Annotated in this window: 43 protein-coding genes, 2 tRNA genes and 1 pseudogene (2 of these 46 cut by a window edge); 27 read left to right on the top strand and 19 right to left on the bottom strand. The window is 34.7% G+C overall.

Going from position 1 to position 57,671, the window contains the following annotated elements:
- Positions 1-487, bottom strand: the beginning of a protein-coding gene (locus tag ACP7AT_RS03990) for a hypothetical protein (protein WP_426063054.1). 1,157 nt of this gene lie to the left of the window's left edge; only the first 487 of its 1,644 coding nucleotides appear in the window; the start codon lies at positions 485-487; its stop codon lies beyond the left edge, outside the window.
- Between the two features lie 184 nt (positions 488-671).
- On the opposite strand from ACP7AT_RS03990, the gene fabD reads away from it, so the two are divergent.
- On the top strand, positions 672-1,547 hold the full coding sequence (gene fabD, locus ACP7AT_RS03985) for an ACP S-malonyltransferase (protein WP_426063053.1): 876 nt from the start codon (positions 672-674) through the stop codon (positions 1,545-1,547).
- A gap of 177 nt (positions 1,548-1,724) precedes the next feature.
- Here fabD and ACP7AT_RS03980 read toward each other — a convergent pair whose 3' ends face one another.
- The 4 genes from ACP7AT_RS03980 to ACP7AT_RS03965 all read right to left on the bottom strand — a co-directional run bounded on the left by ACP7AT_RS03980 (position 1,725) and on the right by ACP7AT_RS03965 (position 4,487).
- Entirely contained in the window at positions 1,725-1,967 is a 243-nt protein-coding gene (locus ACP7AT_RS03980) for a hypothetical protein (RefSeq protein WP_426063052.1), read from the bottom strand.
- A complete protein-coding gene (locus tag ACP7AT_RS03975) occupies positions 1,952-2,146 on the bottom strand; it encodes a hypothetical protein (protein ID WP_426063051.1) in 195 nt (64 codons plus the stop codon). The genes ACP7AT_RS03980 and ACP7AT_RS03975 overlap by 16 nt, the downstream gene beginning before the upstream one ends.
- Before the next feature lie 115 nt (positions 2,147-2,261).
- The gene (gene galE, locus ACP7AT_RS03970) at positions 2,262-3,275 is read right to left on the bottom strand and encodes a UDP-glucose 4-epimerase GalE (protein WP_426063050.1); all 1,014 of its coding nucleotides are present in this window, start codon (positions 3,273-3,275) and stop codon (positions 2,262-2,264) included.
- A gap of 81 nt (positions 3,276-3,356) precedes the next feature.
- On the bottom strand, positions 3,357-4,487 hold the full coding sequence (locus tag ACP7AT_RS03965) for a DegT/DnrJ/EryC1/StrS family aminotransferase (RefSeq protein ID WP_426063049.1): 1,131 nt from the start codon (positions 4,485-4,487) through the stop codon (positions 3,357-3,359).
- A gap of 230 nt (positions 4,488-4,717) precedes the next feature.
- On the opposite strand from ACP7AT_RS03965, the gene ACP7AT_RS03960 reads away from it, so the two are divergent.
- The 4 genes from ACP7AT_RS03960 to ACP7AT_RS03945 all read left to right on the top strand — a co-directional run bounded on the left by ACP7AT_RS03960 (position 4,718) and on the right by ACP7AT_RS03945 (position 9,017).
- Entirely contained in the window at positions 4,718-5,953 is a 1,236-nt protein-coding gene (locus ACP7AT_RS03960; RefSeq protein WP_426063066.1) for a 3-deoxy-D-manno-octulosonic acid transferase, read from the top strand.
- A complete protein-coding gene (locus ACP7AT_RS03955; protein WP_426063048.1) occupies positions 5,946-6,392 on the top strand; it encodes a GNAT family N-acetyltransferase in 447 nt (148 codons plus the stop codon). Before ACP7AT_RS03960 ends, ACP7AT_RS03955 begins: the two co-directional genes overlap by 8 nt.
- A 23-nt stretch (positions 6,393-6,415) precedes the next feature.
- Positions 6,416-8,590, top strand: coding sequence for a S46 family peptidase (locus ACP7AT_RS03950; RefSeq protein WP_426063047.1), 2,175 nt, complete (start codon positions 6,416-6,418; stop codon positions 8,588-8,590).
- Between the two features lie 193 nt (positions 8,591-8,783).
- Positions 8,784-9,017 (top strand): PG1828 family lipoprotein, encoded by a 234-nt coding sequence (locus ACP7AT_RS03945; RefSeq protein ID WP_091202735.1) that lies wholly within the window; start codon positions 8,784-8,786, stop codon positions 9,015-9,017.
- 159 nt (positions 9,018-9,176) lie between these two features.
- Here ACP7AT_RS03945 and ACP7AT_RS03940 read toward each other — a convergent pair whose 3' ends face one another.
- The 4 genes from ACP7AT_RS03940 to mutS all read right to left on the bottom strand — a co-directional run bounded on the left by ACP7AT_RS03940 (position 9,177) and on the right by mutS (position 12,651).
- Entirely contained in the window at positions 9,177-9,524 is a 348-nt protein-coding gene (locus ACP7AT_RS03940) for a DUF1508 domain-containing protein (protein WP_426063046.1), read from the bottom strand.
- A 168-nt stretch (positions 9,525-9,692) separates the two neighbouring features.
- Positions 9,693-9,778: transfer RNA gene (locus tag ACP7AT_RS03935), tRNA-Leu, on the bottom strand.
- 15 nt (positions 9,779-9,793) lie between these two features.
- Positions 9,794-9,866, bottom strand: a tRNA-Gly gene (locus ACP7AT_RS03930).
- Positions 9,867-10,014: 148 nt separating this feature from the next.
- Entirely contained in the window at positions 10,015-12,651 is a 2,637-nt protein-coding gene (gene mutS / locus ACP7AT_RS03925) for a DNA mismatch repair protein MutS (RefSeq protein ID WP_426063045.1), read from the bottom strand.
- A gap of 160 nt (positions 12,652-12,811) precedes the next feature.
- Between mutS and ACP7AT_RS03920 the strand changes: the two genes are divergently transcribed.
- The 3 genes from ACP7AT_RS03920 (at position 12,812) to ACP7AT_RS03910 (ending at position 16,066) form a co-directional block, all read left to right on the top strand.
- Complete coding sequence (locus ACP7AT_RS03920) at positions 12,812-13,261, top strand: DUF1573 domain-containing protein (protein WP_426063044.1); 450 nt, start codon at positions 12,812-12,814, stop codon at positions 13,259-13,261.
- Between the two features lie 69 nt (positions 13,262-13,330).
- Positions 13,331-13,867, top strand: coding sequence for an RNA methyltransferase (locus tag ACP7AT_RS03915; protein ID WP_426063043.1), 537 nt, complete (start codon positions 13,331-13,333; stop codon positions 13,865-13,867).
- Positions 13,868-13,906: 39 nt separating this feature from the next.
- Positions 13,907-16,066 (top strand): T9SS type B sorting domain-containing protein, encoded by a 2,160-nt coding sequence (locus tag ACP7AT_RS03910; RefSeq protein ID WP_426063042.1) that lies wholly within the window; start codon positions 13,907-13,909, stop codon positions 16,064-16,066.
- Between the two features lie 18 nt (positions 16,067-16,084).
- On the opposite strand, the gene folK is transcribed toward ACP7AT_RS03910, so the two are convergent.
- Complete coding sequence (gene folK, locus ACP7AT_RS03905) at positions 16,085-17,221, bottom strand: 2-amino-4-hydroxy-6-hydroxymethyldihydropteridine diphosphokinase (protein ID WP_426063041.1); 1,137 nt, start codon at positions 17,219-17,221, stop codon at positions 16,085-16,087.
- Positions 17,222-17,359: 138 nt separating this feature from the next.
- On the opposite strand from folK, the gene sppA reads away from it, so the two are divergent.
- The gene (gene sppA, locus ACP7AT_RS03900; RefSeq protein WP_426063040.1) at positions 17,360-19,120 is read left to right on the top strand and encodes a signal peptide peptidase SppA; all 1,761 of its coding nucleotides are present in this window, start codon (positions 17,360-17,362) and stop codon (positions 19,118-19,120) included.
- Positions 19,121-19,314: 194 nt separating this feature from the next.
- Entirely contained in the window at positions 19,315-21,930 is a 2,616-nt protein-coding gene (locus ACP7AT_RS03895) for an AsmA-like C-terminal region-containing protein (RefSeq protein WP_426063039.1), read from the top strand.
- A 245-nt stretch (positions 21,931-22,175) separates the two neighbouring features.
- On the opposite strand, the gene ACP7AT_RS03890 is transcribed toward ACP7AT_RS03895, so the two are convergent.
- On the bottom strand, positions 22,176-22,970 hold the full coding sequence (locus ACP7AT_RS03890; protein ID WP_426063038.1) for a DUF2797 domain-containing protein: 795 nt from the start codon (positions 22,968-22,970) through the stop codon (positions 22,176-22,178).
- Positions 22,971-23,065: 95 nt separating this feature from the next.
- On the opposite strand from ACP7AT_RS03890, the gene ACP7AT_RS03885 reads away from it, so the two are divergent.
- The 4 genes from ACP7AT_RS03885 (at position 23,066) to ACP7AT_RS03870 (ending at position 31,073) form a co-directional block, all read left to right on the top strand.
- On the top strand, positions 23,066-24,589 hold the full coding sequence (locus ACP7AT_RS03885) for a GH3 auxin-responsive promoter family protein (protein WP_426063037.1): 1,524 nt from the start codon (positions 23,066-23,068) through the stop codon (positions 24,587-24,589).
- A gap of 554 nt (positions 24,590-25,143) precedes the next feature.
- Entirely contained in the window at positions 25,144-25,458 is a 315-nt protein-coding gene (locus ACP7AT_RS03880) for a hypothetical protein (RefSeq protein ID WP_426063036.1), read from the top strand.
- Positions 25,459-26,038: 580 nt separating this feature from the next.
- Positions 26,039-30,769: a LamG-like jellyroll fold domain-containing protein gene (locus ACP7AT_RS03875; RefSeq protein ID WP_426063035.1), complete on the top strand. Its 4,731-nt coding sequence runs from the start codon at positions 26,039-26,041 to the stop codon at positions 30,767-30,769.
- A 103-nt stretch (positions 30,770-30,872) separates the two neighbouring features.
- Positions 30,873-31,073: a hypothetical protein gene (locus ACP7AT_RS03870; protein WP_426063034.1), complete on the top strand. Its 201-nt coding sequence runs from the start codon at positions 30,873-30,875 to the stop codon at positions 31,071-31,073.
- 342 nt (positions 31,074-31,415) lie between these two features.
- Here the strand turns inward: ACP7AT_RS03870 and ACP7AT_RS03865 are convergent, their stop codons facing one another.
- A complete protein-coding gene (locus tag ACP7AT_RS03865) occupies positions 31,416-31,586 on the bottom strand; it encodes a hypothetical protein (RefSeq protein WP_426063033.1) in 171 nt (56 codons plus the stop codon).
- 1,268 nt (positions 31,587-32,854) lie between these two features.
- On the opposite strand from ACP7AT_RS03865, the gene ACP7AT_RS03860 reads away from it, so the two are divergent.
- Together ACP7AT_RS03860 and ACP7AT_RS03855 are read left to right on the top strand one after the other, a co-directional pair.
- On the top strand, positions 32,855-37,555 hold the full coding sequence (locus tag ACP7AT_RS03860) for a LamG-like jellyroll fold domain-containing protein (RefSeq protein ID WP_426063032.1): 4,701 nt from the start codon (positions 32,855-32,857) through the stop codon (positions 37,553-37,555).
- 102 nt (positions 37,556-37,657) lie between these two features.
- Positions 37,658-37,858: a hypothetical protein gene (locus ACP7AT_RS03855; RefSeq protein ID WP_426063031.1), complete on the top strand. Its 201-nt coding sequence runs from the start codon at positions 37,658-37,660 to the stop codon at positions 37,856-37,858.
- Positions 37,859-38,143: 285 nt separating this feature from the next.
- Here the strand turns inward: ACP7AT_RS03855 and serB are convergent, their stop codons facing one another.
- From serB to ACP7AT_RS03835, 4 genes are all read right to left on the bottom strand, one after another.
- Complete coding sequence (gene serB, locus ACP7AT_RS03850; RefSeq protein WP_426063030.1) at positions 38,144-39,382, bottom strand: phosphoserine phosphatase SerB; 1,239 nt, start codon at positions 39,380-39,382, stop codon at positions 38,144-38,146.
- Between the two features lie 162 nt (positions 39,383-39,544).
- Positions 39,545-40,777 carry an ATP-dependent Clp protease ATP-binding subunit ClpX gene (gene clpX, locus ACP7AT_RS03845; protein WP_426063029.1) on the bottom strand — a complete coding sequence of 411 codons (1,233 nt, stop codon included), beginning with the start codon at positions 40,775-40,777 and terminating at the stop codon, positions 39,545-39,547.
- 86 nt (positions 40,778-40,863) lie between these two features.
- A complete protein-coding gene (clpP, locus tag ACP7AT_RS03840; RefSeq protein WP_091202765.1) occupies positions 40,864-41,538 on the bottom strand; it encodes an ATP-dependent Clp endopeptidase proteolytic subunit ClpP in 675 nt (224 codons plus the stop codon).
- 399 nt (positions 41,539-41,937) lie between these two features.
- Positions 41,938-43,263: a trigger factor gene (locus ACP7AT_RS03835; RefSeq protein ID WP_426063028.1), complete on the bottom strand. Its 1,326-nt coding sequence runs from the start codon at positions 43,261-43,263 to the stop codon at positions 41,938-41,940.
- Positions 43,264-43,696: 433 nt separating this feature from the next.
- Here ACP7AT_RS03835 and ACP7AT_RS03830 point away from each other — a divergent pair, with 433 nt between their 5' ends.
- The 4 genes from ACP7AT_RS03830 to ACP7AT_RS03815 all read left to right on the top strand — a co-directional run bounded on the left by ACP7AT_RS03830 (position 43,697) and on the right by ACP7AT_RS03815 (position 47,906).
- Positions 43,697-44,449 carry a hypothetical protein gene (locus tag ACP7AT_RS03830; RefSeq protein WP_426063027.1) on the top strand — a complete coding sequence of 251 codons (753 nt, stop codon included), beginning with the start codon at positions 43,697-43,699 and terminating at the stop codon, positions 44,447-44,449.
- Between the two features lie 243 nt (positions 44,450-44,692).
- The gene (locus ACP7AT_RS03825) at positions 44,693-45,130 is read left to right on the top strand and encodes a hypothetical protein (RefSeq protein WP_426063026.1); all 438 of its coding nucleotides are present in this window, start codon (positions 44,693-44,695) and stop codon (positions 45,128-45,130) included.
- A gap of 228 nt (positions 45,131-45,358) precedes the next feature.
- On the top strand, positions 45,359-47,512 hold the full coding sequence (locus ACP7AT_RS03820) for a T9SS type B sorting domain-containing protein (protein WP_426063025.1): 2,154 nt from the start codon (positions 45,359-45,361) through the stop codon (positions 47,510-47,512).
- A gap of 262 nt (positions 47,513-47,774) precedes the next feature.
- A complete protein-coding gene (locus ACP7AT_RS03815) occupies positions 47,775-47,906 on the top strand; it encodes an NAD(P)-binding protein (RefSeq protein ID WP_426063024.1) in 132 nt (43 codons plus the stop codon).
- 174 nt (positions 47,907-48,080) lie between these two features.
- On the opposite strand, the gene ACP7AT_RS03810 is transcribed toward ACP7AT_RS03815, so the two are convergent.
- Positions 48,081-48,626: a transposase gene (locus tag ACP7AT_RS03810; protein ID WP_426063023.1), complete on the bottom strand. Its 546-nt coding sequence runs from the start codon at positions 48,624-48,626 to the stop codon at positions 48,081-48,083.
- A 144-nt stretch (positions 48,627-48,770) separates the two neighbouring features.
- Positions 48,771-48,962, bottom strand: coding sequence for a hypothetical protein (locus ACP7AT_RS03805; RefSeq protein ID WP_426063022.1), 192 nt, complete (start codon positions 48,960-48,962; stop codon positions 48,771-48,773).
- 786 nt (positions 48,963-49,748) lie between these two features.
- On the opposite strand from ACP7AT_RS03805, the gene ACP7AT_RS03800 reads away from it, so the two are divergent.
- On the top strand, positions 49,749-50,636 hold the full coding sequence (locus ACP7AT_RS03800; RefSeq protein WP_426063021.1) for an alpha/beta hydrolase family protein: 888 nt from the start codon (positions 49,749-49,751) through the stop codon (positions 50,634-50,636).
- Between the two features lie 115 nt (positions 50,637-50,751).
- On the opposite strand, the pseudogene ACP7AT_RS03795 reads toward ACP7AT_RS03800, so the two are convergent.
- Positions 50,752-51,141 (bottom strand): annotated as a pseudogene (locus tag ACP7AT_RS03795) (IS91 family transposase); the annotation flags it as partial.
- Between the two features lie 333 nt (positions 51,142-51,474).
- Between ACP7AT_RS03795 and ACP7AT_RS03790 the strand changes: the two are divergent.
- From ACP7AT_RS03790 to ACP7AT_RS03765, 6 genes are all read left to right on the top strand, one after another.
- The gene (locus ACP7AT_RS03790) at positions 51,475-52,992 is read left to right on the top strand and encodes a glycosyltransferase family 39 protein (protein WP_426063020.1); all 1,518 of its coding nucleotides are present in this window, start codon (positions 51,475-51,477) and stop codon (positions 52,990-52,992) included.
- Between the two features lie 2,149 nt (positions 52,993-55,141).
- Entirely contained in the window at positions 55,142-55,381 is a 240-nt protein-coding gene (locus tag ACP7AT_RS03785; protein WP_131477599.1) for a 4a-hydroxytetrahydrobiopterin dehydratase, read from the top strand.
- A 251-nt stretch (positions 55,382-55,632) separates the two neighbouring features.
- On the top strand, positions 55,633-56,814 hold the full coding sequence (locus ACP7AT_RS03780; protein WP_426063019.1) for an NAD(P)-dependent alcohol dehydrogenase: 1,182 nt from the start codon (positions 55,633-55,635) through the stop codon (positions 56,812-56,814).
- 27 nt (positions 56,815-56,841) lie between these two features.
- Positions 56,842-56,976: a hypothetical protein gene (locus tag ACP7AT_RS03775; protein ID WP_426063018.1), complete on the top strand. Its 135-nt coding sequence runs from the start codon at positions 56,842-56,844 to the stop codon at positions 56,974-56,976.
- Between the two features lie 152 nt (positions 56,977-57,128).
- Positions 57,129-57,365, top strand: a complete 237-nt coding sequence (locus ACP7AT_RS03770) for a 4a-hydroxytetrahydrobiopterin dehydratase (RefSeq protein WP_426063017.1) — start codon at positions 57,129-57,131, stop codon at positions 57,363-57,365.
- A gap of 5 nt (positions 57,366-57,370) precedes the next feature.
- Positions 57,371-57,671: the 5' portion of an NADPH-dependent FMN reductase gene (locus ACP7AT_RS03765; protein WP_426063016.1), read on the top strand. It continues 263 nt past the right edge of the window; only the first 301 of its 564 coding nucleotides appear in the window; the start codon lies at positions 57,371-57,373; the stop codon falls past the right edge of the window.

Here is a 57,671-nt window from a genome sequence, read left to right as displayed (position 1 = left end):
ACAGGTTATTATTTACTTTTTGTATACAAAAATCACCTAATTCTACTTGGCTTCCCAAAGCTGGTTGGGAACCTAAAATTTTCTCTCCCAAAAGATGGGCTAGTTCCTCATCGACCACACGGATTTTATCAATAGAAATTGGAGCAATGTGGTTGGTTATTTTTTGGCCGTTTTTAACCTCGCCTATTAATTTTTGATACGAATCGCTTCTAAACATTTTTAAGCTGGTCACAAAAGGTAGCGCAATACAATAAACTAAAAGCACTCCTACCAAAACAAACAAAATTTTGCTGGGCTTGGAAACAATCTTGACTTGCTTTGTTTGCTGAGAAATAGTAAAACCTGCAGAAAATAAGATCCCTATTACCAACAACAGCAATAAAATAAAAGCAAAACCAGTAAATCCATAATTGATCACGGGAAGATTGTTATACAACAAGAAAAAACCAAAAAAGAGCAGGAAAATAATTGAGAATATTTTTTTCATAATATTTAAATCTTTGATATGTTTGATATTAGTCTTTAATATTTCTAAATGTTACACTAATAAAAGTGTCAATTTTAAAGAAAACAACAACCCTATTTACAATACCGCAAAAAATAGTATTTTTGCATTCCGATTGAAATTTATTTTTCAGTCTTTAATTTTTTTCAATCTTTAAAATAAACACATGAAAGCATACGTATTTCCAGGTCAAGGCGCGCAATTCACAGGAATGGGTAAAGACTTATATGAAAATTCCGCTCTCGCAAAAGAATTATTCGAAAAAGCCAATGCAATTTTAGGTTTTCGCATCACAGACATCATGTTTGAAGGAACAGCCGAGGAATTAAAAGAAACTAAAGTGACACAACCGGCCGTTTTCCTGCATTCGGTGATTTTAGCAAAAACGTTAGGGGAGGATTTCAAACCAGAAATGGTAGCGGGACATTCATTAGGTGAATTCTCAGCTTTAGTAGCAAATGGTGCTTTATCTTTTGAAGACGGCTTGAAACTGGTTTCACAACGCGCTTTGGCAATGCAAAAAGCCTGCGAAATAAAACCCTCAACAATGGCAGCCGTTTTAGGATTGGCTGACAATATCGTTGAAGAAGTTTGTGCTTCCATTGACGGAATTGTAGTAGCTGCAAATTATAACTGCCCGGGACAATTAGTAATTTCAGGAGAAACATCAGCAGTAGAAAAAGCGTGTGAAGCGATGAAAGCCGCTGGTGCAAAACGTGCATTATTGTTGCCTGTTGGCGGTGCTTTTCACTCTCCAATGATGGAACCGGCTCGCGAAGAACTGGCCGCTGCTATAGAAGCAACGACGTTCTCAACTCCTATTTGTCCAGTGTACCAAAATGTAACAGCAAGTGCAGTTTCTGACCCAAGCGAAATCAAGAAAAATTTAATTATTCAATTGACTGCTCCCGTAAAATGGACACAATCTGTGCAACAAATGATATTAGACGGAGCAACTTTATTTACCGAAGTAGGTCCTGGAAAAGTATTAGCCGGATTGATTGGAAAAATAGATAAAGAAGCGGTTACCGCGAATGCTTAATTAAACTAGTCAGCGGTCAATTTTTAATGATCAGTAGTGATTGTAAATAAAATCCTCATAAACTTATGTTTGTGAGGATTTTTACTTTAAAAATCATAGTTCGCTTGCCTCTTCACAATAATTATTGACAATTCCAGTAATTAAGAATATTGTATCTTGTCTTTCAAAGAAAATGTATCAAGTTGTTCGGTTATTGGCTTTATAAAAAATGTAATGTGAACCTAAATAACGGAGCTTTTGTAGAGTTGGTTTATGCGTACTTAATCGTGATTTTTCTGGAACTGAATTATAAATTTTCGGAACATATTCTTCTGCCGTTTCTATAAACCCAAAGTATACTTTTTTGTACAAAAGACGAATTAAATCATCCAAAAAATCAATTACGTTTGGCGTGAAAATAACTTTTATTTTCCCCACCATCCTCTAATTCTTCTAATAGATTCTGCTTTAGCTTCTTCCGGAGTATACCCTTTTTTTACTTCTTCATCAAAATCAAAAGTAGCTCTATCAATCCCTTTAAACTTGATATTCGAAGTTTCATAATCCACAGAAGGCTCTTCGATTTTAGTTGCTCTAGACTTCTTTTTTTCAGTATTCATGATTGATTCATTTATCAAACGAATTTACCAACAAATTACTTAAACGAAAAAATTCCAAATTATCAACACGATAATTTGGAATTCTATTTTTAAACTGAACACTAAAACCTGAATACTAACTTCTGATTTTCTGTTCCCATTTCCACGCACTTGCCATCGCTTCTTCTAGCGTAGATTGTGCTTTCCATCCCAAAATATCGTTCGCTTTATCGGTATTGGCGTAAGCCGAAGTTATATCACCTTCTCTGCGACCTACAATTTTGTAGGGCAATTTTTTACCGCTCACTTTTTCGAAAGTATGAATGACTTCTAAAACCGAGCTACCCGTCCCGGTTCCCAGATTAAACGTTTCTACTTTGGCTGTATTTTTTTTATTCAATAAACGTTGCAAAGCGATTACATGGGCTTTCGCCAAATCGACTACGTGAATATAATCGCGTACCGCTGTACCATCAGGAGTTGGATAATCATCTCCATAAACCGAAAGTTCTTTTCGCAATCCAAAACCGGTTTGCGTAATAAACGGCACTAAATTTTGAGGAACTCCAATAGGTAATTCTCCAATTTCAGTTGAAGGATGCGCCCCAATTGGATTAAAATAACGCAACAAAATGGCATTAATATTAGTCACCTTGGTCGTATCAGTAATGATTTCCTCTCCTATTTGCTTTGTGTTTCCATAAGGTGACATCGCGGTTTGAATTGAAGCATTTTCAGTAATTGGCATACTTTCGGCCTGACCATAAACCGTGCAAGACGAACTGAAAATGAAATTTGCTTCCGGTTTTTGCTGTAATTCCTGCAAAACATAAACTAATGCATTTATATTATTTTCATAATACAATAACGGATTTTCAACACTTTCGCCCACTGCTTTTGAAGCTGCAAAATGAATGACACCTGAAATATCATGATGCCTTTTAAAAAAATCCTGCACTTTTTCTTTCTCGCGCAAATCTAATTTTTCAAAAGCCGGGACTTTTCCCGTAATATTCTGAATTCCGTCCAAAACACTTAAGGAAGTATTTGATAAATTATCGACAACAATAACTTCATATCCTTCGTTTTGCAATTCTACCACGGTATGCGATCCTATGAAACCCAAACCACCTGTGACTAATATTTTCATGATTTCTTATTTTGTACAGACGCGATTTAGTGCGTCTTACCGATTATAAAAAAGACCCGCTAAATCGCGTTTCTATTAAAATTATCCTAAATATTCTAGAACCGAATCTGTAATAAACTTAATTTGCTCGTCATCTAATTCGGTGTGCATCGGCAACGAAAGCACTTCCGTTACTAATTGATTGGTTACCGGAAAATTTTCTTCTTTGTAACGGGAATCCGCGTATGCTTTTTGCGAATGCAAAGGAATTGGGTAATAAATAGCACAAGGAATTCCTTTGTCCAATAAATGTTGCATCAACCCATTTCTATCTGCATCAATGATTCGCAATGTATATTGATGAAAAACGTGACAGTCACAAATGGAACAAATACTTGGTGCAACTATATTTTTATGACCTTCAAAAGCAATTGAATATTTTCTGGCTGCATCTTGTCTGGCTTTACTATACTCGTCTAATAAAGGCAATTTTGCATTCAAAACTGCTGCCTGAATACTGTCTAAACGCGAATTTACGCCTACTACATCATGGTGGTATCGCTCATACATTCCGTGATTTACAATTCCACGAAGTTTGTGTGCCAAAGCATCATCATTGGTAAAAATCGCTCCACCGTCTCCATAACATCCAAGATTTTTAGAAGGAAAAAATGAAGTCGCTCCAACGTGTCCGATTGTTCCCGCTTTCTTTTTAGTGCCATCCGAAAATTTACAGTTGGCACCAATCGCTTGCGCATTATCTTCTATAACATATAAGTTGTATTCTTTGGCAATTGCCATTATAGCTTCCATATTGGCGGCACGACCAAACAAATGTACCGGCACAATCGCTTTTGTTTTTGGCGTAATCGCTTTTTTAATTCCTTCAATGGAAATATTCATATTGAACATATCCACATCAACTAAAACGGGTGTCAATTGTAGTAAAGCAATAACTTCCACTGTTGCAGCAAAAGTAAAATCAGCAGTTATTACCTCATCCCCGGGTTTTAAATCCAGTCCCATCATGGCAATTTGCAACGCATCGGTTCCGTTGGCGCACGGAATTACATGTTTTACGTCCAAATATTCTTCTAATGATTTTTGAAATTGATGAACTTGAGGTCCGTTAATATAAGTGTTAGTGTCTAAAACTTCCTGAATAGAAACGTTAACGCTGTCTTTTATTTTTTCATATTGACTTTTCAAGTCAACCATTTGGATTTTTTTCATTGCAATTTTTGTTTAATGTTCGAAAGATTACCGTTTCTAAAAACCGTAAATACTTTCTCAAAACGAAGAACAAAAATAGTTATTTATGAGTTGAAACCAATGCAACACACAGTAAAAAAAGATAATATTCCAATGATATAAAATAGGGAGATCCTGACAACTAAAATTTAAATATTGCTGCGGAAGAAATTCATATAAAGAAAACGTATTTTAGCCCCAAAATTTTTATGATGCTTTTTCTCTATAATTTAATGGTTCTATTTGCTGGATTTTTATTAGAAATCATAGCGTTTTTCAGTCCAAAAATGAAACTTTTTGTGGAAGGCAGGAAAGTAGTTTTTCTTGTTTTGGAACAAAAAATAAAACCTATTGACAAAACAATCTGGTTTCATGCCGCTTCCTTGGGCGAATACGAGCAAGGCTTACCCGTCATTGAAAAGGTAAAAGAGCAGTTCCCTGCGCACAAAATCGTGATGACTTTTTTCTCTCCTTCGGGTTATGAAGTCCGTAAAAACAATACCGTTGCTGATGTTACGGTGTATTTGCCACTAGATAGTAAGAAAAATGCAAAACAATTTTTGAAACTTGTAAATCCTGATTTAGTGTTTTTCATCAAATATGAATACTGGCCTAACTATTTAGCAGAACTCAAAAAATTAAACATCAAAACCTATTTGGTTTCTGGAATTCTTAGAAAGAACCAACTGTTTTTCAAATGGTATGGCGGTTTTTACCGAGAGGCGCTGGATGCGTTCACATACTTTTTTGTTCAAAATGAAACTTCAAAAAAATTACTGCAGCAGTTAGGCAAAACAAACGTTGCTGTTTCTGGTGACACACGATTTGATCGCGTGTCCACAATTTTAGAAAAAGACAATTCGTTGGATTTTATCTCTGATTTTAAAGACAACACACTCACTATTGTCGTGGGAAGTTCGTGGCCAAAAGATGAAAATTTAATAGTGAATTTTATCAATTCGAATACTTTCAATGTCAAATTTATTATTGCGCCACATAATATAAAGGACGAACAAATTCAACAATTAAAAAACAGCATCACCAAAAAAACTGTTTTATTCTCTGGAAAAGAAGGACAGAATCTCGCTGATTTCGATGTTTTTATCATTGACACGATTGGTATTTTGACAAAAATCTACAGTTGTGCGGATATTGCTTATGTGGGTGGTGGTTTTGGAAATCCCGGAGTTCACAATGTATTGGAGCCGGCAACTTTTGGAGTTCCAATCATTATTGGACCCCACTATTCCCATTTTGCAGAAGCAATCGCGCTGGTCAATATGGATGCCTGTGTTGCGGTTGCCAATCAAAAAGAATTGGATGAAGCCCTTGAAAACCTGATACGCAATGCTGACATCCGAAATGAAAAAGGACACATGTGCAGTACTTTTGTACAAATGAATAAAGGCGCCACTGCCATCATTTTAAAAAACATTCTGCATGATTGAATTTAAACCTCTGGCTGCTCCTGATATCGAAACCATCGTCTTAATGATGCAGGAATTCTATACCATTGATGATTATCCCATTTCCGTCGAAGTTTCCAAAGCTTTGTTTCAAGAATTTATTTCCAATGAAAATCTGGGAAAAGCTTGGCTGATTATATCCGACAACGAAATTGTGGGATATCTAATTCTAACCTTTATTTTTAGTTTTGAATACCAAGGAAGAATAGGTTTTTTAGATGAATTGTATATAATCGAAAAAGCGAGAGGAAAAGGAATTGGCAGCGAAGCTATTGCGTTTATTAAAACCGAAAGTCACAAACTATCATTAAAACTGATTTATCTGGAAGTGGAACCGCACAATGAAAATGCACAAAAATTGTATCTTGTCAATGGTTTTGACTCACACAAAAGGCAATTGATGCAGTACAAAATCAACTAAAATTACACTCTAAATTTGCTACCATGAAATTTTTAAAATTATTCCTATTACTATTTGTCATTCAGCTACAAGCCCAGCAAGGCGGCATGTGGATTCCTTCGCTGCTGAAAGGAATGAATGAAACCGAAATGAAAAATCTGGGCATGAAAATGTCCGTAAAAGACATTTATGACGTAAATCAGTCGAGTATGAAAGATGCGGTTCCACATTTTAACGGGGGCTGTACGTCAGAAGTTATTTCCCCAAAAGGACTTATCCTGACCAATCATCATTGCGGGTTTTCACAAATTCAATCGCATTCCACTGTAGACCATGATTATCTGACCGATGGTTTTTGGGCTTACAAAATGGAAAATGAACTGCCAAACGAAGGTTTGACTGTTACTTTTATGGTAAAAATTGAAGATGTAACCACTTTGGTTTTGGCAGGAACTGCTTCCATGAGCAACGAAGCCGAAAAACAAAAGAAAATTCAAGAAAATATTACAGCATTATCCAGCTCTTTGCCAAAGGAAAGTTGGCAGGAAAACAAAATTCGCACCTTTTACGAAGGCAATCAATACATGCTATTTGTGACGGAAACTTTTACTGATGTGCGTTTAGTTGGTGCTCCGCCTTCCTCTATCGGGAAATTTGGTTCTGATACTGATAATTGGGTTTGGCCGCGTCATACCGGAGATTTTTCTTTGTTTAGAATTTATGCTGACAAAAACAATCGCCCAGCTGCCTATTCAAAAGACAATGTGCCTTATACTCCCAAACATTTCTTGCCTATTTCACTGGATGGCGTAGCGGAAGATGATTTTACATTGGTTTTTGGATATCCGGGAAAAACAAGCGAATATTTACCTTCGGTTGCGATTGAACAAATTGTAAACGAACTGAATCCTGCAAAAATCGAAATCAGGGACAAAGCCTTGAAAGTTGCCGATGGTTTTATGCGAAAAGACAATGCCATTAAAATTCAGTACGCTTCAAAATACGCGAGTATTGCCAATTATTGGAAAAAATGGATTGGCGAAACTCAAGGATTAAAAAAATCAAATGCTGTTGCCGTAAAAAGAGAAACTGAAAAGGCTTTTCAGCAAAAAATAGTAAAAGCGGGCAAAGAAAAAGAATATGGAACGCTGTTGGCGGATTTTGACAAATACTACGCAGAAATCGCTCCTTACGCAGTATCAAAAGAATATTTCACGGAAGTGGTATTGCGTAATACCGAATTGCTCAGTACAGGTTACAAGTTGTATCAATTGGAACAAGTTTTTAAAGCAAAAGGAGAACGATCCTTTACAGACCGAAAAAACAATTTAATAACCGCATTGGCTGATTTTTATAAAAATTTCAATGGAACTGTAGATGAAAAAGTTTTTGAGCAATTGATTGAATTGTATGCGACAAAATCCCCAAAACAATTTTTACCACAAAGTTTAACAAAAGTGAATGCTAAAAATTTGGCTTCGGAAATTTATACAAAATCCAAACTTCAAAATTATGCTGGTCTAAAACAATTGCTGTCTGGTGATACCCAAACTGTTTTAACGAATTTAAATAATGATCCCGGTTTCCTGCTTGTAAAAGAATTAGCCGATAAATATTCGAAAGAAGTTGCACCAAAATACGACGAAATCAACTTAACTATAACTGCGTTGCAACGCACGTATATGAAAGCCCAATTAGAATTGAATACTGAAAGCCGCATTTTTCCTGATGCCAACAGTACTTTACGAGTAACTTACGGAAAAGTAAAAGGATATGAACCAAAAGATGCTACCGTTTATACTCCAATAACGTATTTAGACGGCGTTATGGAAAAATATATCCCTGGGGATTATGAATTTGATGTTCCTAAAAAATTAGTGGACTTATACAAGACTAAAGATTATGGACCGTATGGAGTAAATGGCAAAATGCCTGTTTGCTTTATTGGAACAAATCACACCACTGGCGGTAATTCAGGAAGCCCAGCAATTGACGCTCAAGGAAACTTAGTCGGACTTAATTTTGACAGGGTTTGGGAAGGAACAATGAGTGACCTTTACTATGATCCAAGTATTTGTAGGAATATAATGGTCGATGTACGCTATATCTTGTTTATTATGGATAAATATGCCGGGGCAACAAACTTAATCAGCGAATTAAAATTAGTACACCCAAAGAAAAGTAAATCCCTGAAAAAGAAAAACTTAAAACAAAAATAGTCAAAAAAGAGGCGTACGAGAACGATATTATTCATTTATTGATTATTTGTTCTAACTGGCACAATAATTGAGCTTTGTATCAGCGTTGACAAAAAATATTATTTTTTAAAAAAAAAATAAAAAAATATTTTACATATTAAAAAATTTATATCTTTGCCACGAATTAATAATTAACCTTTTATATTAAATTAAGATGAAAAAAGTATTTTTAAGTTTAGCTGCTGTTGCTGTATTGACTGTTGTATCATGTAAAAAAGCTGACGCTCCTGCTGAGGATTCTGCAACTGCTGTTGATTCTGCTGCTATGGTAGTTGATTCTGCTGCTATGGTAGTTGATTCTGCTGCTCAAGTTGTTGATTCTGCTGCTGCTGCTGCTACTGACGCTGCTGCTGTTGCAACTGATGCTGCTGCTGAAGTAAAAAAATAATTAGAACTCAAATTCTAAAAATTTTAAAGCCATCCGCTATGCGAGATGGCTTTTTTAATTTGTAAATCCTCCTCTTTCGAGAAACAGATTTTCAAAAACAAAAAGAGAGTCTCAGCAACTAGCCGAGACTCTCTTTTTTTATGTCTTTATTTAAAAGATTCAATCGATAAAGACAAAATCATTAGCTGAAAAGTCTAATGTTTCGGATAGTGATCCAAAGCGTACAATTTCATCAATTCCCTTTTGCAAACGCAATGAAGTAGTATATTTTCTGCTCGTTGCAAAATGATTGCCTCCTAACATCAATTTAAAGTAAAACTTCCCACTGGAAGACTTGAACTTTAAAAAGTTAGCCGATTCAATATCTGCTTTAAACCTTTCAATGTCTTCTTCACATTCAAATTTCAGTTCATAACTTAAGCTTGTAAAAACAACCTTTCCCTTTCTGGAAGTAAAAACAAACTTATATTCGTCATTATATCTTTTACTAATTACAAACGCACCCATAACTTATTTTGAAATAAATTGTAACATTAAAACTAATCACACAATAACGATTTTAACCCTGCATCAAAAAACAATACAACTTTAAGTGATTATATGAGTGTCGTAAAATTTTAAGTGGATTTATTATAAAATAAAAAAAGCTTCAAACAAAGTTTGAAGCTTTTTTAGTACTCAGAGCGGGACTTGAACCCGCACGAACATTGCTGTTCACTGGATTTTAAGTCCAGCGTGTCTACCAATTTCACCATCCGAGCAATATGAGGTGTTAGAGCGAAAAACGGGGCTCGAACCCGCGACCTCGACCTTGGCAAGGTCGCGCTCTACCAACTGAGCTATTTTCGCATTTTCAATTTTTAGAACGGACCGCGATACTTGTTCTGTATTGCGGATGCAAATCTAGGACATTTATTGAATTATACAAGCCTTTTTTACAAAAAAATCGCAGATTAAAGTTAATGTTCTGATAACCTCAACTTTAAAACAAAATAAACTATTTTCTGGTCAACATTCTTTTAATCTCATTCAATTTCATCAAAGCTTCCATAGGTGTAATGGTATTGATATCCAGATTTAAGATCTCTTCTTTGATTTCCTCCAATAAAGGATCATCAAGATTAAAGAAACTCATTTGCATTTGCTCCGCCTGTTCGCCTTTCAGGCTCGAGCCATCCTTTGCAGCTTTAATTCCGTTCAGCGCATCACTGGAATGGCTCTTTTCTAATTTTTTCAAAAGCTTTTGCGCTTTCAAAATGACGATTTGAGGCATTCCAGCCATTTTTGCCACATGTATTCCAAAACTATGGGCACTTCCTCCTTTTACCAATTTTCGAATAAAAAGCACCGTATCTTTCAATTCTTTGACAGCCACATTATAATTCTGAATTCTTGGTAGCGATTCACTCATTTCATTCAGCTCATGATAATGCGTTGCGAATAATGTTTTGGGTTTTGAAGGATGTTCATGTAAGAATTCCGCAATGGCCCAAGCGATTGAAATTCCGTCGTACGTACTCGTTCCTCTACCAATTTCGTCTAACAGCACCAAACTCCTATCGGAAATATTGTTCAAGATCGAGGCCGTTTCATTCATTTCAACCATAAAAGTAGATTCTCCCATCGAAATATTATCACTGGCTCCCACTCTGGTAAATATTTTATCGACAATTCCCATTCTCACGCTATCAGCAGGAACAAAACTTCCCATTTGACACAAGAGCACAATTAATGCGGTTTGACGCAAAATAGCTGACTTTCCAGACATATTCGGACCCGTAATCATAATCAATTGCTGCGTTTCACGATCCAAGAACACATCATTGGCAATATAAGGCATGCCAACCGGCAATTGTTTTTCGATAACAGGATGCCTTCCGTTTTTGATTTCCAATTCGAATGTTTCGTCGAGTTCTGGACAAACATATTTATTTTCGATCGCCAATTGGGTAAAAGAACACAAACAATCCAACTGGGCTATCAGATTAGCGTTCATTTGAACGGGTTTAATATACGTTGCAATCCAATTGACTAATTGTTCGAATAACTCTACTTCTATTTTATGAATTTTCTCTTCGGCACCCAGGATTTTAGTTTCGTATTCTTTTAATTCCTCAGTGATATAGCGTTCTGCATTGACTAAGGTTTGTTTTCGAATCCATTCAGTCGGCACTTTATCCTTGTGCATATTCCTAACTTCAATGTAATATCCAAAAACATTATTAAAGGAAATTTTCAAAGAGGATATTCCCGTTAGTTGTGATTCTCGTTTCTCAATTCCTTCCAAGAATTCCTTCCCGGAAGTAGATATCGCTCGTAAATCATCTAATTCGGCATTGATTCCCTTGGCAATCGCATTTCCTTTGGCTATAGCCACAGGCGCATCTTGATTTAAAACCGTTTTTATTTTCTCCCGAAGCAATTCACAACTGTGCAAACTGTCTCCAATAACTTTTACTGCTTCTTGCGGACTTTCTAATGCCAGAGTTTTTATCGGAATAATCGCATCTAACGATTCTTTTAGATAAACCACTTCGCGAGGCGATACTTTTCCAGCTGCAATTTTCGAAATTAAACGTTCTAAGTCAGAAATTTGCTTGATTTGATTTTGAATGTTTTTCAGAACGCTTTGGTTCTCTTTTAAATATGAAACCACTTGGTGCCGACTCTGAATTTTTTGACTGTCTTTTAATGGTAACGCGAGCCAACGTTTCAGCAAACGACCACCCATTGGCGAAAGCGTTTTATCAATAACATCCAGCAGCGTAACCGCGTTTGGATTGTAACTGTGATATAACTCCAGGTTGCGAATGGTAAAACGGTCCATCCAAACGTAAGCATCTTCTGCAATACGCTGAATCGCTGTGATATGTTGAACTTTATTGTGTTGTGTTTCCGACAAATAATACAAAATGGCTCCCGAGGCAATAATTCCTTCTTTCAATTCTTCGATTCCAAAGCCTTTCAACGAAATCGTCTGAAAATGCTTAGTTAAGGTTTCGAATGCGTAATCTTCTTTATAAATCCAATCCTCCAGATAAAAACTGTGATAATCGTCTCCGAAAATTTCCCGGAAATCACTCTTATTATTTTTTGGAATCAGAACTTCACTGGGATTAAAATTCTGCAACAACTTATCAATATATTCGGCGTTCCCTTGCGCCGTTAAAAATTCTCCGGTGGAAACATCCAGAAAGGAAATTCCTATAGATTTATTGGCAAAATAAATGGAAGCCAAGAAATTATTAGTTTTCGACTGCAAAACCTCATCGTTCATGGAAACCCCTGGAGTTACCAGTTCTGTAACACCACGTTTTACGATGGTTTTAGTCATTTTTGGATCTTCAAGCTGATCACAAATTGCCACACGAAGACCTGCTTTGACTAATTTGGGCAAATACGTATTCAACGAGTGATGCGGAAAACCGGCAAGGGCAGTTTCTGTCTCAGAACCCGCTCCACGCTTGGTTAATACAATTCCTAATATTTTAGAAGCACGTACAGCATCTTCTCCAAATGTCTCATAAAAATCGCCCACACGAAACAAAAGACAAGCATCAGGATACTTCCTTTTAATCTCATTGTATTGTTTCATTAACGGTGTCTCCTTAACTATTTTATCTTTAGATGCCAATGGTTTACTGTTTGAAAAATTAAAAATATTGGGCGAATTTATCGATTTTTAAATAAATATGTTACCACTTCAAAAAATTAAACTATTTTTTTAAGAAAAAATTAAGGCGTAGATTCTAATTTTTATATAGATTTGTAAATCTTTTTAAAATTAAACACACATGAAAAAAATAATTGCTCTAGCCATGCTAGTTGTTTTAGGAGTTACTACTTCTAATGCGCAGGAAACATCAAAAAAATTAAAAGCAACAAATACTAAAGCCGCCACTGCTAAAGTAAATGGTGCTGGAATGGTTTTCGTTACAGAAACTATTGACTACGGTAATGTTGCATACAACTCTGACGGTCGTCGTGAATTTGTGTTTACTAACAACGGTAACAAGCCATTGATCATAACTAATGCTCAAGGTTCTTGTGGTTGTACTGTACCAACGTATCCAAAAGAGCCAATTGCTCCAGGTGCAAAAGGTGTTATTGGAGTAAAATATGACACGTCAAGAGCGGGTCAGGCATTTACAAAAACAGTTACCTTGACAACTAATGCAGTTGTACCAAGTAAAACACTTACAATAAAAGGAAATGTTTTAGCTGCTGACGCATCGAAAAGCTAAATTATAATTAAATACACAAAAAAGCTTCCATTAACTTCGGAAGCTTTTTTTTTGAATAATTTACAAAGTATGAGAAAGCTTGAAAACAGCGAACTGGAACGAAAATCCATTGAAGCTTTTAAAAAATCTGAAAAAACACCACTTATTTTGGTATTAGATGATATTAGAAGTTTACATAATATTGGCTCTGTTTTTAGAACTGCCGATGCGTTTCTAATTGAAAAAATATATTTGTGTGGAATTACAGCCACACCTCCCAACAAGGAAATTCATAAAACAGCACTTGGCGCAACAGAAACAGTGACTTGGGAACATCAGGAAAATGTTCTTGAAGTTATCGAAAAATTAAAAGCGGAAGATATAATGACTCTGGCCATAGAACAAGTAGAAAGTGCCGTTTTTCTTCAAAATTTTGAAGTTGTAAAAGGAGAGAAATATGCTTTAGTTTTTGGAAACGAAGTTTATGGTGTTTCTCAGGAAGCAGTTGCATTGTGTGATGGATGTATCGAAATTCCACAATTAGGCACCAAACATTCTTTAAATATTTCCGTAAGTGCAGGAATTGTGGTTTGGGATTTATTTCAAAAAATGAATTGGCCGAAATAAAAGATTTTAAAAAAAATAGGGACCGCAATACTGTATCGTATGAGAAATAGTACTTTCTTGATAATAACAATAGCTTTTTTATTATTTGCACCAATGGCTACTTATTCTGCCATTCCCTTTTGTGACTGTGATAAAAACTGCTTTATCACTCCACAAGAAATATTAAAATCATCTATTACAGCTAATGCTCCAAGAATCACCGCCACCGGCAATCAAAATTACTGCCCACAAACTGCACTAAAAATAGTGACAGACGTAAATATAACTGGTGCAAATGCCACTGACACCGGAACTGAAGAAATCTACATTCAAATTTCATCAGGTTATATTAATGGGCAAGACGAACTTAGATTAAACAATCTTGCACTCCACCCCAATATTGCCTCAGAATGGGCTCCTCTTGAAGGAAAACTAAAATTATCCAATATAATTCCGGGAACTAAAGTACTATATACTGACTTTGTAAAAGCCATCAAAGATGTTGCTTTCAGTAATTCTTCGGCTACTCCATCTGGCACCAGAAACTTTTCAATCACTCTTGGACAAGCTAACTACTTACCCAGAAATGGTCATTATTATCAATATATTTCAAATCTAGGAATTAATTGGAATTCGGCAAAAGCAGCAGCTGAAACGAGTGTGTATTTTGGACTTCAAGGATATTTAGCAACAATCACGGCCGCTGATGAAGCACAATTAGCAGGAAAACAAGCTCCTGGTGCGGGATGGATTGGTGGTAGCGATACAGAAACAGAAGGTGTTTGGAAATGGGTAACGGGACCAGCAGTTGACAGAGTGACGTTTTGGAATGGAGCCATCAATGGATCAAGTCCTACTTTTTCTTTTTGGAATATTGGAGAACCAAACAATAGCAACGGTGTAGAACACTATGCTCACATAACTGCACCAGGTGCTGGAACACCGGGATCTTGGAATGATTTACAATTAAATGGCGATGCAAACGGAAATTATCAACCCAAAGGATATATTGTGGAATACGGCGGTATGCCGAATGACCCAACTCTTGAAATCTCAGCGAGCACCATTATAACAATTCCTCAAATAATATCAACAACTCCTGCGTCAAGATGTAACTCAGGGATTGTTACACTTCAAGCATCTGCCTTTGGCGGAACCGTAAATTGGTATGACGCGGCAAGCGGTGGGAACTTTTTATACACTGGCAACACGTACAATACCCCTTTTTTAAACACAACAAAAACCTATTATGTTGATGCCGGCTGCCCCACAAACAGAACTGCAGTTACAGCCACCATAAACAAAATTCCTACCATAACATCAACCAATGCGACAGTTTCAAGATGTGGAGCAGGAGCTGTAACACTTCAATCAACCACTGATACCGGAAATATAAACTGGTATTCAAGTTTAACCGGCGGTGCAATTCTAGGAACTGGAACAAGTTTAGATGTTCCAAATAGTACTCAAAACACAACCTATTACGCAGAAGCCGTAAATGACGGATGTACTAATGGGAATCGAGTTGCTGTTGACATTATAATTTACGATTCTCCGGCAGTTACTGACCAAGAATTAATACTTTGTAAATCTGGCAGCTTAACTCTTGATGCAGTAATCCCTAACATGACTTATTCATGGTCCACCGGTGAAACCACAAAGACAATTCAGGTTACAACTCCCAATACTTATAATGTAAAAATAACAAATAGTGCCAACTGTAGCAGTACCAAAAAAATCACTGTAGTTGAACATGATACTCCGGAGATCGACAGAATCGACGTCAACGAAACTACGGTTGTAATTTATTTAAAAAATACAAAAGACTATTTTGAATTTTCTGTCGACGGAATCAATTATCAAAGTTCGAATGTGTTTTTTAATGTAACGAGCGGTTTGCAAACCGCGTATGCAAGAGAAATAAATTTATGCGGAATTGATAGTGCAGTATTTACTATACTGATAGCTCCAAAGTTTTTTACGCCAAACAACGATTCATACAATGATGTATGGGAAATAAAAGGGTTGATAAATTATCCTGAGGCAGAAGTAACCATTTTTAATCGGTATGGTAACTTAATCACGAAATTAAACGCAGCTAAACCCTCTTGGGACGGAACTTTTAATAAGAAACTATTACCCGCTTCGGATTATTGGTATGTATTAAAAATTGATGCGGGAAGTCCTGAAAAAAGAGGTCATTTTTCCCTCAAAAGATAATTTATAAAACTTCAAATTCTAAAACTTAATCTTCTTTTGAATTTCATCTAAAATATAAAGATAATCTTCTTGATTTTTTACAAAATCCCTATCAGAAACATCAATAATCAGAACATTCAAATCGGTTTGTGATTTAATATAATCCAAATAACCGCTATTGATTTTGTCCAAATATTCGGCTGGAATTTTTTGTTCGTAGCTTCTGCCGCGTTTCTTAATATTTTGTAGCAACCTTTCTGAATTTTGATACAAATAAATATACAAATCTGGTTTTGGCATTTCTCTATAAATAATATCAAACAAGTTGCGGTACAAACGATATTCGTCTTCGGCCAAAGTTATTTTGGCAAAAATCAACGACTTAAAAATATGGTAATCGGCAACCAGAAAGTCTTTGAACAAATCAAATTGCGCCAAATCATCTGATAATTGCTGGTATCGGTCAGCCAAAAATGACATTTCAAGTGGAAACGCATATCGATTTTGATCTTTGTAAAATTTGGGTAAAAATGGATTGTCGGCAAAACGTTCCAATACTGTTTTTGCATTAAAATCCTCGGAAATTTTTGTAGCCAACGTTGTTTTTCCCGCACCAATATTCCCTTCAAAAGCAACATAATTAAATTGCTCCAACGGAATACTCTGCAATGGATTTACCAAATTCTGAACAATTGTACAAATACTTTCATCCGGCGACAACACCAATAATTCCGGAATATTTTTTTGAAGAATGGGATGTTTCCAATCTAAATTTAAATCCTGAATTGGTAGCAAAACAAAATTCCTATTTTGCATTAACGGATGCGGAATTTGGAGTTTTTCGGAAGCAATAATTTCTGAATCGAAAGCAATTAAATCAATGTCAATCGTACGCGATTGGTATTCATGATTTTTATTTCGCAAGCGACCCAAACGCTTTTCGATTTTTAAAACTTGAGCCAGAATTTTATGTTCTGACGTAAATGTGTGTAAAACCAGCGCACAATTATAAAAAGCATCACTTTCAAAACCCCAAGCCGGAGACTCATATAATCTGGAAACTTTGATTACAGTGCCAATTTCTTGATGTATCAATTTTAAACAACGCTCGATGTTTTCCAAACGATTGCCTTGATTGCTTCCTATCGATAAAATGACCTGATGTTGTGATTTCATAATTGGGTGCAAATTAACTAAAAGAATTTTAGAATTAGCAATATATTTGCATCCTGTGTTGATAATTAAACTTAGAAATTCTAACTAATTGTTTGTAACATTTCTGCGTTTTTTGCGACATATTAAAAAAATATAATTATGAAATTTTTAGGGAATGTATTAGCGACACTTGTAGGTATTTTTGTTTTTTTCATGTTATTCTTTTTTGGAGTCATCCTCATAGGAGCTATATTTGGAGGTGAATCTGAAGGTGTAACGGTAAAAAGCAATTCGGTTATCGAATTGGATTTGGAAGACATAAGAAATGATTACGCCGGAAAATATAAAGATCCGTGGATGACTATCTTTTCAGAAAACAAAAAAGTAGGTCTGTCAGACATTATTAATGCCATTGAAGAAGCCAAAACGGACAATGACATAAGAGGTATTTCTATATTAAACAATGCTTCGTCATTAGGAATGGCGCAAAGCAAAGCTTTAAGAGATGCGTTGGAGAGCTTTAAAAAATCTGGGAAATTCGTTATGGCTTATGCCAATTCGTATTCTCAGAAAGAATATTACCTAAATTCCGTTGCCAATCCAATATATATAAATCCCGTTGGAGAAATGGATTTCAAGGGATTGTCCTCTGAAATTATGTTTTTTAAAGACTTTCAGGAAAAATCAGGATTGAAAATGGAAGTAATACGTCATGGAAAATACAAAAGTGCCGTTGAGCCATTTTTAGAAAACAAAATGAGCGATGCCAACAGAGAACAAACTACCGCCTTGTTAAATTCAGTTTGGAGTTCCATCACCGCTGACATTTCCAAAAGCAGAAATATATCTGTGGCCAAATTGAATCAAATTGCAAACGGACTTCTTGCCCGAACTCCAGAAATGGCAAAATCCCAAAAATTAGTTGACATCATTGCTTATGAAGACGTGTATCATAAAGCGATAAAAAAAGCGCTTAAAGTAGGCAATGACGAAGATTACAATAAAGTATCTGTTGTAGATTATGCTCAAAAAGTAGCTACTACATCGCAAAATTTCGATAGTAAAGACGAAATTGCCATTATTTATGCTCAAGGAGAAATTCTGGGAGGCGAAGGTGATGTAAACGTTATTGGAGAAGGTTCTATGCGACGCTCGTTGCAAGAAGCCAGAAAAAACAAAGATATAAAAGCGATTGTACTTCGCATTGACAGTCCGGGTGGAAGCGCTTTGACCTCTGATTTGATTTGGAGAGAAATTGAACTGACTAAAAAAGTAAAACCCGTAGTAGTTTCTATGGGGAATTATGCGGCTTCGGGCGGATACTACATCGCTTGTAATGCCAACACTATTTTTGCCGAAGAAAATACAATAACAGGTTCTATTGGTGTTTTTGGAATATTACCAAACTTTACACCATTGGCTACTAAAATAGGAATCTACACGGAACAAGTTAAAACACATGAAAATTCCGCTAATTACAGTCCATTTGTGCCAATCGATGAGAAATTTAAAGCCGTTACATTAGAAGGTGTGGAGCACATTTACAAAACTTTTGTGACACATGTAGCTCAAGGTCGAAAAATGACATTTGCTCAAGTTGATGCTATTGCTCAAGGCAGAGTTTGGACTGGTGCAGAAGCATTAAAAATTGGACTTGTAGATAAAATTGGAGGTTTAGATGATGCGATTGCAAAAGCAGCTTCTTTGGCAAAAGTAAAAAGTTACAACACTCAAAATTATCCAGAATATGAAAAGAATTTTGATGATCTGTTAGCTAATCTTCCTTTTGCAAAATCGAAAGCTGATTTCATAAAAGAAGAAATTGGGGAAGAAAATTATCGTCTTATGCAGGAAATAAAAAAACTGCAAGCACGAAAAGGAATCCAAGCCATCATGCCGTTTGAAATTAATATCAATTAATTTTTAAAAATACCTGATGAAAATCCGTTTAAATGATCATTTGAACGGATTTTTTTTTAAATCAAGAATGCACATTAAAAGCATACATAACGCTACTAGTGCAATGAATACTTTTTTCTTAATCATAAACCATTATTTCTATCGAGAGCGGGCATCATTTTTGCTGAGTTTATAAATCTAAAGAGAATCAAATTATGCTAAAAACAATTTTAAAAATTATTGGAGTCCTGATTATCCTATTCTTTGTAGCATTATTTGCTATTCCTTATTTTTTTGAAGATCAAATAAAAGCTAAAATTGCCGAAGCTATCAATGAAAAAGTGGATGCAAAAGTTACTTTTTCGGATGTGGATTTAAGTTTAATTAAAAGTTTTCCCAGTGCGAATGTTTCGCTGGATCAATTAATAATTATAAACAAAGCACCTTTTGAAGGAGATACTTTAGTTTCATTGGGCGAAGTGGATCTGAAAATGTCCATCAAAGAATTATTCAAAGGCAAAGAGGAAGCCATCAATATTGATGGAATTACTTCAAAAAATGGATTAATCAATATCATTTTCAATAAAGATGGAATCGGAAATTACGACATCGCAAAAAAAAATAAAGAAAATGAAAAGGGCGGCAAAAGCGAATCTTTATCATTGAAGATTGAGAATTACAACATTGAGAATTATAAGTTTCGCTACTTTGACGAAAAATCTAAAATCAAAATGGTTATTGACAGCATTAATCATGGAGGTATAGGAGATTTTGCAGCACAAAAACTGGATTTAGTTACCAAGTCAACTGCTAAAATTACGTTGGACATCGACAAAATCAATTACATGAAAGATATTGCCTTGACGCTGGACGCAGTTTTAGGAATTGATTTAGAAAAAAGTAAATACACCTTCAAAGAAAATAAAGCGTTAATCAATCATTTGCCGCTGGAATTTAATGGTTTTATTCAAATGGTCGAAGCTGGACAGGAATACGATTTGAAATTTAAAACGCCTACTTCTTCTTTCAAGAATTTCTTGGGAATTATCCCCGCAGCGTATGCCGCGAGTTTGAACAACGTAAAAACAACCGGAGATTTTACTGTAATGGGTTTTGCAAAAGGCTTCTATACTACTACAACGGTACCGAAATTTAATGTTGAAATCACATCGAATAACGCTTCCTTTAAGTATCCTAACTTACCGAAAACAGTTCAAAATATCATTATTGACACTAAAATTATCAACGAAACAGGAATTCTAAATGACACGTATATCAATTTGGATAAGCTCTCTTTCAAAATTGACCAAGATGTATTCAATGCTAAAGCCAACATCCGCAACATAACACAAAATGCAATTGTTGATGCCACTTTAAAAGGAACTATCAATTTAGCCAGTCTTTCCAAGGCCTATCCTATAAAGTTATACAAACCATTGTCGGGGATTTTAAATGCTAATGTCACTACTAAATTTGATATGGAATCGGTGGAAAAAAGCCAGTATCAAAATATTAACAATGCAGGAACGATGAGTTTGTCTGGTTTCAACTACGTGGATAAAAACGGAAAAACAATGAATATCAGCAATGCGCTGGTTCAATTTAATCCCAATCAGGTCAATTTGAAAGAGTTGAACGCAACCACAGGAAAAAGTGACATTAGTGTAACGGGAGTTTTAGAGAATTTTTACGGTTTTATATTTAGAAACCAAGAATTGAAGGGAAACTTCAACATGAATTCTAAACAATTAGCCGTTGATGATTTTATGACAACTGGTGAAACTACTAAAGCTGGGACTAAAACAGCAACTAAAAAAGCAGACGCAATGAAGATTCCTGCTTTTTTAAATTGTACGCTTACCGCAAAAGCAACTACGGTTCTGTATGATAATCTGACTCTGAAGGATGTTTCGGGAAAACTGATCGTGAAAGACGAAAAAGTGACTTTAGAAAATGTAAAAACATCGATTTTTGGAGGTACAATTGGCGTAAATGGTGCTGTTTCCACAAAAGGAAAAACGCCGGTATTCAATATGGATTTAAAACTAAATCAAGTAGATATTGCACAATCGTTCACCCAATTAAATATGCTGAAAAAAATTGCACCAATCGCCGGAATAATCAATGGAAAATTAAATTCAAGCATCAAATTGAATGGAAATCTTGATGCAACACAATTGACTCCAAACTTGGCAACGCTAACCGGAGATTTATTAGGGCAACTGCTTTCAATAACAGTCAATTCAAGCAATTCGACTTTACTGACCGCTTTAGGTGCTAATTTGAAATTTATTGACGTAAGTAAAATCAATTTGAATGATTTGAAAGCGGCAATCACGTTCAAAGATGGAAAAGTAAATGTAAAACCATTTGATATCAAGTACAAAGACATTAAAGCGACTATTGGAGGAACGCATGGTTTTGACCAAAGCATGAATTACAATCTGAAATTTGATGTTCCCGCTAAATATTTGGGGTCAGAAGCGAATGCTTTAATAGCAAAATTATCTGCTGCCGACGCGGCAAAATTAGAGAGCTTTCCGATAAATGCCGTATTAGTGGGTAATTTTACGAATCCAAAAATTACAACCGACATCAATAGTGCGGTGACTAAATTGACTACTCAATTAGTAAACCAACAAAAAGACAGACTAGTAAAACAAGGAACGTCGGCTTTGACGGATTATATTAATAAAAACAAAAAACCTGGAGATACGACAAAAACGGCTACTCCCGCAACAAAAGAAGAGGTAAAAGCTAAGGCTACAGAATTATTAAATGGATTGTTTAACAAGAAAAGAAAAGCGGCCGATACGATAAAAGTAAACTAAAGCAACTTTACAAAATATAATAAAGAGGAATTTTACGCAATAGAATTCCTCTTTATTTTGGCCAGCAACATTTGTTTCTGGTTTGTGATTATGTCAGCATGATGTTGTTGTGTAGCTGTACGTGCGTTAAGGATGGTAGCGGCATCGTTTTATGAAGCGCAGCGGAGTAAAAGATACAGCGGACAGCCTGACCTTTTTTTTAAAATTTTTATTTTAAAAAAAGGGTACGCCCAAAATTGTATTACTTAAACCGCAATTGTAACCCTATACCCTTCTGAACCACGAATATTAAAAACCGTTCCATCTTCAAAAAGCAAATATTGCCCTTTTACTCCGGTAAGTTTTCCTTGAAACTGAGGTGTTTTATCCAAGCTCAAACTGTTTACTTTAATTGGATACTGCATTACAGGATAATGCATCGTATATAAATCATTCTTTTGCGAATAGAAATACTCCTGAACTTCAGTCGGAATAAGATTTTCAACCTTTAATCGTTCCGCGATTAAGTCAATTTGTTCGACATTATTTGTCAGCATTTTTCTCCAATTAGTTTTATCGGCATAATGATTTTTTAGCGCTACCTCCGTAATTCCTGCTAAGTATCGATTGGGAACTTCCACAATCGAAATCGCTTGGGTTGCACCCTGATCAATCCAACGCGTTGGCATTTGTGTTGTTCTGGTCACTCCTACTTTGACTTCGCTCGACAAAGCCAGATAGACGATATGCGGTTGCAATTGTACTTTTTCTTCATAAGCCAAATCACGATCCTGAATCCCAAGATGCGCTGTGCTTAACTCTGGTTTCATAATCCAATTGCCTACCGCTGGACTGGAATAGAAGCAATCATAACAAAATCCCTGACGAAATATTTTTTTCTTCTTGCCACAATTCAAACATTGGTACCCCACAAAATTGATTTCCAGTTCTTTATTCAACAACTGATTCACATTCAAAAAACTATTGTCAAAAACCAAGTAATATTGAATTGGGTTTCCAAATTCGGTTTGCATTTTTTTAAGTACACCTTCGTAAGTCATTCTATCTAAAGTTTCAAGTTTAACACATTTAGTTAAACAAATTTTGTTATTTTTGGTAAAGTTATAATTCGTAATTCATAATTCATAATTTAAAAATGCCGCTAACCATAATCAATTCGTTTGCCTCTTGGGTTCTAAAACAAAGAGTCCATCAGATCGAACTCTTCCTAAAATATCCAAATGAAGTTCAGGAAGAATTGCTTATGAATTTAATTCAGTCATCTAAAAATACTGCTCTGGGCAAAGAATATGAGTATGCTTCGATACATTCCTACGCTACTTTTGCCGAAAGAATTCCTATTTCAACATACGAAGAATTACAGCCACTGATTGAAAGAACCCGTAAAGGAGAACAAAATGTTTTTTGGGAAACACCTATAAAATGGTTCGCCAAATCAAGCGGAACAACCAATGCCAAAAGTAAATTTATTCCGGTAAGCAACGAAGCCCTGGAAGATTGTCATTATAAAGGCAGTAAGGATTTGTTGTGCTTGTATTTAAATAACAACGAAGATTCAGAACTGTTTCTTGGAAAAAGTCTACGTCTAGGCGGAAGCTCGCAAATCTATGAAGACAACAACACGTTTTTTGGAGATTTATCCGCAATATTAATTGAAAACATGCCCATTTGGGCAGAGTTCAGCAGTACGCCAAGCAACAAGATTTCCCTAATGAGCGAATGGGAGACCAAAATTGCTGCGATTATCAACGAAACAAAAAACGAAAATGTAACCAGTTTTGCCGGAGTTCCTTCCTGGATGTTAGTTTTAATGAACAAAATGCTGGAAGAAACCGGAAAGGGAAATTTGTTTGAACTTTGGCCTAACTTGGAAGTGTACTTCCACGGCGGCGTAAATTTTGAACCGTACCGAGAGCAATACAAAAAAATACTTCCGAAAAAGGAGTTTCAATATTACGAAATATACAATGCTTCTGAAGGCTTTTTTGCCATTCAGGATCTAAATAATTCCAGTGATTTACTGTTGATGCTGGATTATGGAATTTTCTATGAATTTATTCCGATGGATACTTTTGGAACACCAAATCAAAAAGTAATTCGACTCGCAGATGTGGAACTTTTCAAAAATTATGCTTTGGTAATTACTACCAATTCAGGTTTGTGGCGTTATTTGATAGGCGATACTGTTCGGTTTACGTCATTGAATCCATATCGAATTCGGGTTACAGGAAGAACAAAGCATCACATTAATGTTTTTGGTGAAGAATTGATGGTCGAAAACACGGATCAGGCTATTGCCAAAGCGTGTAAACTGACCCAAACAGAAGTAGTTGATTATACGGTTGCGCCTATATTTATGGAAGGCAAAGAAAAAGGCGCCCATGAATGGATGATTGAATTTAAAGATAATCCGACTGACGTATCGCAATTCCAGAAAGCATTAGATGAATCTATACAATCTCTAAATTCAGATTACGAAGCGAAACGCTACAACAACATGACATTAAATCCGTTGATAATCAATGTAGCACGAAAAAATTTGTTTTACGATTGGTTAAAATGCAAAGACAAATTGGGTGGGCAACACAAAATTCCGAGACTATCAAACCAAAGAGATTATCTGGAACAATTAAAAAACATGCAATTTCAAACTGTATAAAAGTTGTGATATAAAATACTTTAGGAATATTACAACAATCGTGACGTAAAGTTATTGTTCAATTTACAAAATGCATTATTGCGTTGGGTTAATTTGTAAATACCTAACAATATGACATTTATGCTTAAAAACCGGTACAGGTCTTTATAATTTATTGAATAAGTCCTAAAAAAAAAGTTAAAAATCTAAAAATATTTGTAAGTATTATATGTGTAATTGAATATGCCTTGTTCTAGAAATAACACAATTTAACGATAAGAACAACCTGCTATTAGTTAACGACCATCCCATTCCATCCCATTACTAATGATGGGTATGTAAATATCCTTACGAACCATAATTATCATCATACACCCATTGATGTTATTACAGCTTATTCCTGCGAAGAAGCCTATTTAAAAATCACAAAAAATGTATTAATAGCAAAAAACATTGGACCTTGCTTTTTTAGATATTAGTTTACCTTCTTACCAATCTAAAAATCTTTATACCAGCAATGATTTAGCTAAACTAATTAAAATTTATTTTTCCGCTTGCAAAACAATTGTACTACCGTGCACAGAGAAACTACTGCTAATACTCGTGCAGTACAAGAAATTAATCCAGAAAAATTCATTTTAAAAAATGAAATCAACGCAAAGGGGTTGATACCTGCCTACCAATCTGTTATGATGGGAGCCATCTTTTACAGTGTTACAATAATTGTATTTCAAAGGATATCTTCAAAAATATTGGATTTTGAAACCTTGGATCATCAAATTGTAGCGCTACTAGCTCAAAAAATAAAAAGCAAGAAGCTGCCAAACCACCTTGCTCTTTCCTTCGGTGTTACAGAGAAAAAAAAACGCATATTAAAAAATATCCTTTAATGATTACGATGGAGATAAAGAAATAGTCGTAGCAGTTAAAAAAAATAGGGATACTTTAAGTTTTATCATAAAATTAATACTTTTTTAGTACAAAAACCGTAAAATATTAATGTCAAGATTTATTGATTTTGCTTTTCAACACACATATAAATAATTTAAGTTAATTTAAGACAGTTATTAAAAGCCCCGGTTAAAGCGATAACAGGCATCTACAACAGTGGTAAGCTGATGAATCATTACGATTTTAGAAGGTAAAATGGTAAGGAGCAGTATAAATATCTAAACAAAAAAAATCTATATACTTGACAACTTTCAATACAACAGCGCGACATCTGCAAAACAGCATTTTTTTTAATTTATATGCAATAAAACTTACAAATTTAGTCGATAATTGCATTTTATCGATGTAAAACGCTTTTAATCGAGTAAACAATTCTTGTTAAAATAATATATATATATTTGATAACAAATAGATTACAAATTAATATCATTTTAAATCAACTGCTCCATTAACCTACAGATGACAGTTGATTTTTATCAAATATTTATAATTAGTTATTCATAATATTGCCCAAATCATATGAAAAAAACTACTCTCTTTACTAAGAAGTACACTCTTAGTTTGTTTATATTTCTGTCATCTTTTATCGCGAATTCACAGACCCAATCCAGAACTTTTACAAGCACTGGCACTTTCACAGTACCCTCTGGTGTCAGCAAAGTAACGGTCCAACTTTGGGGCGGGGGCGGCGCTGGTGGTGGATGTACAAATATCAATTTTGCTACCGGAGGAGGAGGAGGAGGCGGTAATTACAACAAAATTGTTGACGTAACTGTTACTGCTTTGGCCGTCATTAATGTTACCGTTGGACTCGGTGGAACTGGGGTATCCGGTGCTAATGGAAATGCAGGAGGCGATTCATTATTTGGCTTAACAGCAGTAGCAAGAGGTGGAAATGGCGGAAATGTTAATACAGGGAGCAGCCCCATTAATGGTTCGGGAGCTACAACAACATCCGTGTCCCACACCTACATAGGAGGTGCGGGAGGTACCGGGAATGCAACAACAACTGTTGTTGGAACGAGCGGCGGCGGCGGCGGGGGTGCCGGTTACAGAAGTGCTGGAAACCCGGCCTCAGCAGGCACCGCAGGCCTAGGCGGGAGTTATGGTGGAGGAAATGGTGCTTCAGGAAGAAATTCAAATACAGGTGGAAACGGTAATGCGGCAACGGCACTCAGTGGCGGCGGCGGCGGCGGTCAAAATGGTAATTCTGGTAGTACCATTAGAACAGGTGGCAACGGATTTCGAGGCCAAGTAACTGTAACGTGGGTCGCTGATGCATTTTTTGACAGTGACGGTGATGGTTTTCGTGATAATGTTGATATTGATGACGATAATGATGGTATTTTAGACACAACAGAATGCCCTGACTTCGTAAAGCCTAGGTTATTAAATGCCGATTTTGAAGATAGAGATATTACAAAATCGCCTGCATTAGATACCTTTGGCAGTCCTGGCACTACAGATCAAACTCAAACAAAAGGGGTCTGGAGAGGAGATGCAAGTAACATCCCTGATTGGCAAAGTGCCGCCCCTAACAATCAATTGGAGATATGGCATAAATCACAAGAGGCGACAAATGATGTAGGAGGCACGGCTTTTTCAGGAATTCAGTGGGCTGAGATAAATGCCTTAGGTAATGAAGGTTTTTATCAAGATATTGTTACCACTCCTGGAGACATATTACAGTGGTCTTTTGCCCATCGGAAACGATCAGGCTACGCCGGAAGCGCTGTTGAAGATGTAATGCAATTATTAATTGGGCCAGCTGGACCACCTAAATCAATTATCAATTTAATAAGTCAAGGAGATTTTGTTTCTGCAGCAAATGCTTCCTGGACAGAATATACTGGGAGATATCTTGTACCTAGTGGACAAACACTAACCCGTTTAACTTTTACGGTGCTTGGAACGGCTTCTGGTAGTAACGGCACTGGGAATTTTATGGATAAGGTTCAGCTATTTGTTGTTCCTATTTGTGGGGATACTGATGGTGATTCGATACCTAATTATTTTGATCTAGACAGTGATAATGATGGGATACCTGATGTTATTGAAGCTGGGCTTGGAAATTTAAGTAATGGTAAAGGAAAAATAGATGTCTCTTGGGTTGATGCAAACGGAGACGGATTACATGATAGCGCAGCCCCATCAGCTGCCTTACTCCCATTAAACTCGGACGGAGATACGGTTGCAAATTATTTAGATTTAGACAGTGATAATGACAGCCTTTTTGATGTGGATGAATCAGGAGCAGGCAATAGCAGTATTGGTGCTGTCACAGGTTATGTTAATGGGGATGGGGACATAAAAGGAGACGGACGGGGAGAGGGCGTGGATTCAGAAAAAATTAGAAATAAAGACAATAATGGGGATGGAATTTACGAAGGTTTTGGAGACGGTATATTAGACATTTTTGATTACTCGACCGGAGTATATGGAAATTTAAATCAAGGAACTGCAAACCTAACTTATCCTGCAGCTACCTATCTAAAAGACTCCGATGGAAATGGAATACCTGATTATCTTGATTTAAAAGCCAATGGAACTATTTGGGATATTACCAGCAATAAATTAATCTATTTACCAAAAGATATAGACACCAATAATGACGGTATCATTGGTGCTGCGGGCTACAACACCGATCTTGACAACGATGGCATTTTAGATGCTTTTGATACTAATACTTCCTATTTTGGTTCTCCAAGAGATTTAGAACGCAAATTATTTATTGAATTCGATGGAAGAAATGATTACGGTCAGGATATATCTGTGATTAACGGATTGCCCAATGCTACCCTGATGGCTTGGATCAACCTCAATAGTCTTTATTCTGCAGAAGGCATCATTGTTGGGCAGGATAAGTTCCAATTAAAAGTAAACGGTACAAAGACATTACAAGCAGTTACTGGTGCCACAACAATTGCTGCACCAATTGCACTTAATACTATGCAGTGGATTCACGTAGCCGTCGTTTATGATAGCAGCAACAGTTTACTAAAACTCTATGTAAACGGAACAATGATAAATAGCGCTGCAATATCAGGTGCCTTACCAGCGGACAATTCGCTTTTAACAATTGGAAAAAACCCGTCAGCAAACGACAGATTCTTTAAAGGAAGCATCGATGAAATTCGTGTTTTCGACACTGCCTTAACTGATTCCCAATTACAGAAAATGGTATATCAGGAAATTAAGGCTAACGTTGGACAAATTAGGGGTGAAATTATCCCAAAAGACATCACTGGACTACCTTGGGCAAATTTGAAACGCTATTACAAAATGGACAACTTCAAGGACAATGTAATCGATAATCATACAACAGCAGCAATCGACGTGACAACCGGAGCTAAAATTTATAATGTGAAAAACCTAAAAATACAACAAGCACCAATGCCATTTATAACCCAGCAAACAGGAGATGTTGCTACCGCTGTTGGTTCTACACTGGATCAAATTAGAGGTCAGGATGCAGTTGACAGTCGATTTTCCATTATCGTTGTTAAACATGATGTAAACACCACCTCCGATCTAACTAATTTAGGAATGATTGTCAATGCCGATAAAAAGATAACAATTGGCAATGACTTCAAATTGCAAAACGACTGGTACTTGAAATTGGATGGTAAAATAGATTTACAGGGCAAATCACAATTGTTACAAACTATTGAAAGCGATCTGGAAACAACCATTACCGGATCAATTGAAAGAGACCAGCAAGGTCAGTCTAACAAATACAATTTTAACTACTGGAGTTCTCCGGTAAGCCCTATTAACCAAGCAACGATCAACAACAACTACACTGTTAATGGTGTTATGAAAGACGGTTTTAATACTATACCAAGAAATATTAACTGGGTTTCCGGATACGATGGTGCGTCCGGAAACGCAGGGACACCGATAAGTTTAGCTCGATATTGGTTATATAAATTTGAATCTAATACTGAAGCCTATGCTAATTGGATACAAATAACAGAGACCACTCCACTCCGAGCTGGTCAAGGATACACCCTAAAAGGAAGTGGAGCGGTCACAAACTTTACATTTGTCGGAAAACCTAACAATGGATTGGTGGATTCAAATACCATCAGCGCGGACCAATTATTACTTGTGGGAAACCCATATCCATCCGCTATTGATGCTAGAAAATTTATAAGTGATAATATAAATTCTGTTGATCGATTACAAGATGTTGGTGTAGATGGGACTTTATATTTTTGGGAACATTCATCAGACAATAATTCACATGTTTTATCCAATTATCTCGGGGGTTTTGCCGTACTAAATTTATCAGGAGGGGTCGCAGCGGTTGCACCCAGTGGAATTAGCGGTAAAGGATTGAGTACGAAAATACCAAAATGGTATATCCCTGTTGGGCAAGGGTTCTTTGTATATGGAAAAACTGACTCAGGTTTAAATAATAAGGTTGTTTTTAATAACGGACAAAGAATATTCGCAAAAGAAGATAATCCTGAAAGCAATACCCTATTTAAAATTAACCCCAATGTTAAAAACAGCAAAAAGTTAACAGAAAATGAAAGTGATCCAACAATTAATGATACTTTTAAAAGAATTCGATTGGGATTTGATTCCAATAATAATTACCATCGACAGGTTTTATTAGCTTTCATGGATGATAAAGCCACAAGTGGAATCGATGATGGCTATGACGGCTATATCAACGATGATTTTCCAAATGACATGTATTTATTGAATAGAGAAGAACAATTGGTAATTGAAGGAGAAGGTTTTTTTGATGCAAATGCCTCCTACCCTATTGGTGTAAAAACAGATACTGTAGGAAAAGTAAAGTTCATGATTGATAGTTCAGAAAACTTTGATAAGGAACAGGCTTTTTATATTTATGATGACATGACCGGTCTATACCACAATATCCGCAACGAAGCATTTGAAACAAACCTTACAAAAGGAGAAAACAAAACCCGTTTTTCATTACGATTTACAGATAAAACCTTACGTATAGCTGACAACACCATTAATAATAATGACATTACCGCCTATTTAAAAAACTCAAACACCTTGTTAATCAACAATAACATATTAGACGCAATGGTTAAAGAAGTTTCATTATTTAACACAATTGGCCAATCAATCACTAGTTGGAAGATTGAAAATCAAGAACAACACAACATTCAGCTCCCCATTAAAAAAATAAGTGCCGGTGTATACATTGCAAAAATCCAAACCACTAAAGGAAATTTTAGTAAAAAAATTATTATACATAACTAAAGAAATAAAATAAAAAAAGTAAAAACTGTATGAGAAGGCAACACGTTTGGATATAGATCAACCGGATCTTGATTTGCCGGATATTTTTTTTGAGAATTGACAATTGGATGAACGGTATGAAAAAACAGGCGAAAAGGATTATTTAGAAAAAGTGCACACTATTGAAAAAGTAATAGATCCGTATGAAGAAGAAATCCGAGACAAAAAACTGCATAAAGCCATGTTTATGATGCAATTTAACAACGTAGAATTGAATGCCGAACATATTCAACTATTTTTTATTGCTGACAGAAAAAAGTTATAATTGAAAATATTCTAGCCAGATTATAACGATAAGGAGCGTCTATTTTTCGACTTAGCTTTGAATGTTGCTCTCCTAAAAAATAAAATTGTCATATAAACTTAGTAAAGTATGGATACTTTGCTGACGAGGGCATTCAAGATATTATACGCCGTTTTTTGACCACTATTTTCAACATTTTTTATATTTTGTATAATTTTTATATGTCTTTTTACGTCGTACCCATTTTTTAGACAAAAATCTCCACGATTTAAGATAGATTTTTAGTTTGATATTCTATTATCTTGGTTAAAATCGGAGACAACTTTTGGCTATTATAAAAAGCCAAAAAAAGTTATTTTAATTTTATGCCACTGCTTTTTTTTTGTAATAATTGTCATAAGCCTTTCCATAGTCTAATGACTGATGAAGTTGCCGTGTATTATAAAATTCAAAATACCCTTTAAGTCCTTTATAAAGACTGATTCCGTCAGCATATTCTTGTAAATATACATTCTCGTATTTGACTGTACTCAATAATCTTTCTATAAAATTTTGTCAATAGCTCGTCCTTTACCGTCCATAGAAATTTTTATTTCATTGTTTAATAGCACATTGGTGCAAACCTCACTGGTGTATTGACTTCCTTGGTCTGTATTGAAAATTTCAGGCACACCAATCGGCACTCATTGTGTTGCTTACACTGCAGTTCAAAATAAATCTTGTATGCAAATTTATATTCGCAGTAAAATACATAAATCCTTTTGCCATAGGAATATAGGTGCTACCTGTTGCCCTCACTTTATTTTTATGGGTAATCTTCAAACCTTTGAGTAAATAAGGGTATTTCTTATGTTCTTTATCACTTATTGTTGTTTAAGGTTCTCTATAAATGGTTTGCCAATTGATGATTTAAAGCAATCGTTTTACCCGTTTGCGATTGATTATAATACCTAAATCCTTGAGCTACAACGTCAATTTCCTGCAGCCATAAAATGAAGTATTAAAATACTGTTGATCTAGTAATTGCATTATTTTCAAGTTCTCTAAACTTTCCTGTTTTGCTTTGCAATAAAGACCGCCACGATGAATTTCTAATAATCGACATTGTTTGACAATGCTCAATTTATTTTTAATATCGACGATTTTCACTCGCTCACGGATGGGTACTAACCCAGACTTTTTTTTAAAAAGTCATTTTCCAAAGTTAGCTGACCCATTCTAGCATAGCGTTTCGCTATTGAAATTTCATCTTTGGCGAAGACCGTTTTTTCTGCAGAAAAAACCGCAGAAAGATTCCGTATGGCGTCCGTCTTCCACATTGAAATTTGGTTGGGCAGCAACTTTTATTTTTTTGCTAATACCACACTGATATCTTTCTCTTTTAAGGAGTCCAAAACAACTTTGGCTTTGAAGTCTTTCCCTAATGTTCTTTTCAATCTGGATATAATAGTGCTAATTTAAGGCTTTTAGTCCCATCTAAATTAGTCAGCATATATTGTCCAAATTTTGGGCGTCAGCATACTTCACAACCCTCTATAAAAATAGATTTACTTCTGCAAAAAAACATTAACTTCAATTTTCCTACAATAAAACTTACATATTTAGTTCGTAATTGCATTTTATCGATGCCAAACGCTTTTAATCGGGTAAACAATTCTTGTTAAAATAATATGTATATATTTGATAAAGAATAGATTACATATTAATACCAATTCAAGTCAACTGCTCCATTTACCTACATATGACAGTTGATTTTTTATCAAATATTTAAAATTAGTTATTCATTATATTGCCCAAATCATATGAAAAAAACTACTCTCTTTACTAAGAAGTACACTCTTACTTCGTTTTTAATCCTTTCATGTTTTATCGCGAATTCACAGACCCAATCCAGAACTTTTACAAGCAATGGCACTTTCAAAGTACCCTCTGGTGTTAGCAAAGTAACTGTCCAACTTTGGGGCGGAGGTGGTGCTGGTGGTGGATGTACAAATATCAATTTTGCTACCGGAGGCGGAGGCGGAGGCGGAAATTACAACAAAATTATTGACGTAAATGTTACTGCTTTGGCTGTAATTAATGTTACTGTTGGACTCGGTGGAACTGGGGTATCCGGTGCTAATGGAAATGCAGGAGGCAATTCATTATTTGGCATAACAGCAGCAGTGACAGCAAGAGGTGGAAATGGCGGAAATGTTAATACAGGCAGCAGCCCCATTAATGGTTCGGGAGCCGCAACAACAGCTGTGTCCCACAGCTATATAGGAGGTGCGGGAGGTACCGGAAATGCAACAACAACTGTTGTTGGAACGAGCGGCGGCGGCGGCGGCGGCGCGGGATACAGAAGCATTGGATTCAACAGTTTAGGAGGCACCGCAGGGATAGGCGGAAATTATGGTGGAGGAAATGGTGCTTCAGGAAGAAATTCAAGTACAGGTGGAAATGGTAATGCGGCAACAGCACTCAGTGGCGGCGGCGGCGGCGGTCAAAATGGTAATTCTGGTAGTACCCCAAGAACAGGTGGTAGCGGCTATAGCGGCCAAGTAATTGTAACGTGGGTCGCTGATGCATTTTTTGATAGTGACGGTGATGGTATTCGTGATAATGTGGATATAGATGACGATAATGATGGTATTTTAGACACAACAGAATGCCCTGACTTTGTAAAGCCCCGATTGTTAAATGCCGATTTTGAAGATAAAAACATTATTACCTCAGGTTTGGATAATGGTCCAACAGATAAAACAGGTAGTGGTACAATGGGCATTTGGAAAGGCGATGCGAGTCTGATACCCGCATGGAAAAGCGCTGACGCTGCAAACAATTATTTGGAAATATGGAATAACTCTCATGATCCTGTAGATGACATAAATGGTAAAGCTTTTTCAGGAATTCAATATGCCGAGATAAACGCCTCCAGCGATGATGGTTTTTATCAAGATATTGCAACCACTCCTGGAGATGTACTTCAATGGTCCTTTGCACATCGCAAACGGAAAGGGTATGCTAATAGTGTCAACGAAGATGTGGCACAATTATTAATTGGGAACCCAACTGGCATCTTAACAAGTCAGGGCGATTTTGTTTCAGCAGCAGATGCTTCCTGGACAGAATATACTGGAAGATATCTTGTCCCCGCAGGTCAAACCACAACCCGTTTAACTTTTACGGTGCTAGGAACGGTTTCTGGTAGTCAGAGCTCTGGGAATTTTATGGATAAAGTTCAGCTATTTGTTGTTCCTATTTGTGGGGATACTGATGGGGATTTAATACCTAATTATTTTGATTTAGACAGTGATAATGATGGGATCCCTGATGTTATTGAAGCCGGACTTGGAAATTTAAGCAATGGAAAAGGGAAATTAGATGTGGTATCCGGAGATGGAGACGGATTACTTGACAGTGCAGCTTCTGTAGCTAATCAAGCTGTATTAAACTCTGATAATGATGCAATTCCTAATTATTTAGATTTAGACAGTGATAATGACAGCCTTTTTGATGTGGATGAAAGCGGAGCTGGCAATAGCAGTACTAGTGCGGTCACAGGTTATGTTAACGGGGATGGAGACATAAATGGAGACGGGAGTGGAGACGGAGTGGAATCAGAAAAAATTAGAAACAAAGACAATAATGGAGATGGAATTTACGAAGGTTTTGGAGACGGTATATTAGACATTTTTGATTACTCGGCCGGAGTATATGGAAATTTAAACCAAGGAACTGCCACTACCTATCTTAAAGACTCAGATACAGATGGAATCCCTGATTATTTAGATATTTCATCACAATCCGGCGGCGCTTTAGACATTGCCAACAATAAATTAATTTACGCACCAAAAGATATAGACACCAATAATGACGGTATCATTGGTGCTGCGGGCTCCAACGTAGACATTGACAAAGATGGCATTTTAGATGCTTTTGACACTAATACTTCCTATTTTGGTTCTCCAAGAGATATTCGCTCTAAACTATTTCTGGATTTTGACGGGAGAAACGATTATGGACAAAGTACCCCAATTCTAGGAAGATTAGCCAACGCTTCATTTATGGCATGGATCAATTTGAATTCAGCATTTTCTTCTGACGGAGTCATCGCAGGACAAAATAATTTTCAAATACGGATTACATCTGCTAAAAAATTAGAAGCAGTGGTAAATGGCATTACAGCTGTAAATAATACTCCCTTAACATTTTCACAATGGTATCATGTTGCAGCCGTATACGGCGGAGGTTTTTTAAAATTGTATTTGAATGGAAAGTTAATACAAACAGTTGCCGCATCTGGAAAAATCAATGATGATGCTTCTCTTTTCACTTTAGGGAAAGATCCAAGCACGAATACCAAATATTTCAAAGGAAAAATAGATGAGGTACGCGTGTTTAATGTTGCGCTAACTGATTCCCAATTGCAAAGAATGGTCTATCAGGAAATTGACGAAACAAGTCCACAATTAAGAGGTAAAGTAATCCCTAAAGTTGTTGCCAAATCGACTGAAATAGCAATCTCATTTACTGATTTGCTTCGCTATTACCAAATGGATACTTATAAAGACGATATTGTAGATGACTTAACCACAACCAGCGTCGACTTGGGAACCGGAATGAAAATCTTTAATCATAAAAATATTTATGCGCAACAAGCACCTATGCCTTTCATAACAGAACGAAGCGGGGGTTTTGCAACAGCAGTCGATAGTCCAACAAAACAAATTAGAGGAGCTGATATTATGGATTATGATTGGTCCATTGTGAAAGTACAAAATGATATTACCGAACCCTTTGATAATGTTGATTTGGGGATGCTTGTTGATTCCGGTAAAAAAATTACGATGAATGACTCCAATTTACAAAATGACTGGTACTTAAAATTAGATGGGAAAATAGATTTACAGAGCAAGTCACAATTATTACAAACTATTGAAAGCGATTTAGATTATTTAAGCACTGGATCAATAGAAAGAGACCAGCAAGGTCAGTCTAACAAATACAATTATAATTACTGGAGCTCTCCTGTAAGTCCAATCAACCCAGCCGCCAATAATACCAACTACACTGTTACTGGTGTTATGAAAGATGGTCTTAATGCTGTGCCAAGAAACATCAACTGGGTTTCCGGTTACGATGGTGCGTCCGGAAACGCAGGGACACCTGTAAGTTTAGCTCGATATTGGTTATATAAATTTGAACCTAATACTGATGCCTATGCTAATTGGATACAAATAACAGAAACCAGTGAACTTAGAGCAGGTCAAGGATACACCTTAAAAGGAAGTGGAGCGGCCTCAAACTTTACATTTGTCGGAAAACCTAACAATGGATTGGTGGATTCAAATACCATCAGCGCGGACCAATTATTACTTGTTGGAAACCCATATCCATCCGCTATTGATGCTAGAATTTTTATAGCCGATAATATAAATTCTGTTGATCGATTACAAGATGTTGGTGTAGATGGGACTTTATATTTTTGGGAACATTCATCAGACAATAATTCACATGTTTTATCCAATTATCTCGGGGGTTTTGCTGTACTAAATTTATCAGGTGGAATCGCAGCGGTCGCACCCAGTGTAATTAGGGGGAAAGGATTGAGTACGAAAAGACCAAAATATTATATCCCTGTTGGGCAAGGGTTCTTTGTATATGGAAAAACTGGCTCTGGTAAAAATAAAAAGGTTGTTTTTAACAACGGACAAAGAATATTTGCAAAAGAAGATAATCCTGAAAGCAATACCCTATTTAAAATTAACCCCAATGTTAAAAACAGCAAAAAGTTAACAGAAAATGAAAGTGATCCAACAATTAATGATGCTTTTAAAAGAATTCGATTGGGATTTGATTCCAATAATAATTACCATCGACAGGTTTTATTAGCTTTCATGGATGATAAAGCTACAAGTGGAATCGATGATGGCTATGACGGCTACATCAACGATGATTTTCCAAACGACATGTATTTATTGAATGGAGAAGAACAATTGGTTATTGAAGGAGAAGGCTTTTTTGATGCAAATGCCTCCTACCCTATTGGTGTAAAAACAGATACTGTAGGAAAAGTAAAGTTCATGATTGATAGTTCAGAAAACTTCGATAAGGAACAGGCTTTTTATATTTATGATGACATGACAGGTTTATACCACAATATCCGCAATGAAGCATTTGAAACAAACCTCACAAAAGGAGAAAACAAAACTCGTTTTTCATTACGATTTACAGATAAAACCTTAGGTATAGGTGACAACACCATTAATAACAATGATATTACCGCCTATTTAAAAAACTCAAACAGCTTAATAATCAACAATAACATATTAGATGTAATGGTTAAAGAAGTTTCATTATTTAACACAATTGGCCAATCAATCATTAGTTGGAAGATTGAAAATCAAGAACAACACAACATTCAGCTCCCCATTAAAAAAATAAGTGCCGGTGTATACATTGCAAAAATTCAAACCACTAAAGGAAATTTTAGTAAAAAAATTATTATACATAACTAAAGAAATAATAACAAAAAAGTAAAAACTGTCTGAGAAGGCAACACGTTTGGATAGAGGATCAACCGAATCTTGATTTTCCGGCAATTTCGCGAGAATTGACAATTGAATGAACGGTATGAAAAAACAGGAGAAAAGGATTATTTAGAAAAAGTGCACACTATTAAAAAAGGAATAGATAAGTATAAAGAAGAAATTCGAGATAAAAAACTGCATAAAGCCATGTTTATGATGCAATTTAACAACGTAGAATTGAATGCCGAACATATTGAACTATTTTTTATTGATGACAGAAAAAATTTATAATTGAAAATATTCTAGCCAGATTATAGCGATAAGGAACGTTTATTTCTCGACTTAGCTTTGAATATTGCTCTCCTAAAAAATATAATTGTCATATAAACTTAGTAAAGTATGGATACTTTGTTGACGAGGGCATTCAAGATATTATACGCGTTTTTTGACCACTATTTTCGAGGTTTTTTATATTTTGTATAATTGTATAAATGTAATTATTAGAAAATTATCTGTATTAAAAATTAAGTATGATTCTGACTTAGTAAATAAAAAGTAAAGAAGTATCTCGCTTCTTTACTCCTCCTCCATCATATCAATATGTCTGTCATGGTAGCCTAACAGGTATAAAACACCGTCGAGGCCTAAGCTAGATATGGAACTTTCCGCTTTTTCTTTAACCGTAGGTTTGGCATGAAAAGCAATTCCTAAACCTGCAAGATTCAACATTGGCAAATCATTGGCGCCATCACCTACTGCAATAGTTTGGTTAATATGAATGCCTTCTTTATCGGCAATAGCTTGAAGATATTGTGCTTTCTTTTTACCATCGACAATTTCTCCGATATAGTTGCCTGTCAATTTTCCTTCTTTAATTTCCAATTCATTGGCATGAACATAATCAATACCTAATTCTTTTTGAAGGTATTTTCCAAAAAAGGTAAAGCCTCCGGATAAAATAGCGGTTTTATAGCCGTAATATTTTAAGGCTTTCATCAGGCGATGCGCTCCTTTGGTTATAGGCAGATTTTCAGCAACAGTTTGCAGAACCTCTTCGCTCAAACCTTCTAACAAAGCCATACGTTGCTTGAAGCTTTCGCTAAAATCGATTTCACCATTCATCGCTGCTTCTGTGATGGCTTTTACTTGCTCTCCGACGCCCGCCAATTCAGCCAATTCATCAATTACTTCCGTTTGAATTAATGTAGAATCCATATCAAAACACACCAAACGCCTATTTCTTCGATACATATTGTCTTCTTGAAAAGAAATATCCACATCCAAAGTTCTGGAAATTTCCATAAAACTGGCGGTCATAAACGATTTATCTACAATTGTACCTGTAACTGATAATTGTATGCAAGATCGTGGAAATTCTTCTTTGTCAATAATAGAAACCCTACCCGTTAACCTTTTGATCGCATCAATATTTAAATTTTGGTTGGACAGTATTTTGGTTACAGCCGCTAATTGAACAGCGGTTAGTGTTTCTCCCAAAACATTGATGGTATAGCGTTGTTTGCGTTGTGCTTTTACCCAAATTTCGTAATCAGCAATCGAAATAGGAATAAATTTAACTTTAACACCCAATTCATAGGCTTTAAACAATAGATCTTTCAAAACAGGTCCAGAAGAAGAGCCCGCTTTTATTTCAAATAAAATACCTAAAGATAACGTGTCATGAATATCTGCTTGACCAATATCTAAAATGATGGCATCATAATTTGCCAAGATGGATGTCAGACCAGCAGTTACACCAGGTTTGTCCTGACCAGAAACTTTTAATAAAATAACCTCAATCTCTTCTACTTGCATGCTACAATTATTTAATTTAGAATGCACAAAAATCGACAATCTGACGTTGATAAAAAAAAATAATCTTCCTTTTATCAAACAATAACAAATAGTGTAAATTACCCATAAAAAAACCTGTTCAAATGAATGAACAGGTTTGTATTTTTAAGAAAAATGCATTTATTATGATGCAATCTCTAAACGTTTCAATAAATTTTTATTCAACGTTTCTTTGGCATAATCTACGTCAATTTCTAATGTTTTATCATCAGAGCTCGGCAATTCATACATCGCATCTGTTAAAATGGCCTCGCATAAGGAACGTAATCCACGAGCGCCTAACTTGTATTCTAACGCTTTATCCACAATAAAATCAAGTGCTGCGTTGGTAATAGTGAATTCAACATCATCCATTAAAAACAATTTCTCGTATTGTTTGATTAACGCATTTTTAGGTTGTGTCAAAATCGCACGCAAGGTCTCTCTGTCTAGAGGATCCATGTGTGTCAATACTGGCAAACGACCAATAATCTCAGGAATCAATCCAAAATCTTTAATATCTTTTGGAATAATGTATTGCAGCAAATTGTCTTTGTCAATATTGTCCACATTTTTTGAAGTAGAATAACCCACCGCCTGACGGTTTAATCGTTTCGAAATAATTCTTTCGATACCATCAAAAGCACCACCGGCAATAAACAAAATGTTTTGTGTATTGACCTCAACAAATTTTTGGTCTGGATGCTTGCGTCCTCCTTTTGGTGGTACATTTACAACTGTTCCTTCTAATAATTTTAATAGTGCTTGTTGCACACCTTCACCCGAAACGTCGCGCGTAATAGAAGGATTGTCACTTTTACGTGCAATTTTATCTATTTCGTCAATGAAAACAATTCCGCGTTCTGCTTTGGCAACATCATAATCGGCAGCTTGCAAAAGACGCGTCAAAATACTTTCCACATCTTCCCCAACATAACCTGCTTCAGTAAGTACTGTTGCATCTACAATCGCTAAAGGCACATCCAACATTTTTGCAATGGTTTTTGCCACCAATGTTTTTCCTGTTCCTGTTTGTCCCACCATGATGATGTTACTTTTTTCAATCTCAACCTCATCGTCTAATTGCTGTTGCATCAAACGTTTGTAGTGATTGTAAACCGCAACCGACATTACTTTTTTAGTTTGGTCCTGTCCAATTACGTATTGATCCAAGAACGCTCTGATTTCTTTTGGTTTCTTCAAAATCAAATCTCCAACCAATTTTGAACTTCCGCTGGATTTTATTTCTTCAAGAACAATTCCGTGCGCTTGTTCAATACATTTATCACAAATATGCGCATTGATACCTGCAATCAATAATTGAGTTTCTGGCTTCTTTCTTCCACAAAACGAACATTCTAATACTACTTTTGCCATTTTTATAGTCTAATGTCATACAGTCAAAAGTCGTAAAGTTTGAGCAATGCTTTTGACTTTCCGACTTTTGATTTTTGACCAATAATTTACCCTCTTATTAAAACTTCATCAATCATTCCGTATGCTTTTGCTTCTTCAGCGATCATCCAATAATCACGTTCACTATCCGTATGAACTTTATCGAAAGTTTGTCCGGAATGCTGAGAGATAATTTTGTACAACTCATCTTTCAGTTTCAACATTTCACGTAAGTTGATTTCCATATCTGTTGCAACTCCTTGCGCCCCACCTGATGGTTGGTGAATCATTACTCTTGAATGTGGCAATGCCGAACGTTTTCCTGCTGCACCGGCACATAGAAGCACTGCTCCCATAGAAGCTGCCATTCCTGTGCAAATCGTTGCTACGTCTGGTTTGATGTATTGCATTGTGTCATAAATCCCTAATCCTGCGTAAACGCTTCCTCCTGGAGAATTCAAATAAATTTGAATATCTTTAGAAGCATCGGCGCTTTCAAGAAACAATAACTGCGCCTGAACGATGTTTGCGATTTGATCATCAATTCCTGTTCCAAGAAATATAATTCTGTCCATCATCAAACGGGAGAAAACGTCTAATTGTGAAATATTCAACTGACGTTCTTCAATGATGTATGGAGTCATGTTTTTAGGAGTCATTGCGCCTACGATTTTATCGTAATACATCGAGTTTACGCCGTGGTCCTTTGTAGCAAATTTTTTAAATTCTTTACCGTAGTTCATATTTTTTTGTTCTAAGTTTTACGTAATATCTTGTGATTCGAATTAATGCAAAGGTCATACCTATTTCCAAATGATGTCAATATGTCTTATTTTTAGCCCAGATGGGAGTAAAAAGCTTTTTGAATTCCGTTTTTTAGTTTTTTTATTCGTGCAAAGCGACTGAAAGAAGCTCTTGCAGGAATTTAAAAAACTGAAACGGAAGAAAAAACTTGTAACGTACAGCTGGATTGGCTCCCGCAACTAATTGAAACAAAAGAGCGCCAAAAAATATTTTTTCTGACGCTCAAATATAACTATTTTTTATTGTTTCGTATTTGTAATAAAATCATAAAATTTTTAATAATCAGTTGCGTTCTTAAGGCTTTTGACGTTCGACTTTATGACAGTACAAACTCCTATTTATTCGCCGTAAGACGCAGCAATAAATTCGTCGTAGGTTACATCTTTAGTGGTAGGATTTGCTTTTTCTTTGAACAATTCCAATAATTTTTCAGCAACAACTTGGTCCGAAAGTCTTTTCACTTCGTCTTGGTTAGACAAAACTCTAGCTACAATTCCTTGAACTTCTTCGTCAGTAGGATTTGTTTGCCCGAATTGCGCCATTTGTTGACGGATATTTTTTGTAGTGAATGTTTTCAAGTCTTCAAAAGTGATTTTGATGTCCGATTGAGCCATTGCTCTACCTTCGATCAATTGAAAACGCAGTCCTTTTTCAGAACGTACATATTCCACTTCAGCTTCCTCAGGAGACAATTTTTTCTCCCCTACAGTTTGCAACCATTTTTTCAAGAATTCAGCTGGCAAATCGAATTTGGTACTTTCGATTAGAAACTCAGTTACATCACCTAATAATTTTTGGTCTGCTTGTTGTGCAAATTGAGTTTCAGCATCTTCTTTGATTTTAGCTTTCAATTCTTCTAATGAAGAAACCGTTCCAGCTCCAAACAATTTGTCGAACAATTCTTGGTTCAATTCAGCTAATTCAGCAGTGTTGATAGCTTCAATTGTAAAAGCTACGTCAACCGCCAATTCGTGAACTTCATCATGACTTACTTTTAATACATCCATCAATTGATGTACGTCTTCAAATAAATCTTTTGTATTTACAGTCACAACATCTCCTACTTTTTTACCGATGAATAAATCAAAAGTCGCTTTGTCTTTAAAAAGATCAGCAGCAATAGTGGTCGCGTTGTTAATTCCTTTTTCTTCGTTAGTGAAAGTTCCCGTTACATCTGAATCTGCAGCAACAACCTCTTGAGGAATCTCAGTTCCAAATTGTTTTTGAATACGTTCTACCTGACCTTCAATCATTTTATCATCCGCAGAAACCACATATTTTACAATGTCATTTTTAGCTTCCAAATCCAATTCGAAGTTTGGTACCAAACCAATTTCATATTCGAAAACCAATTCTTCAGCATCCCAAGAAAAATTTTCGTTTACTTTAGGAAGTGGCGTTCCAAGAAGGTTTAATCTTTCGGATTGTACAAAACGCTCTAAAGCTAAATCAACCACTTTTTGAATTTCTTCTTGTTTGATCGCTTTACCGTATTGTTTTTCAACAAGATCTTTAGGCACCGCACCTTTTCTAAATCCTTTAACCGTTGCCAAAGGCATTTTTTCGTTTATTCTTTTTGCTACTTGTCCTTTGTAATCCATGTGAACAACAGTCATTACAATTGTTTCATTCACAGCGTCTATTGCTACTCTTTTGATATCCATCTTCTTCTTTAATTTACATAATAAAATTGGACTGCAAAATTATAAAATTTTTGCAACCCAAACAAGTATTTTACCATTTTGAATTTTAGGCAGTTATTTGACAAAATCACAGGCTGGAAAAGGAAAATAATTTGGGCGTGTCCCTCCGTAAAAACTATGGGTCAGGCTGTACGTTGCAATCTTTTATTGCGCTTCGCTTCATAAAAGGATTTTCACTGCCATCCTTCACGCGAATTGTGGCATACGACAATATAAAGTTGTTTTGAAATTTTGTAATAATTTATTTATATATTTGAAAGCAGATGAAAATAAAACAAAGTAGCATAAAGCCAACCAAAATTGGGTTTGTAAGTAACACTTTGTAGCGGATATATAGAAGTGAGCGGTAATGTTGCCAAAAAGACAGATTTACATTATAAAAAAAGACAATTAAATGATACTTAAACATTCGTCATTTTTAAAACCAAAAAATCAAAATCAAAAAATCTGGAGATATGTTGACTTTACAAAATTTATAGATTTGCTAAATTCGCAATCTTTATACTTCACAAGAGTTGATATTTTTGAAGATATTTTTGAAGGTTCTGTACCATTAAAAACATTTAAATCGAGAAAAGTTGTAATTCAGCAGGAAATTATAAATGGTAAAATCGTTAACAACTCCGAAGATATCCAAAAATATAGTGACTTTTTAAAAAAAAGCAGACAAGATTTCGGTGTGAATTGTTGGCATATGAATGATTTTGAATCTGCGGCAATGTGTAGATTATATTTGAAGTCTGATGAAGGAATAGTAATCCAATCTAGTTTTCAAAAATTAAATAAAGTTCTAAAAAATTCACAATTTGAATTCTTCATTGGAACAGTAAAATATATCGATTACGAAAATGACGATATAATATTTGAAAGTGGATTCTCCCCTTTCGTGAATAAAAGAAAAAGTTTTTCTCACGAAAATGAACTTAGAGCAATTATACCTGTTGAAGCTCCAGCAAATACTAAAGAAATTGATTTACAAAATGGAGGTTGTAAAATTAAAATAAATTTAGAGGATTTAGTTGAAAATATTTTTGTTTCTCCAAATTTACCAAAATGGTTTTCGGATTTAGTTTCTGAAACTTGTTTGAAATTTGGATTTGATTTTAAAGTAATTAATTCTTCTTTAGACAATGAACCTATTTACTAAAAAAACACCACCGCTAATCGAGTAAACGGTTCCGCCAGAAACCGACGGAGTGCGCCTCCCCTAACTCTGCAAAGTGTTCTCTAAAGAATAAATTTACCTTTTTAGCTGCGCAAACGTCTCCGTCCTTGCGCCCACGATAATGAGGAAATAATATAGTGAGGGTACAGTGTTATCGGCATATAAGATTCGGCACAAAGTAGAGAGACATTGTGTAGCAATAAAAAACTAACGTAACAGTAAAAAATGATAGAAAACTTTGAATTTAGCGATACTAAACAAATACGAAAGACAATTTTAATCACTTCTTTTGCTGGCATATGTTTTAAAATTTTAGTCAAAAATTCCACTGGAAATATTGAGTTTTTTGGATTTAAAATTCCAATCGATGATGCTTATGTTATTCCTCAATTAGTTGGTTGTATTATAATTTTTGAAATTGTAGCTTTAATTATTACGTATAGTGACGAGGAAGAACGCGAAAAATATAAAAAGTATTTAAAATATATAAAAGAAAGAAACATATCTGAAATAAGAATTCGACGGGAAAATGATAATGTTCCTCAAAGCCTACAACCTAATTATACAAAAGTTAAAATCATTAAAAGAAGTGTGTTTTTTCTCGATATTCTTTTTCCAATAATTTTAGGAATTAGTGCAATAATAAAAATATTTGTTTTCTAAAAAGAACTATCCGCAAAGTGTTCTTTAAAAGAATAAATTTGTCGTTTAAGGTGCGCAAACGTATCTGACTTTGCGACTACAATAGCTCAAGAGCTATAAAAAAAGGATAACGCTATTTTACAAATCGTGTCCATAAACGAGAGCAGTGTCTCGTCCTAAAAAATATTTTAATTTAGCTTTCGCTTGAAAATAATTATGGAACTAAAAAACTTTTTTACACTACTAATATTGTTTAGTGTATTAACGCTATACTCACAACAATGGAAACAAAATTTTAAAATTGTTGCGCCCATTAGATCCATTGATAATGCCTTTGGTTCCTCAATTTCTACATATGATGGTTTTGTTGCTTTCGGTGTTGATCAAGAAAATATCGGAAGCATAGAAAATGCGGGCAAAGTTTATATGGCAAAACAAGATTGCGATGGATGGTCTATTTATCAAGAATTAAAGCTTCCAACAACGGAAAGATACTGCGGTTTTGGTGCTTTAGTTGTAATGGAAGATAAAACACTTGCCGTTTTTGGTTGTGATCCACTTAACCCGAGAGGTGGGAATGCTATATACATGTACGAAAGGGATGCTAATGATTTATATGTATTTACTCAAAAAATAGCTAAACCTGAAGATGTTTTATGGGATAATTTTGGTATAAAAATTGCTCTGTTAGGTGACCAAATGGTTGTTGGTGCTTCCTATAATAGCACCGATAGTTCCTTAATGAATTTCTCTGATAATGCAGGTGCTGCATATATTTATTTTAGAGATAGTGCCGGCGTTTGGTCATTAACTCAAAAAATTGTGGCAAGTGATAGAGGGCAGAGAGACAACTTTGGTGGTTCTGTAGCTATTTCTGGAAATACTGTTGTAATTGGGGCTGAAAACGAAGGTGATAATTGGGCTGGAGCAGCTTATGTTTTTGAAAAAAATGCAAATTCTAACACCTGGAGTGAAATTAAAAAATTAGTTGCCTATGACTACAGAGGATTACAAGACAGATTTGGGGGCGTTGTTAAAATTAATGAAGATGTCATTACTATTTCGGCTAGCCGCGAGGATGATTACGATTCCAACTTAAGTGGAGACGGAGGAGGCCCTCTAACATCTTTAGGATCCGTTTATATTTTTAAGAAAAATTCAAATGGTGATTGGACAGCACAACAAAAAATCAGGGCATCTGATGGTTCGAGTAATCATTTCGGTTTTGGTGACAGATTGGAAATTTATAAAAATAAAATGGCCGTAAGCGGAACTGAATATGAATACGACTCCAATGGTAATTTATCAAAAGTTTATGGTCGCGTCTATATGTTTCAAAAAGACAATCATGAAAATTGGAAAGAAATTCAAATTATTCAACCAAAAATAAGGCATAACAGCGATTATTTTGGCGGCTCTCTTTCCTTAAATGGAGAGAATTTGTTTGTAGGTGCTTTCTGGGACGCTTTGGATGCTAATGAACAAAATCACATAGGCTATGCTGGATCTGTTTACCTTTTTAACACCTATAATTACATTCAAACAAAAAAACCTGATTTAAATGCTATACCAATTTTGACATCTTGCGCTGATTTAGGAAATGGTTTTTCTTCTGGTTTTGATATGTCATCAATAGAGAAAGATCTAGTTAAAAATCCCGATGACTTTATTTTCTCTTACAAAGACAAATTAGGTAATAATCTTCCATCTCCTTTGCCTGTAAATTATTCTAATAAAAATCCTTATACTGAAACTATCTATATTCGTGTCGGAAATAAAAACAACCCAAATTGCTATGTGGATACGCAGATTGAATTACAAACTACATCCTCTTTTACTTTAAATAAAATTCCAGATTTATATGCATGTGAGCCTACAGGAAGTGGATATGCAGTATTTAATCTATCAAAAATAAGTTCTCTTCTAGTTGACGACACTACGCTTTATAAGTTTTCATATTTTGATAGTACTGGAAACGATATAAGTGCTCTAATAAATGAATCGTATAAGAATACTATTAAAGGTTATGAAGAAATAACACTACAGGTTACTGATATCAGTACTCTTTGCACTTTAAAAACAAAAATAAATCTAAATGTTTCTAATGTTGGTGTAGATTGTGATTTAGAAAACAATGGGGATTCTTTAATGTATAATATACCGAAGTTTTTTACTCCAAATAATGACGGTATAAATGATATCTGGAAAATTACTGAAATAACCAATCAAAATTATAGTATTTACATTTATGATCGATATGGAAAACTTTTAAAAAGTTTGGGTTATAATGAAGGCTGGGATGGAAGTTTAAATGAAAAACCTTTACCGTCTACAGACTATTGGTTTCAAATAATTTTTGAGAATGGAACCAATAAAATGGGTCATTTTTCATTAAAAAGATAGTATATATAAATGCTAATTGTATCCTTAATTAAATTAAAAAAACTCGTTATACTCTTAAACACGGTGTCTTGATGAAACCAGCTGCGCAAAGGTGATCATTCAAAAATAAATTTGTCGTTTAATACTAAAAAAAACACCTTCCTTTCCACTTTAAAAGGTTTTCATAACAATTACAAACACCGTTACTTAAGAAAATATAATGGTGTTTTTTGATTGGTACAATTTTGTATTTTGCAACAGCATTTAATTCTAAAATAAAAACATGAATACCGATCATATAGATATTGTTATAATAGGAGCAGGATTATCCGGTATAGGCGCCGCGTGGCATTTGTCAAGCAAAAATCCAGACAAAAATTATGTTATTTTAAAGGCTAGAGCGGAACTTGGATGAAAACCTGAAAGCGCATTCTATGATAAAAAACAAGTGCTATTTTAAAAATTAGCAGGTAAATTTATATGTATTTATGTATGGAGTTTGCCTGTTAATTACTGAAAAGACCCGACCAATAATTTTGCATTTTACATTGTTAAAAAACAGCATAGCATACTTACCCTCTTCTTTTTTTCATTCATAATATTCTTTGAGTTGGGGATCGTGTTTCACTGCCACTAAAGCACACATTTGTAATATTGATTTCATCTTTTTATCTGCCATATCATTTACTTTGGTTCTGCCTTTAATACTCGAACATGAACTATATTCAAAAGGGGCAGTTCCAGCATAACAAGCAAATTTTCTAGCATTATAAAAAGCCGTAAATGCTCTTGTAGCAATTAGCATATAGATTGCTGTTTTGTCTCCAACACCAGGAACACTTTTTATTAACTCAAATTGTTTTTTTAATTCAATTTCAGTTGAAATTATTGCTTTCATTTCTTTTTCAATCGCTTTTAATGTCGTTTTTAGAAACTTCACAGTTTTATTATTTATTGCTGAAATTGATTTGTAAACTTGTTTTGGCATAAAATCAATATTCTCTTTTGTAGCTTCAAAAATTTTAAAGGATTTCATCACTTTTTCTCGCTCAGCATAAAGTAATTTTAGTTGTTGAATTGCGGTTTCGGGTAATGTTGAAAGTTTAAGTTTGTCAATATTTCGAATACTATACAAAGCAATATCCTTTGCGTCTGCTTAATCATTTTTACCTCTTGAAATACCTTTAGAACGCTTAATTTCTATGGCAGGAACAATCCAGTAATCCAGTTTTTCATCAGACAAATGACTACTCAAAGTAAATGTATAAACACCTGTGTTTTAACAACAAAACAAAACAGTAGTCAAATCAATTTTCTGTTTTATTAAGTTTTTTAAAATTTCCTTTATTCCTTTTAAATTATTCTCTACAATGGAATGACTAGATACATTGGGAGACTGTTTTTCTAAAATAACTACATCCAATTTTGATTTTGAAATGTCAATAGCTACATAAAATAAATAGTTTTTCATAACTTTGAATTTAGGATAAACAAAAATGTTGAACTTCTTTAGAGCCTTTATTAGACCTCGATGTCTATCATTCTATTTGAAGCAATTCAACGGGATTCAAGGATAAGATAGAGGACTAATGCGCGATATAAGTCATACTTAGCGGAATTGATAGTTCACCTCTGTTTTCCTTTGAATAAATTTAGTGTTTTTTATCTAATACAATGTAAAGGCGGATTTGCAATCCGTGCCCACAACGACAAGCATTAAATCAAAAGAAAATACCAGATGTAATTGCTTCGTTCCTCGCAATGACCCTAAAATTCTCATTTATCATTTTTTAAGTAACGATAGCTAATTAATAATCCATATACTCATTCTGCATCGACATATAAAATCTGCAATTTGAAAATTTCAAACAGGTAAAGTAAAATATAATATCATTGATTATTTTGACGTGCACGGATTGCAAATTCAAACTACTTGATGTAGGATTGATTTTTACCTTCTACAATCTGCGCCGAATTACAACCTGATTGACCAAAATCTATTAAAACAATATCTAAAAGTATTGGCTTTGCTTTTTGGGGTTCTAACACCAGTTATTACCGCTTTTTACGGATTGTTTTATTTTAAGGATGAAGAATGCCTTTTTCCAAAAAGAATTTCACTTGTAGTTTAAATCATATATATTTACTAACTGATTAACTAAAATGAGTTCGTTTGAAGGTTTTTAGACGAACCGACGTTATAGGTAATGTTAACGAAGACCGAGACAATTCAAAACAATTTTTAACTTATACCAAAATGAACATTAACTTATTTCTTTGGTCATTATTAATAACCTTACCAGAAATGGTATTTTCTCAATCTGCCGACTTTACCATTCACGATGTAAAGTTTGAAAGTCAAGGCGTCACTCTAGCAGGCTCGATTTTAATGCCTAAAAAAACACTTGCAGCAGTTGTGGTTGTTCATGGGTCCGATCCTGTAAAAAGAGAAATGGAGTTCGCTAAACGTCTTGCCAAAGAAGGTATTGCTGTATTGACATATGATAAACGTGGAGTTGGAGAATCTGGTGGTGTATATGTAGGACCATCTGTTGGCACGAATAATATTGACACTACTAATCTTAATTTATTATCTCAGGATGCAAGTTCAGCAGTAAATGCATTTCGAAAATATTTGAAAGATAAAAAAACACCAATTGGATTAGTTGGCTTCAGTCAAGCAGGATGGATAATCCCAATTGCTGCAAATAGAAATCCACAAATAGAATTTATGGTTTTATTTAGTTGCCCTACAATCACTACTCTGGAACAACTTCGATTTCAGTTTTATACTAATGAAAAAAATAACTTTTGGGAAAATCACACCGAATCTGATGCTCGTAAACATACGAAAGATGACCCAGACAGGTATCAATTCGTGGCGACTGACCCAAAAATTTCACTGAATACTCTTTCAATTCCAGGACTTTGGCTTTTTGGTGAGAAAGATATACAGATTCCAGTAAAGTTGTGTATGGAGCAATTAAATACATTGAAAGCTCAAGGCAAACCTTTCGAATATACCTTGTTTTCAACATTAGGACACAATACTTCTTCTGGCAATATTACAGCACCAGTTGATATTTCAATTCAATGGATAAAACAGAAAGCTATGAACATTCAGAAGTCGAAGGTGTCAAAATAAAGCACTGCCTACAACTGCTAGGGTTCCTATGTAAAGCAGACTTAACTTATTAACAACTTTTTAAACTGAGCGATATCTTGATGTTTTTCGAGTAAAAAATGCCATCCTCAGCGGCTTGTTGGAAAAGTTGCAACTTTGCTCGTTTCCATGTACTGCTCAAAAAACCATAATGACGGATTTTTATAAACCGTTTGGGCAAAATATGCAACGAAAACCGCCTGATAAACTCCAGGTGCGGGAGTATCATTTGTTTTTTAAAGCCCGCTACCCGGTAATCCTTGTAATCAATGGTCACGTTTTACTCGTCAATGCTCTTGATTCTATTATTGCTGATGGCGATTTTATGAGTGTATCTTCCCAAATATTCCACCACCGACTTTGGACTTCCAAAAGGTTTCTTATCGAATACTACCCATTGTTTTTGCCATAATTCCGGCTGGATTTGTTCGTATTGGGTAGACAATTTCGTCTGGAGTTTTTCGAAATATTTAGCACTGAAAAACTTTCGACAAGACATTGACTGATGTCGGTTTGATTTTTTCAGCCTACAACCTGCGCCGAATCTTTAATTTAATAGAGCAAAATCTATTAAAACAATATTTAAAAGTATTGGCTTTGCTTTTTGGGGTTCTAACACCATTTATTACAGCTTTTTACGGATTGTTTTATTTTAAAGATGAAGAATGCCTTTTTCCAAAAAGAATTTCAATTGTAGTTTAAATCATATATATTTACTAAATGATTTACTAAAATGAGTTCGTTCGAAGGTTTTTAGACGAACTGAAAACATAGGAAATGCGAGATTGACGTGGAAAAAAAAGAAAATCAAAAACAAAAAATGACAAAACAGAATAAACTAATAATTGCATTTTTTTGCATAATAAAACTAACTCTTCATTTAATTGCTGATTATCATTCGGGTTTTCAAGGTGACGAATTATTACATATCGAAACGGGAAAACATTTGGCATTTGGTTATATGGAATTCCCTCCATTAATAGGAGTGTTATCATTTATTCAAAATATTTTTAATTCCAATTCTCTATATATTCATCATCTATTTTCTCATATTTCTTGCGTTTTAATAGTTATTTATGTTGCAAAAATCACAATTGAATTAGGTGGTAAAAACAAAGCATTATTTTTAACTTTATTATGCATAATCATTGCGCCAGCATTTGGACGTACGCAACAACTTTTTCAACCTGTTGTTTTTGGACAACTATTTTGGATTTTAGGTTTTTATCAATTAGTTCGTTATACAAAATACCGTGACCAAAAATATTTAACCTATTTAACATTTTTTGCATTAATCGGTTTTTTATTCAAGTATGATATTCTGTTTTTTATTTTGGGTTTATCTTCATTATTCTTTTTCAAAAGAACAAGAGAAACAATTTTGAAACACAATATTGTGCTACATATCGCAATTGCTCTTCTAATTGTTTCGCCAAATATTTATTGGCAATACGCAAACAATTTTCCAGTATTGCAAATGTTTAACCGATTATACGAAACGCAATTAGATAAAATTTCGAGAATTGATAATTTGAAAAATTTAATTCTTGCAGCCAATCCCATTTCACTAATTTTGATTTTTCCTGCACTATTTTATATGTTCAAATCTAACAAAGCTGAACTTTATAAACCATTAGCATTTTCAATTACTTTATCTTTTCTTCTATTAATATTCAGTAATGGAAAATCGTATTATTTCTTTCCAATCATTTTAACAATTTTACCTTTTGGAGCAATATTTTGGGAACAAAAAGTAATTCAAAATCATAAATGGGTAATGTTTCCCGTAACATTTCTTTTGTTTTTAGGTTCTATAATAATTTCATTCGGAATGCCAGTTTATACCTTCAATCATTATTTGAATTCCATTTACAAATATGAAAAGAAAGATATTATTGGAGGAAAATATGGTGTGAAATATGATGAATATTATACGCAGGAAAAATGGAAAATAACAATGAGCGAATTAAAAAAAGTTTTTGATAGTTTACCAAAAAATGATAAGCAAAATTGTAAAATTTGGGGCAAACATTATGCTCAAGCAGGAGCAGTTAATTTATTTGGCAAAGAATACAACTTACCAAAAGCATTTTCATATCACGGAAGTTATTACAGTTGGACACCAAGCGGAGAAATGCCAAATACTGTAATTGCATTGAGTTATCAAGTTGGCGATTTTTTTAATCCATATTTTGAAAAAGTAACTCTTCTCAAAAGTATATATAATCCATACGCAGACAATGAAGAAGAACTGTATCAGAGAATATACATTTGTAAAAACCCAAAACAGAATTTTGAAAAAATGAAAGATTTATTTAAACATCGAATATTTGAATAAATAAAGGCACTATCCGCTAACAGTTAGAGTTTCGTTGCGTTAGCAGCACGAACAATAAAATTCGTGTTGAACAGCCTGTCCCGTTTTTAAAGGATAAACGATTGTACGTCCGTTAACACTAAGGGGTTTTCGTAAAATTATGAGAGAGAAATATAACAGGATTTAGCCATCTTTTTTTTTCGAGAAGTATTTTTTGGTTAGTTATCGTGTTTGCTTTCACTTTTAAACACAAGTTCATTTACCTATATGATTTGTCTTCTCAGGAAATTGCGTTTTGGCTTTTGCCAAGAAACTGAAAGAAGGACCACGTTGTTCAAAAACCGTTATTCGGTACAAATTGCAAACTCTTCACAAAATTCACTGAAAATGCCAAAGGCAGACGAATTGAATGCGCCCAATACGCCCATTTGATTTATCAAAACAAGGTTAGAATCGGAAATAATTATGAAGTGTATTGCAGAAGGCAAGCCATTTTGGAACATTCCTAGCCTGTCCCGCTCTTCGCGGGAGAGTAATAAATCGCCAATGGGATTGCTATTAAATCATGATTAATAAGACCATCAAACATGCCTTGGCTGATGTTGGATTAATTTTTTCAACGTACAATCTGCGCAGAATTTTTAATCTGATTGATCAAAACCTACTAAGACAATATCTAAAAGTATTGGCTTTGTTTTTGGGGTTCTAATACCTGTTTTTAACGCTTTTTACAGACTTTTTTATTTTAAGGATGAAGAATGCTTTTTTCCAAAAACAAATTTAATTGTAGTTTAAATCGTATAAATTTACTCCATTATTAACCAAATAAAGTTCTTTTAAAGGTTTTTAGACGAGAGTACGTTATGCGCCAGTGTAAAAAACATATAAATGAAATTTGTAAAAAAGCCCATCATCTTCAACAAACAAAACACATCTTCATTTTTTTTGTAATTACACAAAACTGCACAAAAAAAATTAAAGAGTAGTTTCGTCACCCGATAAAACAAAAAAACTTAAACATTTTCAAAAAATGAAGCTGTAATAGTTTGAAATTTTAATTCTATTGTGGTTTCTAAACCTATGAACTGATTCCTCATTTAAAATGTGTGAATTATGAAATTCATTTAAGAAATTACGTAATGATCTGCTTACCAATTATCCCGAAATTTAATTTAGATAAATCTAATTTAAATTTAAATTAAAAATCAAGAAATAAATATTAAAAAACATACCACGATATTTCGGTGCTAACGAAAATGTATTTGCATTATTTAAAAAAGTAGTTTTAAAAGGTGCCGACACCACCAGGAAACCAAGGGCGAGTGGAACTACTCCTGCAGTACAAACAAACTTTAATCATTCTTTAGTGCGTTAATAAAAATGTAATTATTAATTAATAAAAAAATAAGTAACACTGAAAATCTTGACAAAAAAAGTAGCACTAATAAACTTAAAAGTTTATTAAATAACATATTCATTTGTCTATTCTGTACCGATTTAAAAATAGATGATGGATCTACTTACCAACTTATGTTAGTAATTAAAGTTTTTTACCAGTGAAATATCTGGCTTTTAAGTAAAAAGAGCAGTGCTAAAAATAAAACCATTGCGGCAGATAAAAATGTAAAGTTTTTTTTGCGCATCCCGCTTAAAAGCAGTTGATTGGTGGTCAAAGGTGAAGTAGAAATAATTTTAGACAAAGAAAAAATCAACGAATTATGAACATTAATTGCAAAAATTTGTCTTACAAAACGTAAAGAAGACTACAATATTTCCATCATTAAAGTAATTCCAGATAAGGATTACTGTTGGGATATTTAACGAAACAGAATGATAAACTCTTTTTAGATCGTCGCGTACGTTGTCATAAGAAATAATTTAGTTACGGGCATTTAATAAACTAATACGATATAAAAATTAAACCAATGGCGACCGCAAAAAAAAATTCTTTGGTAAACAATATCAATAAGAAAAAGAAAGAAGGTACTTCTAAGTCTAAGAGGAAATCAACCATAAGTAAAAAAGCTTATGATGATATGAAAAAAAATTGGGGTAAGGACACATAATGAACGTTAAACCTACCTTGATAAAAGCCTACAACAACAAATTAAAATTTATCAGCCATTTAATGCTGTTCAAGTGATAAAATCAATTCAAAAAATAAACTATTATGTGGAAAGAAGAAAACAATCAATTAAAACGCAGTTTTGAATTTAAAAACTTTGTAGAAGCTTTTACTTTTATGACTAAGGTTGCTTTTGCAGCTGAAAAAATGGGCCATCATCCCAATTGGAGTAATGTATATAACAAGGTAGAAATCTTGTTATTTACACATGATGCCAAAGATAGCATTACTGAAAAAGATGTAAAACTTTCAAAAGAAATAGATAAAATTTTCGATAAAGAATAATTATGCGACACATTGCTTTCATTTCTTTCAGCGTTAGAGAAGGGCGAAAAAGTAATGAATTATCGCTTTATTTTCAAAATTATTTTAAGAAAAACAAATCGGTAAATTGATTTGAAAGCCCTTAATTTTCCCATTTTTCAAGGCATCTTAAAAACATCAATGACATCATCTTTCAAAAAATCATTTTAAGAGTAAAAGAATGAGGATTTTGTATATGTAAAATTAAATGCAAAAATCAAAAATAGAGGAGTATGAAAGAGAAAAACCATCAATCAAGGCGAAAATTTATACAGCAAACTTCCATTGCAGGTGCAGGTGTGTTGCTGGCAAATCCACTTCAACTTTTTTCACAAACAAATAATTTACACAAGATGAGCAAGAATATAAAATCTAAAGGTTACGCCGGCAAAGATGAACAGGGAAAATTAGTTTCTTGGAATTTTGAACGCAGACCAGTTGGCGACAACGATATATTGATTGACGTCAAGTTCTGCGGAATTTGCCACTCGGACATCCATACCATAAAAGGACATTGGGGAAAGCAGCAATATCCACAAGTGCCTGGACATGAAATTGCAGGAATAGTGTCAGCAGTGGGAAAAAATGTAACTAAGTTTAAAGTGGGAGACCAAGCGGGTGTGGGTTGCATGGTAAACAGTTGCATGAAATGCGAAAGTTGTAAAAATGGTGAAGAGCAACATTGTGAAACCACAGGCATGGTAGGCACTTACGGCACGCCCGAAAAATCATCACCAACAGGAATTACACAAGGCGGATACTCCACTAATATTGTGGTAATAGAACATTTTGCTATCAAAATCCCTAAGAACATAGAATTGCAATATGCAGCACCCTTGCTTTGCGCAGGAATTACTACCTATTCACCATTGATGAAAGCGAAATTCAAAAAAGGAGATAAAATTGGTGTAGTAGGCATTGGAGGTTTAGGACACATCGCAATTAAATTAGCTGTTTCAAAAGGTGCGGAAGTGTATGCTTTTACAACCTCGCCTTCAAAAGTAAATGATATCAAAGGTTTTGGTGCAAGAGAAGTTATTGTTGTGGACTCGGCAGATAAATTAAAACCATGGTTTGGAAAAATGGATTTTATGATTTCAACCGTACCTTATGCCTATGAAATGTCAGATTATATTTCATGCGTTAAACCGTATGGTTTTTTCACCCAAGTGGGGCTACCTATTAATGGAGAGCTGATGATCAACAATACCAATATGATTTTTAATAGGGTAAATTTCAATGGTTCGTTGATTGGTGGCATTCCAGAAACACAAGAGGTAATGAATTATTGTGCAGAAAATAAAATCTATCCGCAAATACAAATCATCAAAGCGGAAGAAATAAATGACGCGTGGAAAAAGGTGGTAAACAAAGAGGCCCGTTACCGTTATGTAATTGATACAGCAACAATCTAATATTTCAACAAATAATAGATAATAATCATGGCAAAGAAGAAAAAAGACATCCAAAAACCCAAGGACAAGCAGTCGAAAGATCCTTGTTGGGATGGATACAAAAAAGAGGGAATGAAAACCAAAGACGGAAAAAAAGTGCCAAACTGCGTTCCTAAGAAATAAACAATTGTTCCGAAAAGAAAAGTAAAAGTTGAAGATTAAGGGATATTTGTTGTCTGAATTATTTTCAATTTTTGCAGTTTAAAATTTGTAATGTCAGACACCAATAAAAATGATTTGCCATTGCAGTAAATGAAGTTAAAAAAAAAAGCCATATGTGGAAAGAAGAAAACAATCAATTAAAACGCAGTTTTGAATTTAAAGACTTTGTAGAAGCTTTTACTTTTATGACAAAGGTTGCTTTTGCAGCTGAAAAAATGGGCCATCACCCCAGTTGGAGTAATGTTTACAACAAGGTAGAAATCTTGCTATTTACACACGATGCTAAAGATAGCATTACCGAAAAAGATGTGAAACTTTCAAAAGAAATAGATAAAATTTTCAAAAAATAACAATTATGAGACATATTTCAATCATTTCCTCCAGCGTTAGAGTAGGACGAAAAAGCCATAACGTATCGCTTTATTTTCAAAATTATCTTACCGAAAACAAGCTGGCAACAAGCGAGATCATTGACTTAAAAAAGTATAACTTCCCCATCTTTGATGGCACCTTAAAAACAATGATTAATCCAGCTGAAAATGTTCTTGAATTTGCAGATAAGATTAAATCAGCAGATGGAATAATCATCGTTACACCGGAATATAACGGGGGTTATCCCGCAAGTTTAAAAAATGCAATTGACCTGCTTTACGAAG

Origin of the sequence: Flavobacterium sp. DSP2-3-1 (genome assembly GCF_049896865.1) — a bacterium.
Lineage (GTDB): Bacteria > Bacteroidota > Bacteroidia > Flavobacteriales > Flavobacteriaceae > Flavobacterium.
This window is presented reverse-complemented; position numbering and strand designations above follow the sequence as displayed.

Coding starts and splice junctions, on each gene's coding strand:
- ACP7AT_RS03800 (WP_426063021.1), top strand. CDS start 49,749: ATGAACATTAACTTATTTCTTTGGTCATTATTAATAACCTTACCAGAA.
- ACP7AT_RS03920 (WP_426063044.1), top strand. CDS start 12,812: ATGAAAAAAATAATTGCTCTAGCCATGCTAGTTGTTTTAGGAGTTACT.
- ACP7AT_RS03910 (WP_426063042.1), top strand. CDS start 13,907: ATGAGAAATAGTACTTTCTTGATAATAACAATAGCTTTTTTATTATTT.
- ACP7AT_RS03975 (WP_426063051.1), bottom strand. CDS start 2,146: ATGAATACTGAAAAAAAGAAGTCTAGAGCAACTAAAATCGAAGAGCCT.
- ACP7AT_RS03895 (WP_426063039.1), top strand. CDS start 19,315: ATGCTAAAAACAATTTTAAAAATTATTGGAGTCCTGATTATCCTATTC.
- clpP (WP_091202765.1), bottom strand. CDS start 41,538: ATGAACTACGGTAAAGAATTTAAAAAATTTGCTACAAAGGACCACGGC.
- folK (WP_426063041.1), bottom strand. CDS start 17,221: ATGAAATCACAACATCAGGTCATTTTATCGATAGGAAGCAATCAAGGC.
- ACP7AT_RS03915 (WP_426063043.1), top strand. CDS start 13,331: ATGAGAAAGCTTGAAAACAGCGAACTGGAACGAAAATCCATTGAAGCT.
- clpX (WP_426063029.1), bottom strand. CDS start 40,777: ATGGCAAAAGTAGTATTAGAATGTTCGTTTTGTGGAAGAAAGAAGCCA.
- ACP7AT_RS03835 (WP_426063028.1), bottom strand. CDS start 43,263: ATGGATATCAAAAGAGTAGCAATAGACGCTGTGAATGAAACAATTGTA.
- serB (WP_426063030.1), bottom strand. CDS start 39,382: ATGCAAGTAGAAGAGATTGAGGTTATTTTATTAAAAGTTTCTGGTCAG.
- ACP7AT_RS03980 (WP_426063052.1), bottom strand. CDS start 1,967: ATGGTGGGGAAAATAAAAGTTATTTTCACGCCAAACGTAATTGATTTT.
- ACP7AT_RS03790 (WP_426063020.1), top strand. CDS start 51,475: ATGACAAAACAGAATAAACTAATAATTGCATTTTTTTGCATAATAAAA.
- ACP7AT_RS03780 (WP_426063019.1), top strand. CDS start 55,633: ATGAAAGAGAAAAACCATCAATCAAGGCGAAAATTTATACAGCAAACT.
- ACP7AT_RS03950 (WP_426063047.1), top strand. CDS start 6,416: ATGAAATTTTTAAAATTATTCCTATTACTATTTGTCATTCAGCTACAA.
- ACP7AT_RS03825 (WP_426063026.1), top strand. CDS start 44,693: ATGATAGAAAACTTTGAATTTAGCGATACTAAACAAATACGAAAGACA.
- ACP7AT_RS03965 (WP_426063049.1), bottom strand. CDS start 4,487: ATGAAAAAAATCCAAATGGTTGACTTGAAAAGTCAATATGAAAAAATA.
- ACP7AT_RS03860 (WP_426063032.1), top strand. CDS start 32,855: ATGAAAAAAACTACTCTCTTTACTAAGAAGTACACTCTTACTTCGTTT.
- ACP7AT_RS03940 (WP_426063046.1), bottom strand. CDS start 9,524: ATGGGTGCGTTTGTAATTAGTAAAAGATATAATGACGAATATAAGTTT.
- ACP7AT_RS03890 (WP_426063038.1), bottom strand. CDS start 22,970: ATGACTTACGAAGGTGTACTTAAAAAAATGCAAACCGAATTTGGAAAC.
- sppA (WP_426063040.1), top strand. CDS start 17,360: ATGAAATTTTTAGGGAATGTATTAGCGACACTTGTAGGTATTTTTGTT.
- ACP7AT_RS03945 (WP_091202735.1), top strand. CDS start 8,784: ATGAAAAAAGTATTTTTAAGTTTAGCTGCTGTTGCTGTATTGACTGTT.
- ACP7AT_RS03955 (WP_426063048.1), top strand. CDS start 5,946: ATGATTGAATTTAAACCTCTGGCTGCTCCTGATATCGAAACCATCGTC.
- ACP7AT_RS03960 (WP_426063066.1), top strand. CDS start 4,718: ATGCTTTTTCTCTATAATTTAATGGTTCTATTTGCTGGATTTTTATTA.
- fabD (WP_426063053.1), top strand. CDS start 672: ATGAAAGCATACGTATTTCCAGGTCAAGGCGCGCAATTCACAGGAATG.
- galE (WP_426063050.1), bottom strand. CDS start 3,275: ATGAAAATATTAGTCACAGGTGGTTTGGGTTTCATAGGATCGCATACC.
- ACP7AT_RS03815 (WP_426063024.1), top strand. CDS start 47,775: ATGAATACCGATCATATAGATATTGTTATAATAGGAGCAGGATTATCC.
- ACP7AT_RS03785 (WP_131477599.1), top strand. CDS start 55,142: ATGTGGAAAGAAGAAAACAATCAATTAAAACGCAGTTTTGAATTTAAA.
- ACP7AT_RS03805 (WP_426063022.1), bottom strand. CDS start 48,962: ATGAAAAACTATTTATTTTATGTAGCTATTGACATTTCAAAATCAAAA.
- ACP7AT_RS03885 (WP_426063037.1), top strand. CDS start 23,066: ATGCCGCTAACCATAATCAATTCGTTTGCCTCTTGGGTTCTAAAACAA.
- ACP7AT_RS03875 (WP_426063035.1), top strand. CDS start 26,039: ATGAAAAAAACTACTCTCTTTACTAAGAAGTACACTCTTAGTTTGTTT.
- ACP7AT_RS03830 (WP_426063027.1), top strand. CDS start 43,697: ATGATACTTAAACATTCGTCATTTTTAAAACCAAAAAATCAAAATCAA.
- ACP7AT_RS03770 (WP_426063017.1), top strand. CDS start 57,129: ATGTGGAAAGAAGAAAACAATCAATTAAAACGCAGTTTTGAATTTAAA.
- ACP7AT_RS03775 (WP_426063018.1), top strand. CDS start 56,842: ATGGCAAAGAAGAAAAAAGACATCCAAAAACCCAAGGACAAGCAGTCG.